This window comes from Streptomyces hiroshimensis (assembly GCF_014650335.1).
Classification (GTDB): Bacteria; Actinomycetota; Actinomycetes; order Streptomycetales; family Streptomycetaceae; genus Streptomyces; species Streptomyces hiroshimensis.
Window position 1 is genome coordinate 1 of the sequence record NZ_BMUT01000004.1, and the last position, 57,671, is coordinate 57,671.

The 57,671-nt window shown below is 72.3% G+C and carries 45 protein-coding genes and 1 pseudogene (1 of these 46 running past the window's edge); 15 read left to right on the forward strand and 31 right to left on the reverse strand.

Annotation, left to right across the window (positions count from 1 at the left end; translation table 11 throughout):
• Positions 1–391 precede the first annotated feature (391 nt).
• Both IE241_RS10945 and ahcY read right to left on the reverse strand, forming a co-directional pair.
• Entirely contained in the window at positions 392–1,009 is a 618-nt protein-coding gene (locus IE241_RS10945) for a hypothetical protein (RefSeq protein WP_190021526.1), read from the reverse strand.
• Between the two features lie 105 nt (positions 1,010–1,114).
• Positions 1,115–2,572: an adenosylhomocysteinase gene (ahcY, locus tag IE241_RS10950; protein WP_190021527.1), complete on the reverse strand. Its 1,458-nt coding sequence runs from the start codon at positions 2,570–2,572 to the stop codon at positions 1,115–1,117.
• Positions 2,573–2,973: 401 nt separating this feature from the next.
• Between ahcY and IE241_RS10955 the strand changes: the two genes are divergently transcribed.
• Positions 2,974–4,971: a fructose-specific PTS transporter subunit EIIC gene (locus IE241_RS10955; RefSeq protein ID WP_190021528.1), complete on the forward strand. Its 1,998-nt coding sequence runs from the start codon at positions 2,974–2,976 to the stop codon at positions 4,969–4,971.
• Between the two features lie 171 nt (positions 4,972–5,142).
• Here the strand turns inward: IE241_RS10955 and IE241_RS10960 are convergent, their stop codons facing one another.
• The 6 genes from IE241_RS10960 to IE241_RS10985 form a co-directional block, all read right to left on the reverse strand.
• On the reverse strand, positions 5,143–6,111 hold the full coding sequence (locus IE241_RS10960; protein ID WP_190021529.1) for a cation diffusion facilitator family transporter: 969 nt from the start codon (positions 6,109–6,111) through the stop codon (positions 5,143–5,145).
• A 102-nt stretch (positions 6,112–6,213) separates the two neighbouring features.
• On the reverse strand, positions 6,214–7,425 hold the full coding sequence (gene manA / locus IE241_RS10965; RefSeq protein ID WP_190021530.1) for a mannose-6-phosphate isomerase, class I: 1,212 nt from the start codon (positions 7,423–7,425) through the stop codon (positions 6,214–6,216).
• Between the two features lie 40 nt (positions 7,426–7,465).
• Positions 7,466–8,647, reverse strand: coding sequence for an SIS domain-containing protein (locus IE241_RS10970; protein WP_190021531.1), 1,182 nt, complete (start codon positions 8,645–8,647; stop codon positions 7,466–7,468).
• Positions 8,648–8,748: 101 nt separating this feature from the next.
• Positions 8,749–8,934, reverse strand: a complete 186-nt coding sequence (locus IE241_RS10975; protein WP_190021532.1) for a Trm112 family protein — start codon at positions 8,932–8,934, stop codon at positions 8,749–8,751.
• A 330-nt stretch (positions 8,935–9,264) separates the two neighbouring features.
• On the reverse strand, positions 9,265–10,623 hold the full coding sequence (locus IE241_RS10980) for a phosphomannomutase/phosphoglucomutase (protein WP_190021533.1): 1,359 nt from the start codon (positions 10,621–10,623) through the stop codon (positions 9,265–9,267).
• A 159-nt stretch (positions 10,624–10,782) separates the two neighbouring features.
• The gene (locus IE241_RS10985; RefSeq protein ID WP_190021534.1) at positions 10,783–11,223 is read right to left on the reverse strand and encodes a DUF3499 domain-containing protein; all 441 of its coding nucleotides are present in this window, start codon (positions 11,221–11,223) and stop codon (positions 10,783–10,785) included.
• 363 nt (positions 11,224–11,586) lie between these two features.
• Between IE241_RS10985 and IE241_RS10990 the strand changes: the two genes are divergently transcribed.
• A complete protein-coding gene (locus IE241_RS10990; RefSeq protein WP_229899115.1) occupies positions 11,587–12,003 on the forward strand; it encodes a metallopeptidase family protein in 417 nt (138 codons plus the stop codon).
• A 26-nt stretch (positions 12,004–12,029) separates the two neighbouring features.
• On the opposite strand, the gene IE241_RS10995 is transcribed toward IE241_RS10990, so the two are convergent.
• The 3 genes from IE241_RS10995 to IE241_RS11005 form a co-directional block, all read right to left on the reverse strand.
• Positions 12,030–13,613: a DUF5719 family protein gene (locus tag IE241_RS10995; RefSeq protein ID WP_190021536.1), complete on the reverse strand. Its 1,584-nt coding sequence runs from the start codon at positions 13,611–13,613 to the stop codon at positions 12,030–12,032.
• Complete coding sequence (locus tag IE241_RS11000) at positions 13,610–17,443, reverse strand: glycosyltransferase family 2 protein (protein WP_190021537.1); 3,834 nt, start codon at positions 17,441–17,443, stop codon at positions 13,610–13,612. The genes IE241_RS10995 and IE241_RS11000 overlap by 4 nt, the downstream gene beginning before the upstream one ends.
• A gap of 463 nt (positions 17,444–17,906) precedes the next feature.
• Positions 17,907–18,170, reverse strand: coding sequence for a WhiB family transcriptional regulator (locus tag IE241_RS11005; RefSeq protein ID WP_004952403.1), 264 nt, complete (start codon positions 18,168–18,170; stop codon positions 17,907–17,909).
• A gap of 691 nt (positions 18,171–18,861) precedes the next feature.
• On the opposite strand from IE241_RS11005, the gene IE241_RS11010 reads away from it, so the two are divergent.
• The 3 genes from IE241_RS11010 to IE241_RS11020 all read left to right on the forward strand — a co-directional run bounded on the left by IE241_RS11010 (position 18,862) and on the right by IE241_RS11020 (position 21,788).
• Positions 18,862–19,425 carry a cysteine dioxygenase gene (locus IE241_RS11010; protein ID WP_190021538.1) on the forward strand — a complete coding sequence of 188 codons (564 nt, stop codon included), beginning with the start codon at positions 18,862–18,864 and terminating at the stop codon, positions 19,423–19,425.
• A gap of 63 nt (positions 19,426–19,488) precedes the next feature.
• Entirely contained in the window at positions 19,489–20,460 is a 972-nt protein-coding gene (gene cofD, locus IE241_RS11015) for a 2-phospho-L-lactate transferase (RefSeq protein WP_190021539.1), read from the forward strand.
• Positions 20,457–21,788 carry a coenzyme F420-0:L-glutamate ligase gene (locus IE241_RS11020; protein WP_190021540.1) on the forward strand — a complete coding sequence of 444 codons (1,332 nt, stop codon included), beginning with the start codon at positions 20,457–20,459 and terminating at the stop codon, positions 21,786–21,788. The genes cofD and IE241_RS11020 overlap by 4 nt, the downstream gene beginning before the upstream one ends.
• A 40-nt stretch (positions 21,789–21,828) precedes the next feature.
• Here IE241_RS11020 and IE241_RS11025 read toward each other — a convergent pair whose 3' ends face one another.
• The 3 genes from IE241_RS11025 to IE241_RS11035 form a co-directional block, all read right to left on the reverse strand.
• Positions 21,829–22,731, reverse strand: a complete 903-nt coding sequence (locus IE241_RS11025; protein WP_190021541.1) for a DNA-3-methyladenine glycosylase family protein — start codon at positions 22,729–22,731, stop codon at positions 21,829–21,831.
• Between the two features lie 98 nt (positions 22,732–22,829).
• The gene (gene manB / locus IE241_RS11030; protein WP_190021542.1) at positions 22,830–23,912 is read right to left on the reverse strand and encodes a mannose-1-phosphate guanylyltransferase; all 1,083 of its coding nucleotides are present in this window, start codon (positions 23,910–23,912) and stop codon (positions 22,830–22,832) included.
• Positions 23,913–23,993: 81 nt separating this feature from the next.
• Positions 23,994–25,412 carry a peptidoglycan recognition protein family protein gene (locus IE241_RS11035; protein WP_229899117.1) on the reverse strand — a complete coding sequence of 473 codons (1,419 nt, stop codon included), beginning with the start codon at positions 25,410–25,412 and terminating at the stop codon, positions 23,994–23,996.
• Positions 25,413–25,540: 128 nt separating this feature from the next.
• Here IE241_RS11035 and IE241_RS11040 point away from each other — a divergent pair, with 128 nt between their 5' ends.
• The 4 genes from IE241_RS11040 to IE241_RS11055 all read left to right on the forward strand — a co-directional run bounded on the left by IE241_RS11040 (position 25,541) and on the right by IE241_RS11055 (position 31,937).
• On the forward strand, positions 25,541–26,293 hold the full coding sequence (locus tag IE241_RS11040) for a TIGR03089 family protein (protein ID WP_190021544.1): 753 nt from the start codon (positions 25,541–25,543) through the stop codon (positions 26,291–26,293).
• Positions 26,294–26,482: 189 nt separating this feature from the next.
• A complete protein-coding gene (locus IE241_RS11045) occupies positions 26,483–27,955 on the forward strand; it encodes an LCP family protein (RefSeq protein WP_190021545.1) in 1,473 nt (490 codons plus the stop codon).
• Positions 27,956–28,182: 227 nt separating this feature from the next.
• On the forward strand, positions 28,183–30,003 hold the full coding sequence (locus IE241_RS11050) for an LCP family protein (protein WP_190021546.1): 1,821 nt from the start codon (positions 28,183–28,185) through the stop codon (positions 30,001–30,003).
• Between the two features lie 152 nt (positions 30,004–30,155).
• Positions 30,156–31,937, forward strand: a complete 1,782-nt coding sequence (locus IE241_RS11055; RefSeq protein WP_190021547.1) for an LCP family protein — start codon at positions 30,156–30,158, stop codon at positions 31,935–31,937.
• Positions 31,938–31,997: 60 nt separating this feature from the next.
• Here the strand turns inward: IE241_RS11055 and IE241_RS11060 are convergent, their stop codons facing one another.
• On the reverse strand, positions 31,998–33,014 hold the full coding sequence (locus IE241_RS11060; RefSeq protein ID WP_190021548.1) for a glycosyltransferase family 2 protein: 1,017 nt from the start codon (positions 33,012–33,014) through the stop codon (positions 31,998–32,000).
• Between the two features lie 207 nt (positions 33,015–33,221).
• On the opposite strand from IE241_RS11060, the gene IE241_RS11065 reads away from it, so the two are divergent.
• Positions 33,222–34,784, forward strand: coding sequence for an LCP family protein (locus IE241_RS11065; RefSeq protein WP_190021549.1), 1,563 nt, complete (start codon positions 33,222–33,224; stop codon positions 34,782–34,784).
• Positions 34,785–34,858: 74 nt separating this feature from the next.
• On the opposite strand, the gene IE241_RS11070 is transcribed toward IE241_RS11065, so the two are convergent.
• Positions 34,859–35,407: an acyl-CoA thioesterase gene (locus IE241_RS11070; RefSeq protein WP_190021550.1), complete on the reverse strand. Its 549-nt coding sequence runs from the start codon at positions 35,405–35,407 to the stop codon at positions 34,859–34,861.
• A gap of 118 nt (positions 35,408–35,525) precedes the next feature.
• Between IE241_RS11070 and IE241_RS11075 the strand changes: the two genes are divergently transcribed.
• Positions 35,526–36,839, forward strand: coding sequence for an LCP family protein (locus IE241_RS11075; RefSeq protein ID WP_190021551.1), 1,314 nt, complete (start codon positions 35,526–35,528; stop codon positions 36,837–36,839).
• Between the two features lie 41 nt (positions 36,840–36,880).
• Here the strand turns inward: IE241_RS11075 and IE241_RS11080 are convergent, their stop codons facing one another.
• Both IE241_RS11080 and IE241_RS11085 read right to left on the reverse strand, forming a co-directional pair.
• Positions 36,881–37,696, reverse strand: coding sequence for a VOC family protein (locus tag IE241_RS11080; protein WP_190021552.1), 816 nt, complete (start codon positions 37,694–37,696; stop codon positions 36,881–36,883).
• A 123-nt stretch (positions 37,697–37,819) separates the two neighbouring features.
• Positions 37,820–38,980, reverse strand: coding sequence for an acyl-CoA dehydrogenase (locus tag IE241_RS11085; RefSeq protein ID WP_168093134.1), 1,161 nt, complete (start codon positions 38,978–38,980; stop codon positions 37,820–37,822).
• 195 nt (positions 38,981–39,175) lie between these two features.
• On the opposite strand from IE241_RS11085, the gene IE241_RS11090 reads away from it, so the two are divergent.
• Positions 39,176–40,516: a UDP-glucose dehydrogenase family protein gene (locus tag IE241_RS11090; RefSeq protein WP_190021553.1), complete on the forward strand. Its 1,341-nt coding sequence runs from the start codon at positions 39,176–39,178 to the stop codon at positions 40,514–40,516.
• Between the two features lie 294 nt (positions 40,517–40,810).
• Here the strand turns inward: IE241_RS11090 and IE241_RS11095 are convergent, their stop codons facing one another.
• Genes IE241_RS11095 through IE241_RS11105 form a run of 3 tightly spaced genes read right to left on the reverse strand, consistent with a single transcriptional unit; the run spans position 40,811 to position 43,765 of the window.
• Positions 40,811–42,016 (reverse strand): dipeptidase, encoded by a 1,206-nt coding sequence (locus tag IE241_RS11095; RefSeq protein ID WP_190021554.1) that lies wholly within the window; start codon positions 42,014–42,016, stop codon positions 40,811–40,813.
• 13 nt (positions 42,017–42,029) lie between these two features.
• On the reverse strand, positions 42,030–42,575 hold the full coding sequence (purE, locus tag IE241_RS11100; RefSeq protein WP_190021555.1) for a 5-(carboxyamino)imidazole ribonucleotide mutase: 546 nt from the start codon (positions 42,573–42,575) through the stop codon (positions 42,030–42,032).
• Positions 42,572–43,765, reverse strand: coding sequence for a 5-(carboxyamino)imidazole ribonucleotide synthase (locus IE241_RS11105; RefSeq protein WP_229899119.1), 1,194 nt, complete (start codon positions 43,763–43,765; stop codon positions 42,572–42,574). The genes purE and IE241_RS11105 overlap by 4 nt, the downstream gene beginning before the upstream one ends.
• 148 nt (positions 43,766–43,913) lie before the next feature.
• Between IE241_RS11105 and IE241_RS11110 the strand changes: the two genes are divergently transcribed.
• Positions 43,914–44,408: a GtrA family protein gene (locus IE241_RS11110; RefSeq protein ID WP_190021556.1), complete on the forward strand. Its 495-nt coding sequence runs from the start codon at positions 43,914–43,916 to the stop codon at positions 44,406–44,408.
• A gap of 50 nt (positions 44,409–44,458) precedes the next feature.
• On the opposite strand, the gene IE241_RS11115 is transcribed toward IE241_RS11110, so the two are convergent.
• Together IE241_RS11115 and IE241_RS11120 are read right to left on the reverse strand one after the other, a co-directional pair.
• Positions 44,459–45,712, reverse strand: coding sequence for a sensor histidine kinase (locus tag IE241_RS11115; protein WP_190021557.1), 1,254 nt, complete (start codon positions 45,710–45,712; stop codon positions 44,459–44,461).
• Between the two features lie 147 nt (positions 45,713–45,859).
• Positions 45,860–46,540, reverse strand: coding sequence for a response regulator transcription factor (locus IE241_RS11120; RefSeq protein ID WP_058046585.1), 681 nt, complete (start codon positions 46,538–46,540; stop codon positions 45,860–45,862).
• Positions 46,541–47,007: 467 nt separating this feature from the next.
• Between IE241_RS11120 and IE241_RS11125 the strand changes: the two genes are divergently transcribed.
• Complete coding sequence (locus IE241_RS11125) at positions 47,008–48,546, forward strand: peptide MFS transporter (RefSeq protein ID WP_190021558.1); 1,539 nt, start codon at positions 47,008–47,010, stop codon at positions 48,544–48,546.
• A gap of 55 nt (positions 48,547–48,601) precedes the next feature.
• Here IE241_RS11125 and IE241_RS34160 read toward each other — a convergent pair whose 3' ends face one another.
• From IE241_RS34160 to IE241_RS11150, 5 genes are all read right to left on the reverse strand, one after another.
• A complete protein-coding gene (locus tag IE241_RS34160; RefSeq protein WP_373300658.1) occupies positions 48,602–49,588 on the reverse strand; it encodes a hypothetical protein in 987 nt (328 codons plus the stop codon).
• Positions 49,589–49,638: 50 nt separating this feature from the next.
• Entirely contained in the window at positions 49,639–50,499 is an 861-nt protein-coding gene (locus IE241_RS11135) for a COG1470 family protein (RefSeq protein ID WP_190021560.1), read from the reverse strand.
• A gap of 65 nt (positions 50,500–50,564) precedes the next feature.
• Complete coding sequence (locus tag IE241_RS11140; protein WP_190021561.1) at positions 50,565–51,368, reverse strand: LPXTG cell wall anchor domain-containing protein; 804 nt, start codon at positions 51,366–51,368, stop codon at positions 50,565–50,567.
• Between the two features lie 175 nt (positions 51,369–51,543).
• The gene (locus tag IE241_RS11145) at positions 51,544–52,062 is read right to left on the reverse strand and encodes an ATP-binding protein (protein ID WP_190021562.1); all 519 of its coding nucleotides are present in this window, start codon (positions 52,060–52,062) and stop codon (positions 51,544–51,546) included.
• Between the two features lie 291 nt (positions 52,063–52,353).
• Positions 52,354–52,722, reverse strand: coding sequence for an STAS domain-containing protein (locus IE241_RS11150; protein WP_190021563.1), 369 nt, complete (start codon positions 52,720–52,722; stop codon positions 52,354–52,356).
• Positions 52,723–52,951: 229 nt separating this feature from the next.
• Between IE241_RS11150 and IE241_RS11155 the strand changes: the two genes are divergently transcribed.
• Complete coding sequence (locus IE241_RS11155) at positions 52,952–53,878, forward strand: RNA polymerase sigma factor SigF (protein WP_190021843.1); 927 nt, start codon at positions 52,952–52,954, stop codon at positions 53,876–53,878.
• Between the two features lie 30 nt (positions 53,879–53,908).
• On the opposite strand, the pseudogene hutI reads toward IE241_RS11155, so the two are convergent.
• From hutI to IE241_RS11170, 3 genes and pseudogenes are all read right to left on the reverse strand, one after another.
• Positions 53,909–55,075 (reverse strand): annotated as a pseudogene (hutI, locus tag IE241_RS11160) (imidazolonepropionase); the annotation flags it as partial.
• 94 nt (positions 55,076–55,169) lie between these two features.
• The gene (locus IE241_RS11165) at positions 55,170–56,510 is read right to left on the reverse strand and encodes a formimidoylglutamate deiminase (protein ID WP_190021844.1); all 1,341 of its coding nucleotides are present in this window, start codon (positions 56,508–56,510) and stop codon (positions 55,170–55,172) included.
• Positions 56,507–57,671: the 3' portion of an allantoate amidohydrolase gene (locus tag IE241_RS11170; RefSeq protein WP_190021564.1), read on the reverse strand. 26 nt of this gene lie beyond the right edge of the window; 1,165 of the gene's 1,191 nt are visible here — the last part of the coding sequence; its start codon lies beyond the right edge, outside the window; its stop codon occupies positions 56,507–56,509. Before IE241_RS11170 ends, IE241_RS11165 begins: the two co-directional genes overlap by 4 nt.

Consider the following 57,671-nt stretch of genomic DNA (forward strand, 5'->3'; position numbering starts at 1 on the left):
TTTCCTCCGGGCGCTTCCCTTCGTTGTTTCCAACCTTACCAGATCCGTTTTCCGGTCTCTCCCGCCTCTAGAAGAAGCAGTCGGTTCCGAATTCCGTTTCCGGCCCCCTGTTGGAGCGGGGTTTCGCCTTTCAGCTTTCGCTTTCCGGCGGTGATCCCGACTTTATCAGACGCTTTCCGGCCGAGCTAATCGGCTTTTCGCTTCCGATAAGGGATCGAAGGTGCTCGGGGTGAATCTCGTTCACCACCAGAGCGCTGTAGACACTAGCCGTTCCGCGGGAACCTGTCCAGTTCCCCCGGCAACCGTTCGAATCTACCTCCCCATTCGGCCTGTGTCAACAGGTCTTGTGGGGCGAAGAGGACACTACCAGGCTGACCAGCCCTTCCGCACATCAGCCGAACGACGACGGCGGGCTGTCGAGGTCCTCCAGCTCGATGCCGGGGGCCGACAGGACGACGTCGCCCGCCAGGTTCACCATGTGCTGCTCGCCCGTCTCCAGGTCGCTGACCTGGTACGCGTCCACTTGGAGCGGGCCGTTGTCAGTGGCGTGTGCTGTCCTGCTGACCAGGGCCCACGACTGGTCGAGGGTCCGGGGGGCGAGGACGGGGGAGGTGAAGCCGACGAGCCGGATGCGCGTTGCGCCTGCGCCCGGGGTCAGCCGCAGGGCCCGGGACAGGGCGACGTAGAAGGCGGGGGATGCGCCGGTGAAGGCCCGGGCCTCCGTGACGTTGCCTTCCGTGGCGTGCTCCCCGGTGGGGTCCGTGCGTACCCAGGTCACGCCGTCGAGGGCCGCGCCGCGCACCTGCCAGCTCCCGGCGTGGAGCTGCACGCGGATCGGGCGGCCCAGGTCGTCGAGGGTGAGGTCGACGGAGCCGGCGTGGTCGCCGGCCGGAGTGGTGACCTGCGAGACGTAGCGCCAGCCGGAGGGGCCGGTGGCGCAGTGGAAGTGTTCTTCACCAAGGGGGGTGTGGTCGTGCGGATCATGGAGCGAGTAGCGGCCGCGGGGCATGGTGGGGTCCTCGACAGAACAGGGACAGGCCCCTGCCTTCCCGGCAGGGGCCTGTTACCGATTGCTTTCAGTACTGCTGGTAGTGCTGGTGCTGCTGCGCCGGTATCAGTAGCGGTAGTGGTCCGGCTTGTACGGACCCTCGACCGGGACACCAATGTAGGACGCCTGCTCCGGACGGAGCGTGGTGAGCTTGACGCCCAGCGCGTCCAGGTGAAGGCGCGCGACCTTCTCGTCCAGCAGCTTCGGCAGGACGTAGACGTCCGTCGGGTACGACTCCGGCTTCGTGAACAGCTCGATCTGCGCCAGCGTCTGGTCCGCGAACGAGTTCGACATGACGAAGGACGGGTGACCGGTCGCGTTGCCCAGGTTCAGCAGACGGCCCTCGGACAGCACGATCAGGACCTTGCCGTCCTCGAACGTCCACGTGTGGACCTGCGGCTTGACCTCGTCCTTCACGATCCCCGGGATCTTCGCCAGGCCGGCCATGTCGATCTCGTTGTCGAAGTGGCCGATGTTGCCGACGATGGCCTGGTGCTTCATCCGGGCCATGTCCGAGGCCATGATGATGTCCTTGTTGCCCGTCGTGGTGACGAAGATGTCGGCGATCTCCACGACCTCGTCCAGGGTGGTGACCTGGTAGCCGTCCATCGCCGCCTGCAGGGCGTTGATCGGGTCGATCTCGGTGACGATCACTCGGGCGCCCTGGCCGCGCAGCGACTCCGCACAGCCCTTGCCCACATCGCCGTAGCCGCAGACGACCGCGACCTTGCCGCCGATCAGGACGTCCGTGGCGCGGTTGATGCCGTCGATCAGCGAGTGGCGGCAGCCGTACTTGTTGTCGAACTTCGACTTCGTCACCGCGTCGTTCACATTGATCGCGGGGAAGAGGAGCGTGCCTTCGCGCTGCATCTCGTACAGGCGGTGGACGCCCGTCGTCGTCTCCTCCGTGACGCCGCGGATCTCCGACGCCAGCTGGGTCCACTTCTGGGGGCTCTCCCCCAGCGTGCGGTTCAGCAGGGTGAGGATCTGGGCGTACTCCTCGCTGTCCGCCGTGGACGGGTCCGGAGCGCTGCCCGCCTTCTCGAACTCGACGCCCTTGTGTACGAGGAGGGTGGCGTCACCGCCGTCGTCCAGGATCATGTTCGGGCCGCCGGTGGCGGCGTTCGGCCAGGTCAGGGCCTGCTCCGTGCACCACCAGTACTCCTCCAGGGTCTCGCCCTTCCAGGCGAAGACCGGCACGCCCTGAGGGTTCTCCGGGGTGCCGTCCGGGCCGACCGCGATGGCGGCCGCGGCGTGGTCCTGGGTGGAGAAGATGTTGCAGGACGCCCAGCGCACCTGCGCGCCCAGCGCCACGAGGGTCTCGATCAGGACGGCCGTCTGGACCGTCATGTGCAGCGAGCCGGTGATGCGCGCACCCGCCAGCGGCTGCGCCTCCGCGTACTCCTTGCGGATCGACATCAGGCCGGGCATCTCGTGCTCGGCCAGCGTGATCTCCTTGCGGCCGAAGGCCGCCAGCGAGAGGTCCGCGACCTTGAAGTCCTGGCCGGGGGAAGTGGTGGTCATACGGGCTGCTCCTCTGTGAAGGGCGAGCGAGGGTGGACACGGCCGTGCATGCGGTCGGGCTGCCTGAGCAGCTGGACACACTGGACGCACCGGTGCCCCGACCGCAGCGCAGTCCGTCGGAGGCCCTCTCTCCCTCGGCCGGTCCGTCGCGCGGGCCGCCCGACCGCCATCAGCAGCGACGTCTGGCTCGTCCACGAATCTACACCGGGGTACCCGCCGAACCCCACCCCCACCGGCGCCCGATCCGCCGGAACGTCAGATTCCGGCAGGGCTGCGCGTGCTGACACCGGAACGGCCTCGTTTCCTGTGCTGGTCGGGTGTTGCAGGATGCGAGAAGCGCGAGGGCGTGGCACGCCCCGCGGGCGATCCGTTGTGAGGCGATCCGTCGTGAGGAGATCCACGTGACCAGTCCGGCCGATCCCCCCGAGCGTGACGCGGCGGCAGAGGGGCGCAGGCTGCTCGCCGTGACCGCCTGCCCGACGGGGATCGCGCACACGTACATGGCGGCGGAGAAGCTGGCCCAGGCCGCGCAGGAGCTCGGCTACGGGATGAAGGTGGAGACGCAGGGGTCGATCGGGGCCGAGAACGTCCTCTCCGACAGCGACATCAGGGAGGCCGACGGCATCATCGTCGCCGCCGACAAGGACGTCGATCTCAGCCGCTTCGCCGGGAAGCGGGTGCTGTCCGTGGGGGTCGCCGAGGGCATCCGGCGTCCGGAGCGGCTGATCCGGGACGTACTGAACGCTCCGGTCCACCGGGGCGACGGCGCGGGGGCCGGCTCCGACGCCGGCTCCGGGGGCGGGTTGCTCGCGGGGGCGGGCGGTGGCGGGCGGGAGCGCGGCACGGTCTACAAGGCGCTGATGAACGGCGTCTCGTACATGATCCCGTTCGTGGTCGTCGGCGGTCTGCTGATTTCCGTGTCGCTCGCCTTGGGCGGGCGGACCACGCCTCAGGGGATCGTCTTCGACAGCTCGTTCTGGCAGACGGTCAACGACATCGGTGTCATCGGCTTCACGCTGATGGTCCCGGTGCTCTCCGGCTATATCGCCTACGCCATCGGGGACCGGCCGGCTCTCGTGCCGGGCATGGTCGGGGGCTGGATCGCGAGCCACGGGGAGCTGTACGACAGCAAGGCGGGGGCGGGGTTCATCGGGGCCATCGCCACCGGCTTCCTGGCCGGCTATCTGGTGTTGTGGATCAAGAAGGTCAAGGTGCCGGAGTTCGTCCGGCCGATCATGCCGGTCATCGTGATCCCGATCGTGTCCTCGGCGGCGCTCGGCCTGTTCGTCGTCTACGTCATCGGTCCGCCGATCGCGTGGGTGTTCGAGCACCTCACGAGCTGGCTGGGGGGCCTGACCGGGACGAGTGCCGCCCTGCTCGGCGTCCTGCTCGGCCTGATGATCGCCTTCGATATGGGCGGGCCCGTGAACAAGACGGCGTTCCTCTTCGGCGCCGGGCTGGTCTCGCAGAACCCCGAGATCATGGGCATGTGTGCGGCGGCCATTCCGGTGCCGCCGCTCGGGCAGGGGCTCGCGACGCTGCTGCGGCGGGGGCTGTTCAGCAAGCAGGAGCAGGAGACCGGGCTGGCGGCGCTGTTCATGGGGTTCTTCGGCATCACCGAGGGCGCGATCCCGTTCGCCGCGGCCCGTCCGGCGCGGGTCATTCCGGCGAACATGTGCGGTGGCGCGGTGGCGGGTGCGGTCGCGGGGCTCGCGGCGGTTGCGGACCACGTGCCGCACGGGGGGCCGATCGTGGCGGTGCTGGGGGCGGTGGACGGGGTGCCGATGTTCTTCGTCGCGATCGCCATCGGCACGGTGGTGACGGCGCTGACGACGGTCACTTTGATGACCCTGGGCGGGCGCCCGACTGCGGCCGTGGCGGGGCCGTCCGTGGCGGGGCCGGCGCCTGTCGCCGCCGAGAGCCCGGCCGCCGAGGCCGCCGGTTCTGCGCTCTCCGGCCACCTCACCGTACGGACCGTGCGGCCGCGGCTGGCGGCCCGCGGGAAGGAGGCGGCGATCCGGGAGATGGCCGGGCTGCTGGCCGCGAGCGGGCACGTGGACGACGTGGACGGTCTGGTCGCGGCGGCGCTCGCGCGGGAGGAGATGGGGACGACGGGGCTCGGGGAGGAGATCGCGATCCCGCATGCGAAGACGGATGCGGTGTCGGCCCCGGTGGTCGGGTTCGCGCGCTCCGAGGGCATCGAGTGGGGGGCGCTGGACGGGACGAAGGCCCGGTTGATCTTCATGATCGCCGTACCGAGCGCGGCCGCGGGCGATGAACACCTGCGGATCCTGGCGATGCTGTCGCGGAAGCTGATGGATCCGGGGTTCCGGGAGCGGTTGCTTTCGGCGGGGCCGGACGCGGGTGCCCTGGTGGGCATCTTGCGGGAGGTTCAGTAGCGGAGCCGGGTCCTCGGGTGCCCGCACCCGGGGGCAGCCGGTCGGGGCCTGGCACCGCGGTGGCGGAAGTCGGTTGCCGGAGATGCACCGGCGCGGAGGCCGTGCTCTGAGGCGCCGTGAGCCCGCAAGGGCATTACGGCGGCCCGGGCACGGCCCCCGCGTCGTTCTTCCTCAGTGGCGGGCCGGGCCGCCCGGCGTCGCCGACGGGTCCGCGCCGGCCGCTGCCGCTTCCTCGCGGTAGACGTCCGGCTCCAGGTAGATGACCCGGGCGATCGGGACCGCCTCGCGGATCCTCGCTTCCGCCGCGTCGATCGCCTCGGCGATCTCCACGGCGGTGTCGTCGTGCTGCACCGCGATCTTGGCCGCGACGAGGAGTTCCTCGGGGCCAAGGTGGAGGGTGCGCATGTGGATGACGCGGGTGACGGTCTCGCCGTCGACGGCCGCGGCGCGGATCTTCGCGACCTGCTCCGGTCCGGCGGCTTCGCCGAGCAGCAGGGACTTCGTCTCCGAGGCGAGGACCAGCGCGATCAGCACCAGAAGGGCACCGATGCACAGGGTGCCGATGCCGTCCCAGACGCCGTCGCCCGTGGCGAGGGCGAGGCCGACGCCGCCGAGGGCGAGGACGAGGCCGACGAGGGCGCCGAAGTCCTCGAGCAGGACGACGGGCAGTTCGGGGGCCTTGGCGGTACGGATGAACTGGCCCCAGGACTGCTTGCCGCGCAGCTCGTTGGACTCCTTGATCGCCGTACGGAAGGAGAAGCCCTCCGCGATGATCGCGAAGACGAGGACGCCGACGGGCCAGTACCAGTGCTCGATCTCGTGCGGTTCCCTGATCTTCTCGTAGCCCTCGTAGAGCGCGAAGACGCCGCCGATGGTGAACAGGACGATCGAGACGAGGAAGCCGTAGATGTAGCGCTCGCGGCCGTAGCCGAAGGGGTGTTCCTCGCTGGCCGCGCGCTGGGCCTTCTTGCCGCCGAGGAGGAGCAGCGCCTGGTTGCCGGAGTCAGCGACCGAGTGCACCCCTTCGGCGAGCATCGACGACGAGCCGCTGAACGCGAACGCGACGAACTTCGCCACGGCGATGGCCAGGTTGGCGCCGAGCGCGGCGACGATGGCCTTGGTTCCGCCTGATGCACTCATATGTGCGGGTTGTCCCTTCCGCCCTGATCCACCCCTGGACTGCCGGGCTTTGCGGTTCCTTTACGGCGGGCCATTGTTGCAGCCGCGGGGCGGGCGGGAGGGTCAGACGGCGACCGTGGCGCGGAAGACCCGGGCGTCGTCACCGGCGAGCACGACGCTCTCGGCCGCCCGTACGAACGCGGATTCGCCCTGGCGGAGCCGCAGCTCCCGGCCGTCGTCCGCGGTGCGCAGGACGGCGGTGCCCGAGGTGCACAGCAGGATCTGGGGCGTGCCGGCGGGCAGCGTGGCCGTGGAGCCGGGGGCGAGGTCGAAGCGGGAGAGGCGGAACTCCTCGACGGGGGTGCCGTAGACCTCTTCGCCGCCGGCGTCGGCCTCGGGGCGCAGGACGGCGGGGGCGGCGCTCTCGAAGCGGACGACGCGCAGCAGTTCGGGGACGTCGACGTGCTTGGGCGTCAGGCCGCAGCGCAGCACGTTGTCCGAGTTGGCCATGATTTCGACGCCGAGGCCGTCGAGGTAGGCGTGCGGGACGCCCGCGCCCAGGTAGAGGGCTTCGCCGGGCTGGAGGAGCACGTGGTTGAGGAGCATGGCCGCGATGACGCCGGGGTCGCCGGGGTAGTGCCGGGCGAGGGAGACGTAGGCGGCGCAGGCGTCCCGGTACGGCCCTTCCTGCGCGGCGAGCCGCTCGGCCGCGGCGGCCGCCTCGGTGACGGTGCGGGCCATCTCGCCGTGCTCGGCGGAGAGGACGGCGGTGAGGACCTCCCGCAGGGCGTCCTCCTCCGGGCGGGCGTGCAGGAGGTCGGCGTACGGCTTGAGGGAGTCGACGTCGAGCGCGGCGAGGAGGCCGGCCGTCTCGCCGGGCGCGCGGAAGCCGCACAGCCCCTCGAAGGGGGTGAGGGCGCAGAGGAGTTCGGGCTTGTGGTTGGTGTCCTTGTAGTTGCGGTGGGGGGCGTCGAGGGGGACGCCCCGGGCCTCCTCCGCGGCGTGGCCTGCTGCGGCCTCGGCGAGGCCGGGGTGGACCTGGAGGGAGAGCGGGGACCCGGCGGCGAGGACCTTGAACAGGAACGGCAGCCGGGGCCCGAAGCGGCGGACGGCCCGTGCGCCGAGCTCGCCCTCGGGGTCGGCGGCGATGACGTCGGAGAGGGGGCGCAGGCCTTCCCCGCCGCCGTCCCGCTCCACGCGGGAGGGGGCGCCGGGATGGGCGCCCATCCACAGTTCGGCCTGCGGCTCGCCGGTGGGGGCGGTGCCCAGCAGCGCGGGGATCGCGGTGGTGGAGCCCCAGGCGTAGGGGCGCACGGTATTGACGAGGCGGTCCATGCGGGCGGTTCCTGACTGTGCGTACGGCGTTTCCACGGGTCTACGGGGTCGAGGCGAGGGCCAGGTAGACGGCGGCGAAATCCGTGATGGCCAGCAGTTCAGCAGCGGTCTGCAGGGGACTGTCGGCGTCGGTGGGCTCCAGCTCGCTGACGGGCGTCTCGCGCTGGAGGGCGAGCTCGCGGGCGGCGGGGGCGGGCGAGGTGACGTCGGGCTCCTGTTCGCGGAGCAGGACGACGCGGGCGTGCAGGGCCTCGGGCTCCTCCACGCGGTCGCGGAAGAAGTCCTCGGGGTCCGCACCGGCGGCGAAGGCTCCCGCGAGGAGGGTGCCGTGGGCGGTCAGCGCCTCGGGCAGCTCGGCGGCGAGGGCCGGGCGCCCGGCGAGAGCGGCGAGGACCGTCGCGAAGTGCCGGCCGGCCGCCGCCGCGAGCTCGCCCTCCGTCCAGATGAGCGGGAGGGTGTCGGCCAGCTCGGCCGCCAGGGTCTTGGCGGGGTTGCTGTACGTGGCGATGGCCGGGCCGCAGCGCTCGGCGACCTGGTCCAGGCGGTCGGCGAGCGCCTCGACCGCGGCGGGGTCGGCGGCGAGCAGCCCTATGCGGTCGGCGAGCACGAGCAGCGGGGTGAGCAGGGACCACAGGAGACCCGGGCCCGGGAGCAGCGCGGGGCGCTCGCCTGCGGGCACCTCATCGCCGGGGTGGGCGCCCGGCTCGCCGCCCGCCCGGGCCTCGTCCGGCGAAGTGGTCAGCGGGATCGCGAGGCCGCGGGCCTGCGCGGTGGCGTCGGCGAGGGGCGAACCGGCCGGGCTGACGCAGACGACGGAGCAGCCGCGGCGGTAGGCCTGTTCGAGGAGGATGGCAAGGCCGGGCTCCGTGCCGTCCGGGCTGGCGACCAGCAGCAGGTCGAGCGGGCCGGTCCAGCCGGGGAGCGTCCAGCGCAGGGCGCCGGGCGCGGGGGCGACGCCGGTCGGGCGGATCAGGCTCACGGGAGCGCTGCCGCCGGCGAGCGCGGTGAGGAGGTCTGCGGTGCAGCCGGCGACGGGGCCCGGCCCCGCGACCAGGACGCCGCGGGGTCGGCCGTCCGGGCGGAGGCCCGTGACACCGGCCTCCGCGGCGTTGCGGGCGGCCGTACGGACCCGGGCGCCGGATTCGGCGGCGCCGCGCAGGAGGCCGTGGAGGTCGGCACGGGACAGAGCGTCGGGGTCATCGAGGAGTGACTCGTCGAACACCGTGGATCAGCCTCCGGTCGCCGTCGTGTACGCCGTGCGGGTGCCCGGCCGGGCCTGTGGTGCGGTGGGCCGCCGGGCGGGGTCGGGCGGGCGCTGCGGCGTCAGGCCGGGCGCCGGGCCTCGTCCACGAGCAGGACGGGGATGCCGTCCCGGACGGGGTAGGCCAGGCCGCAGCCCGCGCCCTCGCACACCAGCTCGGGGGACTCCTCGGAGGCGGACTCGTCGCGGAGGGGCGCGTGGCACGCCGGGCAGGCGAGGATCTCCAGGAGACCGGCTTCGAGCGGCATGAGGGGTTCCCTTCGGATGTACGTCTCTGTCCGGCCAGACTACCTGTGCGGGGGGACGAGGGCCGCTGTGCCGTGCCGGTTCGCTGGGGCGCTGTGCCGTGCCCGGTTCGCCGGTGCGGCCGGGTCGGCACCGCCGAGGCGGTCGGGTTCGCTTGCTCGCCGTCGCGGCGGGTTCAGGGGCCGCTGGACACCCGGCGTCTCCTCTTCCGCCGCCGCGGCGTCCGGCCACGACGGCGCGTTCCGGCGGTGCCGGAACCGGACCAGGCCGGCTCGGCACCGCCGGAGCGGTTGAGTTCGCCTGCTCGCCGTTGCGGCGGATTCAGGCGCGTCCTACGCCCGCACGATGGCCAGGACCTCGTCGCGGATGCGGGACACCGTCTCCGCGTCGCGGGCCTCGACGTTCAGGCGGAGGAGCGGCTCCGTGTTGGAGGCGCGGATGTTGAACCACCAGTCGGAGGCGGCCACGGTGAGGCCGTCGAGCTCGTCGAACTCCACGCCCGGCACGTTCTCGTAGGCGGCGCGGACGGCGGCCGTGCGCCCGGCCTGGTCGGCGACGGTGCTGTTGATCTCGCCGGAGCCGGCGTAGCGGTCGTACTCGGCGACCAGCTCGGACAGCGGGCCGCTCTGGCCGCCGAGGGCGGCGAGGACGTGCATGGCGGCGAGCATGCCCGTGTCGGCGTTCCAGAAGTCCCGGAAGTAGTAGTGCGCGGAGTGCTCGCCGCCGAAGATCGCGCCGCTGCGGGCCATCTCCTCCTTGATGAAGGAGTGCCCCACGCGGGTGCGCACGGGCGTGCCGCCGCACTCCTTGACGACCTCCGGCACCGACCACGAGGTGATCAGGTTGTGGATGACGGTGCCGCCGGGGTGCTTGGCGAGCTCCCGCGCCGCGACCAGGGCGGTGATGGCGGAGGGGGAGACGGGGTCGCCGTTGCCGTCGACGACGAAGCAGCGGTCGGCGTCGCCGTCGAAGGCCAGGCCGATGTCGGCACCGACCTCGCGCACGCGCTGCTGCAGGTCGACGATGTTCTTCGGGTCGAGGGGGTTGGCCTCGTGGTTGGGGAAGGTGCCGTCGAGCTCGAAGTACATCGCGTCGAGCTCGACGGGCAGGCCCTCGAAGACGGTGGGCACGGTGTGCCCGCCCATGCCGTTTCCGGCGTCGACGACGACCTTCAGCGGGCGGATGCCGCTCAGGTCGACCAGGGAGCGCAGGTGGGCCGCGTAGTCCGCGAGGACATCCTGCCGGCTGAGGGTGCCGGCGGTCTGCGCGGGCTCGGGGGCGCCGTTTTCGAGCCAGCCCTCGACCAGGGAGCGGATCTCGGCGAGGCCGGAGTCCTGCCCGACGGGGGCCGCGCCGGCCCGGCACATCTTGATGCCGTTGTACTGCGCGGGGTTGTGACTGGCCGTGAACATCGCGCCCGGCAGCCCGAGGTGGCCGCTCGCGAAATACAGCTGGTCGGTGGAGCACAGGCCGATCTCGGTCACATCCACGCCGCGGGCGGCGGCGCCGCGGGCGAAGGCCCGCGAGAGGCCGGGCGACGAGGGCCGCATGTCGTGCCCGACGACGACGGCGGCCGCGCCCGTCACCTGGGCGAAGGCGGCGCCGAAGAGCTCCGCCAGTGCTTCGTCCCACTGATCCGGGACCACACCGCGTACGTCGTATGCCTTCACGATCTGCGACAGATCAGCCACAGCCAACGCCTTCCTGGGTCCGGTACGGGGAGACAAACCTACCGGGGCGCACTGACAATCCGGACGCGGGCCGCCTGAACACCGTTCCGGACACTGCTCGGACGAAAGAACGAAAGGACGAAAGGCTGTGACGGCATCGGACGAAAGGCCGTGACGGCGTCAGTTGTCGGGCGAGCGAAGGACCCTGAGGTGGCCTCGGCGGGCGACCTCCATCGGATCGGCGTCGCGGCCGCCCGGGCCGGCGGTGCCCGGCGGGGGCCCCGGCTGCGCGGGGCGCTCCTGCGGACGGGCCGCTTCGCGCACGGCGTTGGCGAGGGCTTCGAGGTCGTCACCGCTGGGGCGGGCGGGGCCGCTGTCCAGGGCGAGGCGGACGACATCCCAGCCACGCGGAGCGGTCAGCCGCTCGGAGTGCTCGGCGCACAGGTCGTAGCAGTGGGGTTCGGCGTAGGTGGCGAGCGGTCCGAGGACGGCGGTCGAATCGGCATAGACGTACGTCAGCGTCGCGACGGCCGGGCGGCCGCACGCGGTGCGCGAACAGCGACGTACAGGGCTCACGACGTTGGACGGTACCGCACTCTTGAGCGGGCCGCGACGACTCACCTCCGGCTCACCCCTCCGTGTCGTCCTGGTTCGTCCCGTGGACGACCGCTTCTCCCCACCGCGCTGACCTGCACGGAGGGCTGTGAACAGGGTCTCACCGGGCCGGAGACCGGCCACCGGCACCCCCGCTCCGGGCCTCACGAACAGACCGGACGGTCCGGTATCCGACCATAATTGATCACAGGGATGGCCGGAATGTTCATCAGGCGACATTCCCGGATGCGCGACAGCCGCGGACGACAGGGCGGCCGACGGATACCCTCAAGAGTGATGGACAACCGCGTACCGCCCCCTGCCACCACCGGGGGTACCCCCAGCCACGCCGGGCCGCGCCCGCGCCACCGCGACCGACACGGACGCGGCATGCGCGGGCCGATCGCACCGCCCCAAGTGCCGCTGTCGGTCAGCCGCGGCGAGGCGTTCGTCGACATGGTGCACGACTCCGCCGAGCGGCTGGAGCGCCGCTGGCCGCAGCTCGCCTCCGTCGACTTCGTGGTCCGCGAGGTGCCGGTCACCAGGAGTGACGCGGGCGGCGCCATGAGCGACCCCGACGGCCTGGACGCCTTCGACTTCGACCGCGACTCCGTCCCCCTCGGCCGCTACGTGGCCGCCCGCGGCGACTCCCCCGACCGGATCGTGATCTACCGCCGCCCGGTGGAGATCCGCACCAAGAGCCGCGACGAGCGCGCCCTGCTGGTGCACGAGGTCGTCGTCGAGCAGGTCGCCGAACTCCTCGGGCTCGCCCCGGAGTCGGTCGACCCTCGCTACGGCCAGGACTGACCCGGGCTGACGGGCCGGCAGGCCCGTCAGCGGTTGAGCATCGACAGGTCCTGACCCGTCTCCGGCACCGCCACCGACGAACGGTCGTCCGGCAGCGGCTGGATCGTGAACATGGGCACGCCGTCCTTGGGCAGCGCCAGCATCCGCGAGGCGTGCACCGGCCCGCCGGAGACCTTCTCCACCGTCACCGCGAACGACCCCTTGGCGCCCGGCGGCTGCGGCGGCTCGACGGTCAGCGTGGTGCCCGGCTTCACCGTGTACGTCTTCACCGCCGGCTCGCCGCCCTCGCTGCCCGCGGAGGAGGTGATCTTCACCTGTGCCGCCTCCTTGCCGGGCGCGGCCAGCGCGAGCGTGCTGCCCTTGGGGCGGTTGTCCGCCACCGTGGCCCGCCCGCCGAGCTGCGCCACGGCGGGGATGAACGCCGTCTCCTGCTTGTCGTCCTTGCCGCGGGTGACGCGCAGCGCGGCGACGACCGGTGCGCTCCTGCCGTCCGCCGTGAGCAGCAGCGAGCCCGCCTCGCCCTTGGCGACGTCTCCGAGGTCGACGGCGGCGGTCATGCCGCTGCGCACGTGCAGCGTCTCGTGGCCGGCGGGGGTGATCGCGCCGTTCGGCCCGGCGAAGCGCAGCTTGAGGTCGGCGTCGTCCGAGCCGGGGGCGAAGACGACGAGCCGGACGGACGTCGCGTCGGCCGGGATGCCGGGCAGGACGGCGTCGGCGGACGGCTCTGCGGACGCCGGGATCCAGTCGCCGCCCTTCTTGTCGTCAGCGGACTGCAGCCCCGCCCCGACCCGGCCCGAGCGGGCCGCCACGTGCACCGTGAGGTCCTCCGCGGGCGCGTCCGTGAGGGAGGACAGCAGCACGGGGACGGTGGAGCGCGGCGGGACCGTGACACCTTCCCCCGCCCCGGCCTTGATGCGGCCGTCCTTGCCGTAGAGCTCCAGGTCGACGACGGCCGCGGTGCTGTCGGGGTTGGTCAGGTGGACGTAGTCCTGGCGGCCCTTGACGGTGCTCGCGCCGGGGAACCAGAACGAGGTGTCGGGCGCCGTGCACGTCAGCCCGTGCAGCCCGCGCCCGCTGCCCGCCGCGACCACGGTGGTCTGCTGCACGGTCCAGCCCGGGGCGAGCGCCCCGTCGGCGCTGCCGATGAGGGCGGGGGCGTCGGAGCGGCCGGTGGTGGCCGTCGCGGGCTTTCCGGGCTCCTTCAGGGAGAGCACCGAAGTGCCCGCGGGCGCGGGGCTCTTGTCGCCCTTTCCGCCCTTGTCATCCTTCTTGCCCTTGCCATCTTTTTTGTCGCCTTCATCCTTCTTGTCGGCGCCCTTGTCGGTGCCCGCCGCGGACAGCAGCTCGGCCGCGCTCTTCTTCGCGCCTGCGCCCTTCGCCCCGCCCGCCGGGGTGAACGCGGTGTAGGCCGTCTCCCCCACGTCCGAGGAAGTCGGGGCCGGGCAGAGGGCCATGGAGCGCTGGACGGGCAGCCGGGCGGGCGTCTTCGCGGCCGTACGGGCCGTGCCGCCGGTGCCCTCGGCGCCGGACGGCACGGTGAGGACGGCCGCGCCGCCCAGGGCCGCGAGGACTGCGGTGGCGGCGAACAGGGACAGGGTGGTGCGCTTCACTGCTGCTCGCTCCCGTCGCGGTGGTGCCGGTCACCGCCGCCGTACGTGGTGTCGTGTGCTCCGCCGTAGGTGTACGGGTCGTACGCGCCTGTCGCGTACGGCTGCTCCTGGTACTGGCCTTGGTACGGGACCTGTTGCTGCGCGTCGCCGTAGGCGGCGTCGTACGTGCCCCCGTGGCCGCCGTGGCCGCCGTGGTAGTGCTGTTCGCCGTACGAGCCGTAGGGCATCTCCTGCCCGTACTGCTGTTGTTGCTGCTGCTGCGGCGGCGGCTGCGGCATCTCAGCGTACGGATCGGTCGTCTGCTGTTGCCCGTACGGATCGGCATACGGATCGACGTAGGAGTCGGCATAAGGAGCCGCGTACGGGTCGGCGAAGGAGTCGGCCACCGGCTCGGCGGGGGGCTCTTCCGGCGTACCGGCGGCGTCCGGCCGGGCGGCCTCTGCGGCAGCCCGCAGCCGGCGCGCACGGCGGCCCTCCCCGGCGACGGCCTGGGCCGGTACGGAGGTGGGTTCGGGAGCCGCGACGGCCGCGCCCCCGGCCTCCGGGAGGTCGTCGTCGACCTGGCGCTTGCGCCCCGGCAGGGCGAGCACCACGAGGACGGCCGCGAGGAGGCCCTGGGTCCACAGCCAGGCGGTGTGCGCGGTGGGCGCCTTGTAGGTCAGCGCCAGCTTGCCGCCGCCCGCAGGCAGTTCGAAGCCCTGGGCCCAGCCGTCGACGGTGGTGCTCTTGAGGGCGCGTCCGTCGAGGGTGGCCTGCCAGCCGGGGGCCGCCTTGTCGGCGATGCGCAGGACGCGGCCCGCGGGACCGGCGGGGAGCGTGGCGCGGGCCTCCACGGGCCCCGCGGCGACCGGGACGGGGGCGGGCCGCTGCCCGCCGCCCTGCGCGCCTCCCTGCGCCTCGCCGGCGACGACAGTGATACGTGCAACCTCGCGGTCGACCCGCCACAGCGAGGCGTCGTCCTGGCGGCTGAGGCGGGTCAGGCCGGGCGTGGTGTCCAGGACGCGGCTCATGGCCGCGGGGGCGCTGTTGCGGACGAGGACGTAGCCGACGGCGTAACCGCCGAGGAGGTCCGCCTGGTCGGCTCCGGAGCCCGCGACGAGACCGGCGACGACGGAGTCGAGCTTGGGGTCCGCCCCGGCGGCCGCGGCGGCCTCGGCGTCACCGAGCCGGGCGCCGGAGCCCCGGACGAGTGCGTAGGAGACCCGGCCGTCGCGGCCGTCGAGGACCAGGGTGCGGGCCCGGTCGCGGGTGGCCGCCTCCTCCGCCACGAAGGCCGGCACCTGTGCGGGGTCGCGTCGCTTCAGCGGGCCGTCTGCGCCGCCGACGGCCCAGGCCACGGCTGCGACCAGCGGGGCGGCGGCCGCGGCGAGGGCGATGAGCGCGGCCACGGGCTGCCGCCAGCCGAAGCTGAGCGCGGCCACGCGCGCCCGCGCGCCTTCCGCGCCGACGGCCGCGGCGGCGATGAGCGCGAGCCCGTAGACGAGGGTGGCCGGTCCGGCCCAGGACGAGCGGGCGGTGAGCACCGCGGCGGCGAGGGCCGCCAGGGCGGCCACCCAGGCGCCGCGGACGGCGAGCTGCCGGTCGGCGCGCAGCAGGGCGGCGAGCGCGGCCAGGACGACGCCTGCCAGCAGCAGCCCGCCGACGGCCTTCGAGCCGCCGGGGTCCGCGGTGAGCAGGTGCAGCGGGGAGGACGCGCCGGTGACGGCCCGGTCGATCCCGGCCTCGGTCAGGAAGCGGCCCGGGTGCGCGAACAGGCCCGGGGACCAGGGGGCCAGCACGGCGACGGGGGTGAGCACGACGGCGAGGAAGCGCGGGCCGTGGAGCACCAGCCGTGCGCGCCCGCCCTGGGCGCCGTGCAGGGCCAGGGCGCCCAGGCCCAGGACGACGGCGAGCGGCCAGACCACCGGGGTGAAGGCGGTGGTGACGGTGAGCAGGAGGGCGTACGCCCAGGATGCGCGCCATGTGGGGCGGGCGCCCGGGACGCGCAGACCGGTGGCCGCGACGGCGGTGCGCGCCATGAGCGGCAGCAGGATCGCGAGGACCGCGGTGCCGAGCCGGCCGGCGGCGAGGGCGCCGGTGGCGGCCGGCAGGAAGGCGTAGGCGACGGCGGCCCAGGCCCGCAGGGGGCGGGAGGAGACCAGCGGCCGGGAGGCGAAGTAGGCGGTGAGGCCGGCCAGGGGCACCGAGCAGACCAGCAGCAGGGTGAGGGTGAAGCCGGTGGAGCCGAGGAAGAGCGTCGAGAGGGTGGCGAGGACCGCCAGGTAGGGGGGCGCACTGCCCGTACTGCCGACGCCGACCGCGTGCCAGCCGTCGGTGTACTGCGCCCACAGGGCGGAGGCCCCGTCGGGCGCGGGCAGCAGGGCGCCGCCGGACAGGCTGCCGCCGCCGAAGAGCTGGCGGCAGGCGACGACGGAGACGATCAGCAGGAGGCCGAAGAGGACCGGTGCGGGCTTGCGGACGAGGCGCTTGAGGCGGGCGAACTGCTCGATCTCCAGGAAGTCGGCGTCCTCCCCGGTCGGCCCGGATTCGACGGCGCCGTGGCGCCCGCCGGAGGCGGGTGCGTCGTCCCAGCGGCCGCCGAAGTTGCTCGCGAGCTGTTCGGCGGTGGCCCGGAGGGTCGCGCCGGGCGGCGGGAAGAGGGGTCTCAGGTCGCCCGGTGCGACGGCGGGGGCGCCGCGCTTCGCCCGGGCGGCGCGGATGCGGCCCGGGCGCAGGAGGACGCCGAAGAGGCCGGCGAGTTCGTCGAAGGCCTGCGCGGGGGCCTTGCCCAGGAGGTAGCCGAGGGCGTGCAGGAGGGTGCCGAGGACGAGCCGCAGCAGGACGTAGGCCAGGAGCGGGCCGCGGGTGTTGGCGAGCAGCGTGTGGACGGCGCCGGCCTTGTCGATGCGGTGCGGGTTGACGGCGCGGCGGCCGGCGCAGTCGACGGGGCGGCGTTCGCGGGCGGCGGCCTCGGCGTGCCGCAGGACGGCGTCGGGGGCGACGAGGACGCGGTGGCCGGCGGCGTGGGCGCGCCAGCACAGGTCGACGTCGTCGCGCATGAGGGGCAGCCGGGGGTCGAAGCCGCCGAGCTCCTCGAAGACGTCGCGGCGCACGAGCATGCCGGCGGTGGACACCGACAGCACGGTGCGCACCTGGTCGTGCTGGCCCTGGTCCTGTTCGCGGCGGTCGAGGCCGGTCCAGCGGCGGCCGCTGCGGGCGATGGAGACGCCGGTCTCCAGCAGCTGGCGGCGGTCGTACCAGCCGCGCAGCTTGGGGCCGAGGACGGCGGCCTCGGGCTCGGACTCGGCGACGCGCAGGAGCTCGTGGAGGGCGCCGGGTTCGGGTGCGCAGTCGTCGTGCAGGAGCCACAGCCACTGGACGGGTTCGAGGTCGGCGTCGCCGTGGCGGCGGCCGTCTCCGGGCTGGTCGTAGGCGTCCTCGCGCCAGGTGCGGCTGACGGGGTCCCAGCCGCTGGAGCGCTTGAGGTAGGGCAGTTCCTCGGGGTCCGGTGCGGGGACGGCGCGCAGGGCCTCCTCGACGGCGGTGCCGAAGCCGGCGCGGCGGGCGAGGTGCAGGACGCGGTCCGGGCCGAGGGCGTCGGCGAGCAGCTGGGCGGAGTCGTCGGCGCTGCCGGTGTCGGCGCCGACGGCGCTCTGTACGGAGCGCTCCTGGCCGAGGAGGCCCTCGATGGCGTCGGGGAGCCAGCGGGCGCCGTCGTGGCTGACGATCACGGCGGTGACGACGTGGCGCGGGAAGGCCGGTGCGACGGCCGGGTCGAACGTGGGCAGGCGGGTGGGGGCGGCGGACGCGGCCGCCGTCTTCGAGTGCGCCGCATTGCTGTGCACGGACATCGGGGTACGGGCCCTCCGGCCGGGGTCCGGGGCGGGCCCCGGATGACTGCTGTGCTGGACTGCGCCGGCCGCGGGTGCGCCCGTCGGGGCGGCGGTGCGTCTCGGACGGGGCCCCACACTAGTGGCTGCGCACACAGCGGTCCGCCTCGCGCCGCGGGCGCGGTGGGCGGACCGTAGGTCGTCCCGTACGTCCTGGGGTGGGGAGGGTGCTACCGGCGGAAACCCCGGCCGGGCCCGGTTCCGAACCCGGCGGTCGGCACCACGGGGCGCCAACCCTTGGCCTCCGCTTTTAACTTTCGGTGACTATCAGCCTACGAATTCCGGGATTACCCGCCGAATCGCTGGCCCCTGAATCACCGAAACCGAATCACCGGCTCTGATCCTCGACGATCCTTGATGATCCCTGGCGATCCCCAATTAGGCCGCTTATCCGCCTCATGGGATCCGTATGCCTATCGGAAGCTCAGACCGCTGCCTTCTTGAGGCGGCGGCGCTCCCGCTCGGACAGGCCGCCCCAGATGCCGAAGCGCTCGTCATTGGCAAGGGCATATTCAAGGCATTCCGAGCGGACTTCGCAGGCGAGGCAGACCTTCTTCGCCTCCCGCGTGGATCCGCCCTTCTCGGGGAAGAAGGACTCGGGATCGGTCTGAGCGCACAGCGCGCGCTCTTGCCAGCCGAGCTCCTCGTCCGCCTCCTCGACCAGCAGTTGCTGAAACAGCTCGGTCATGTGCGCCCCTCGTCTGTCATTTACGTCCCCGCGTCGTCGCCTTCATCAAAGTACGGCAGAACGACACGGGTGAAATTACAAGTGTGCCGATCCGGGCCAGTCAAGCCGAGATCTGCTATTGGGCCCCTTATTCACTCTGCGGAACCAAAGCCAAGCAGAAAGTGTCCAAAACATTACAAGTCCGGACAGACCCCTCCGCCGACCACGGCCGCCCCGCTCCCCTCCGCAAAGAGAGGACGTCACGCGCGGCAATCCCGTTGCACCGTCCGGCCGAACGATGTTTACGGCCCCGACTGGAGCGCCACCTGTCCATGGTCACACCCCCGCAAACCTTGGAGCACCCACAGTTACCGGATGAGGTGAAACATTGACCCCAAAAGGGACGCGCAGTTGACACAACGTGTCCGGTCCCGTCACCGTGGTGGGCATGCCAGTGAACGCCGCCCTCAGCCTGACCCGTGACTACGGGTCCCGCTGCGCTGTGCAGGCTCGCTGTCGCTGTTCCAGCTGTTGATGCCCCAGAGCTCCGGCTGACCCCGCCTTACCCGGGGTCCCGCACCATCCCGCCCGCGTGGCCGTCACCCGGCCGTCCGCGGCGCATCGCGCCCTCGCGCCACCCGTAGCTCCGGGCGCCCCACGCTCCGCCTGTCACCGCGCCCTCCCCCGCACCTCCGCCGAGGAATCTCCGCACATGAACAGCGACGTCCAGATCGCCGGCGACCCGCTCGCCATCCCCCACCTGCTGCCGCCCGCGCCCGCCCACCCGCGCACCGTCGCCGAGTTCGCCGGGCTGGCCCGGGCCGTCGCCGCCGACCGCGCCTCCTGGGCCCACCTCGTCCGGTACGACGCCACCACCCGCTGGTACCACCGGCTGCGCACCGGCCCCGGCTACGAGGTCTGGCTGCTGAGCTGGGTGCCCGGCCAGGGCAGCGGGGCCCACGACCACGGCCCCTCCTCCGGCGTGCTGACCGTCCTCGAGGGTGAGCTGACCGAGATCACCGGAAGCACCGGACCGCTCGACGGCGCACGGCAGGTGCTGCGCGCCGGAGCGCAGCGTGTCTTCGCCCCCGGATACGCTCATGAGATCGTCAACGACTCCCTCGCGCCGGCCGTCAGCCTCCACGTCTACTCGCCGGGGCTGACCGAGATGCCCATGCACCGGTCGGCGTCGGCGGCCACCGAGCCGGCACCCGCCGTCCGGAACGCCGTCCGGAACGCCGCACGGGACGCCGCACGGGACGCCGTCCGGAGCTGACAGGTCGTCCGGCGCAGGCCACCACCCCTCAGCCGCTGCGCTGCGTGCTGACAGACTGACCGCATGCAGCGCATTGTGGTTCTGGCCGGCGGGATCGGGGGCGCCCGCTTCCTCCGTGGCCTCAAGTCAGCAGTCCCCGACGCGGACATCACCGTCATCGGCAACACCGGCGACGACATCCACCTCTTCGGGCTCAAGGTCTGCCCCGACCTCGACACCGTGATGTACACGCTCGGCGGCGGCATCCACGAGGAACAGGGGTGGGGCCGGGCCGGCGAATCCTTCGCCGTGAAGGAGGAGTTGGCGGCGTACGGCGTCGGGCCCGAGTGGTTCGGGCTCGGCGACCGCGACTTCGCCACGCACATCGTCCGCACGCAGATGCTCGGCGCCGGCTACCCGCTGAGCGCCGTGACCGAGGCGCTGTGCGCGCGCTGGCAGCCGGGAGTGCGGCTGCTGCCGATGAGCGACGACCGGGTCGAGACGCATGTCCTGATCGACGATCCCGAGGGCGATGAAGGCGCCCGTAAGGCCGTGCACTTCCAGGAGTACTGGGTGCGCCTGCGGGCCGAGACGCCCGCCCACGCGATCATCCCCGTCGGCGCCGATCAGGCCAAGCCCGCGCCCGGCGTCCTGGACGCGATCGCCGCCGCCGACGTCATCCTCTTCCCGCCGTCCAACCCCGTCGTCAGCGTCGGGACCATCCTGGCCGTGCCCGGCGTCCGCGAGGCCGTCGCCGGGGCCTCCGCGCCCGTCGTCGGCCTCTCCCCCATCGTCGGCGACGCGCCCGTGCGCGGCATGGCCGACAAGGTGCTGGCCGCCGTCGGCGTCGAGTCCACGGCCGCGGCCGTCGCCCGGCACTACGGCTCCGGGCTGCTCGACGGCTGGCTCGTCGACACCGTCGACGCCGGTGCCGTGGGCGAGGTCGAGGCCGCGGGCATCGCGTGCCGGGCCGTGCCGCTGATGATGACGGACACGCAGGCCACGGCCGCCATGGCCGCGCAGGCGCTGGCGCTGGCCGAGGAGGTGCGCCGGTGAGCGCGGGGCACGTTCCCGGGTACCGGGTGTGGGCCGTGCCCGGGATTCCCGAGGTGCAGGCCGGCGACGACCTCGTCAAGCTCCTCGCCGGTGCGGTCACGGGCGAGGGCCTGCCCGGGCTCGCCGACGGCGACGTCCTGCTCGTCACCTCGAAGATCGTCAGCAAGGCGGAGGGGCGGATCGTTCAGGCGGAGGACCGCGAGGCGGCCATAGACGCCGAGACCGTACGGGTCGTCGCCCGGCGCGGGCCCCTGCGGATCGTGGAGAACCGGCAGGGCCTGGTGATGGCCGCCGCCGGCGTCGACGCGTCCAACACCTCCGCCGGGACGATACTGCTGCTGCCCGAGGACCCCGACGCCTCCGCCCGCGAGCTGCGGGCCGGCCTGCGCGATGCGCTCGGCGTCGACGTCGGCGTCGTCGTGACGGACACCTTCGGCCGGCCCTGGCGCAGCGGGCTGACCGACGTCGCCATCGGTGCGGCCGGGGTGCGGGTGCTGGACGACCTGCGGGGCGGCACCGACGCGCACGGCAATCCGCTGAGCGCGACCGTCGTCGCCACGGCCGACGAGCTGGCCGCCGCCGGGGACCTCGTCAAGGGGAAGGCGGCGGGGCTGCCGGTCGCCGTGGTGCGCGGGTTGCCTCACGTGGTGGGTGAGGGCGAGGACGGCGACTCCGGGGCGCGTGCCCTGGTGCGGTCCGCCGCCGACGACATGTTCCGGCTCGGGACCTCCGAGGCGGTGCGGGAGGCCGTGACGCTGCGGCGGACGGTGCGCGAGTTCACCGACGAGCCCGTGGACGGCGCCGCCGTGCGGCGCGCCGTCGCCGCCGCCGTCACCGCGCCCGCCCCGCATCACACGACGCCCTGGCGCTTCGTCCTGCTGGAGTCCGAGGAGGCACGGATGCGGCTGCTCGACGCCATGCGGGAGGCGTGGATCGCGGACCTGAGGGGGGACGGGTTCAGCGAGGAGAGCATCGCCAAGCGGGTGCGGCGGGGGGACGTGCTGCGCAACGCTCCCTATCTGGCCGTGCCGTGTCTGGTCATGGACGGGTCGCACACCTACCCCGATACCCGGCGCAACGCTTCCGAGCGCGAGATGTTCGTCGTCGCGGCCGGCGCGGCCGTGCAGAACTTCCTCGTCGCGCTGGCCGGGGAGCGGCTGGGGTCGGCGTGGATCTCGTCGACGATGTTCTGCCGGGACGTGGTGCGGGAGGTGCTGGAGCTCCCGGAGGGGTGGGACCCGATGGGGGCCGTGGCCGTGGGGCACGCGGCGGCACCGCCCCGGGAGCGGCCGGCGCGGGTCGCCGACGCGTTCATCGAGGTCCGCTAGGCCCCGGGGTCCTGCAGCCGGCCCCCGGGTTCCTACAGCCCTACAGCGCCCTGATGTCGTTCACCGAGAAGCGGGGCGCTCTTCTCGGGGGCCTCGCCCCGGTGAGGAGGATCAGGCGGCATGCCCGGTGGCGCTGGCCCTCGTACGGGCTGAGCAGTTCCAGCATCGCCTCGTCGTCCGTGTCCCGGGTGCCGGCGAGGGCGTAGCCGATGATCTTCGGGAGGTGGAGGTCGCCGACCGTGACGGCGTCGGGGGAGCCGTTGCTGCGCTGGAGGGTTTCGGCCGCCGTCCACGGGCCTATGCCCGGGACCGCTTGCAGGCGTCTCGACGCCTGCTCGTCGTCCATGGCCGCCGCTTCCTCCAGGCGCGCCGCCACGCGGGCCGCCCGGACGATCGTCGCCGAGCGCTTGCCGTCCACGCCCGCCTTGTGCCAGTCCCAGGACGGGATCATCGCCCAGTCCCGCGCGCTCGGCATCACCCGCATCCGGGGAGCCGGGCCCGGGGCCGGTTCGCCGTGCTGCTGCAGGAGGAGGCGCCAGGCCCGGTACGCCTCGTCGCTCGTGACCTTCTGTTCGAGGACTGAGGGGATCAGCGACTCCAGGACCAGCCCCGTGCGGGCCAGCCTCAGGCCCGGGTGGCGGCGGTGGGCCTCGTGGAGCAGGCGGTGGCGGGGGGTGAAGGCTTCCGGGGCGTCCTCGGCGCCGAGGAGCGCGGGGAGGGTTTCCAGGAGCCGGTCCGCGCCCGGCCCCCATGCCTCCGCGTGGATGCTCCCGCCCTGCTCGGTCACGTGCAGCGTGCCCGGGCCCTCCGGGGTGCGGCTCGCCCGCCACACCGAGCCGTCCGGTCCGGGCCGGAACGCCGGGTCGCCCGGGCCCCGCGCCAGGACGCCCAGCGTGCGGCCCAGGTCGTAGGCGGCTCGTGGGGTCCAGGTGCGGGTCTTCACCCGGCCAGCCTATGCCGGATCCATCCGGCCCCTACTGGTCCGGCTATCGGTCCCGGCTACCGGTCCGGCTACCGGTACGGCCACCGGTCCGGGTCCGGCTACTGGTCCGACGAGAACCTGATCGCTCCCGCCGGGATCTCCGCCTCGCACCAGACGCGGGCTCCCGCCCGCAGCTCGTTGTCCGCCCCGATGCGGGCCCGGTCCCCGATCACCGCGCCGTCCAGGACCGTGCGCGCCCCGATGCGCGCCCCCTCGCCCACCAGCGAGTCCCGGACCTGTGCGCCGGCCTCGATGACCGCGCCGTCCAGCACCGTGCTGCCGTCCACGCGGGCGCCCGGCTCCACCCGCGCGCCCGCGCCGATGACCGTGCCGCCGGTGAGCTTGGCGTCCGGGGCCACCTCGGCGGTGTCCAGGACCAGCCGGTCGCCGCAGCGGCCCGGGACGGCGGGGGACGGCGCCCGGCCCATGACCAGGTCGGCCGAGCCGCGGACGAAGGCCTGCGGCGTGCCCAGGTCCAGCCAGTAGGTGGAGTCCACCATGCCCTGCAGGTGCGCTCCGGAGGCGAGAAGGCCGGGGAAGGTCTCCCGCTCCACCGAGACGGGCCGCCCCGCCGGGATCGTGTCGATCACCGCGCGGTTGAAGACGTACGCGCCCGCGTTGATCTGGTCGGTGACGATCTCCTCGGGCGTCTGCGGCTTCTCCAGGAAGGCCGTGACCCTGCCCGTGTCGTCGGTCGGGACCAGACCGAAGGCGCGGGGGTCCTCGACCCGGGTGAGGTGGAGGGAGACGTCCGCGTTCGTCGTGCGGTGGGTGTGCACGAGGGCTTCGATGTCCAGGCCCGTGAGGATGTCGCCGTTGAAGATCAGGACGGGCTCGTCCGGGGCCGAGTGCAGCTTGGACGCGACGTTGCGGATGGCTCCGCCGGTGCCCAGCGGCTCCTCCTCGGTGACGTATTCCAGGTGCAGGCCGAGGTCCGATCCGTCGCCGAAGTACGGCTCGAAGACCTCCGCCAGGTAGGACGTGGCCAGCACGATGTGCTCCACGCCCGCCGCGCGGGCCCGTGCCAGCTGGTGCGTCAGGAAGGGGACGCCCGCCGCGGGGACCATGGGTTTGGGCGTGTTCATCGTGAGCGGGCGCAGCCGGGTTCCCTTGCCGCCGACCAGGAGGATCGCTTCTGTCACCTTGTCGTCTCTGCTTCCTGCTGGGGCCGGGCCGTGATCGGCGGCCAGTGTATGCAGACCGGAGGGTGCCCCCGCGCCAGGTCAGCGGCCCTGGAGTCGGGCCGCGACGGTGCGGGCGGTGCCGAGCCTGCTGTAGAGGCGGTCGCCGGGGCACTCCGTTGCGAAGCCGTCGCGGTGCCCCGAGATGGCCTTGAGCTTGACCCTGGTCCCCTTCTTGAACCGATTTCCGCCTCCGGACACCAGGCTCGCGGTGCCGGCCGGGTTGGCGCCGAACAGCCCGAGCTTCCAAGCGGTGAGGTCCGCCACCGCGTCGACCGCCGCGGAGGACGGACTGGTGGTTCCGTACGTTCCGAGAACCGCGATGCCCATGCTGTTGCTGTTGAAACCGAGGGTGTGCGCGCCCTTGACGGGTCTGGCCACGCCCCCCGAGCGGCCCTCGTAGACGGTGCCGCACTTGTCGATGAGGAAGTTGTAGCCCAGGTCCCGCCAGCCGCTGCTCACAACGTGGTAGCGGTAGATACCGCGGATGACGGATGCGGACTGTGAGCAGGAGTAGCGGTTGCCGGAAGCCGTGTGGTGGATGAAGGCGGCGCGGACGGCCCCGGTGTAGACGAAGCCGGATTCGCGCAGGGACTCGTCGGCGCCCCAGCCGGCCCGGGTGACGATGCGGGGGCGCGGTCCGACGTAGCGGCCGTCGACGCCGCTGTCCTGGCGGCCGTAGTCGTCGGACTCGTAGCCGTCGCCGCCGCCCTGGTCGCCGGCGGAGTCGGCCTCCTCGTCGTCCACCTGCAGCTCGCCCGTGCCGGTGTATTCGATGTCACCCTCGGACTCCGGCTTGCCGAGCGCCGGGATCTCGGTGGCGCCGAGGGGCGCGAGCGGGACGTTGGCGGCGGAGGCGGCGAGCTCGTTCTCGCTGGGGACGGGGGGTGCGGCGGAGCGGGTGCGGTCCACGCCGGGGTCGACGAGTTCGAGGCGCAGCCCGGAGGGCAGGGCTCCGGGCGGGGTGCGGCCGGTCGTGGTCGTCGCGGCCTCGGGGCGGACGCGGACCTGGATGGCGTCGGAGGCGCCGACCCACAGGGGCGCGGTGGATCCGCGCAGCCGTCCTGCGCGGCCCTCGGCCGAGTCGGTGTCGGGGCGGTCGTCGTCGTGCGTCGAGATCTCCTGCCAGCCGGCCCAGTCCCGGCTGCCGACGGGGCGGGTGCGCACCTGGGCGTGGCCGCGGAGTTCGGCCCCGGCGTCGTCCCACACGATGCCGACCAGCGAGAACGGCTTGACCTCCAGCTGGGGCAGGCCCTGCTCCGAGGTGGGTTCGGGGCCCGCCGTGCGGCTCTTGCCGTGCAGCGGGACCAGCGGCAGCGACTGGGTGCTGCCGGGCACGGAGCGCGGGGTGAGGCCCGGGTCGTGGGTGGACTGCTGGGCGGAGGAGGGGGCGGCGAGGAGGGGCAGGGTGAGGGCGGCGGCGCAGGCGGTCACGGTCGTCGAGACAAGAAATCCACGCATGCCGAAAATCTTGGACATAACCATATAAATCTGTCCATTCGTCAGGTGGTTCGAGGGTTCTCCCCGGCCCCCTTCGGCGTCATCCTTCCGACTGACCCGCACGTGCGGCGCGGCGTACGCTGGCGCCGATGAACGCCACCGATCGCACCCCCGCCGACCTGCTGCGATCCGCGCTCTCCGCGGATCCGGCCCGCCCGCTCGTGACCTTCTACGACGACGCCACCGGCGAGCGCGTGGAATTGTCCGTGGCCACCTTCGCCAATTGGGTGGCGAAGACCGCCAATCTCCTCCAGGGCGATCTCGCCGCCGAGCCCGGCGACCGGCTCGCCCTGCTGCTGCCCGCCCACTGGCAGACGGCCGTGTGGCTGCTGGCCTGCTCCTCCGTCGGCGTGCTGGCCGACGTCGGCGGCGACCCGGCCGCCGCGGACCTCGTCGTCAGCGGGCCCGACACGCTGGAGGAGGCGCGTGCGTGCTCGGGCGAGCGCGTGGCGCTGGCCCTGCGCCCCCTGGGCGGCCGGTTCCCCCAGCCGCCCGCGGGCTTCGCCGACTACGCCGTCGAGGTGCCCGCCCAGGGCGACCGCTTCGCCCCGTACGCCCCGGTCGACCCCGGCTCCCCCGCGCTCGCCGTCGGCGGGCTGGAGCTGACCGGCGCCGAACTGGTGGAGCGGGCGCGCACGGACGCCCTCCAGCACGGGCTCGGCGCGGGCTCGCGCATGCTCTCCGGGCTGCCCTACGACTCCTGGGAGGGACTGTCCGCCGGGCTGTTCGCCCCGCTCGCCTCCGGCGGCTCGGTGGTGCTGTGCCGGCACCTCGACCGGCTCTCCGGCGGCGGCCTCGACAAGCGCCGGGAGAGTGAGCGCGTCACCGTGACGGCCCTCTGACGCTGCAGGGGCGCCGTACACGGGCGATGATCGGCGTACGGGCCGCGAGGCCCGTGACCGTGAAGCCGTGCCACCGCAAGGCCGCGACCGTGAGGCCGTGGCCCTTAGGCCTCGACCGTGAGGCCGCGACCGCGGGGTCCGTACGGCCGACCCGAGCACTCCTTCCCCGAGGAGGGACACAGCGCCACCGTGACCGACAGCCCAGGAAGGCCCGGCCCCCCGGCCACGCCGTCCTGCTCCGCCTTCTTCGAGGAGCCGGGCGAGCGGCCGCCCGCGCCGCGGCGGCGGCGCCGCTGGCTGCGCTGGCTGGCCCTGGGCACGGCGCTGGCGGTGCTGGCCGTGGTCGCGGTGGGCTGGTATCTCTACGAGCGGCTCAACGGCAACATCAAAACGGACACGGCCACCGCGGACGAGCTGCGCCGCTGGGAGAAGGAGCGCCCCACGGCCCTGGTCAAGGGCGCCCAGAACATCCTGATCATCGGCTCGGACACCCGCAGCGGCGCGGGCAACGGCCAGTACGGCGAGGACAGCGGCACCCAGCGCTCGGACACCACGATCCTGCTGCACGTGGCCGCCGACCGGAAGAGCTCGACCGCCGTCAGCCTCCCGCGCGACCTGATGTCGATGATCCCCCGGTGCCGGCGGCCCGACGGCACCGAGACGAACGAGCGCTTCGCGCAGTTCAACTGGGCGTTCGAGCAGGCGGGCCCGGCCTGCACGATCCGCACGGTCGAGAAGCTCAGCGGCATCCGCATCACCCACCACGTGATCGTGGACTTCAACGGCTTCAAACACCTGGTCGACGCGGTGGACGGGGTCGAGGTGTGCCTCAAGCAGCCCGTCGACGACCAGGAGGCGCGGCTGAAGCTGCCGGCCGGCCGTCAGACCCTCCACGGTGAGCAGGCGCTCGGGTACGTCCGGGCCCGCTACAGCCTCGGCGGCGGCAGCGACACCGAGCGGATGGGGCGACAGCAGCAGTTCCTCGGCGCGCTGTTCAAGGAGATGCAGAGCGACGGGGTGCTGCTCAACCCCACGCGGCTCTACCCGGTGCTGGACGCCGCCACGTCCTCGCTCACCACGGACGCCGGGCTCGACTCGCTGCGCAAGATGTACGACCTGGTGCGCACCGTGCGGACGGTCCCGAGCGACCGCGCGCAGTTCCTGACGGTGCCGCGCCGCCCGTACCCGTACAACCCCAACCGGGACGAACTGGTGCAGCCGGATGCCGACCAGCTCTTCAGGCAACTGCGCGAGGACCGGCCGGTGTCGGTGACCGGAAACGTCCGGGCGGCGGAGAACAAGCCCGGGGACGGCCGGCCGGGAGCCGGCAAGCCGGGGGCCGAGGAGGGGCCGGAGGGATCGGAGGGGCCGGGGGGACAGCTGAGCCCGGAGGGGCCCGGCAGTCCGGAGGGGCCGTCAGGGACGGGGGGAACCACGGGAACCAGGGGGCCGGCGTGGACGCCGGGCACCGGGGGGACGGGAGGAGGCCCGGCCACGCCCGGCGCTCCTCGTACACCGCGCGGGGCCGGAGGGCACAACGCCACGGCCGTGCCCTCCGGCGGTGATTTCCCCGCGCCCGCGAGCGCTCCGGCGTCCTCCGCGCCGGGCACCGCTCCCCCCACCTACGAAGGCACCACGGCCGCACACGGCATCTGTGGATGAATCGCTCAAAGCTCACGAACGGGTCTTCCGGCCCGGCGAATGGATTGAGCAGATTGCCCAGTTGTAGGGGAGTGGAATTTGTCACCGGCGTCGCTTGACGCTGAACTGGGCGGATAGTGTGAGCGATCCGGTGCGCACGGCCGGGCTGACCGCGCACTGCACAGACGACGTGACCGAGCGCCTCGGGGGGTGGCGCCGCGTGGCACCGACGGAGGATTCAAGCGACCGTGGACGCGCAAGGCCGTGGGCGGGCGGGCGGTATCGACCCCGCCGACCAGTGGGTCTTCGACCCCAAAACCGGCAGCTACGAGCTGCGTCTCGACCATGCCGACGGGGCGGACCCGGCCCCGGGGCCGGGCTCGCCCGCCTCGGAGATCACCGATCCTTCCCGTTCGGCCAGCTCGTTCGTGCCTTCCTCGAAGGCCGCCCCGAGCCCGGCGCCGCGCCCGAAGACGGAGTCCGGCGGCCGGCGGGAGGTGCCGGGCCAGCGCGACACCGGCCGGCGCGAGACCGGCCGGCGCGGCGGAGCCAAGGCGGGCGCCAAGGCGTCGGTCAAGCCCGCGACGGGCAGGCGCAAGCCCAAGCCGAAGAAGTCCGCCAAGAAGAAGGCCCTGCTGTGGACCGGCGGGACGCTGGCCTTCATCCTGGTCGGCGGCTCGCTGGGCGCCTATCTGCTCTACGAGCACTTCAACAACAACCTCAACAAGGTTGACGTCGGCATCAACAACGGCGCCGTCATCAAGGGCCCCGTCAACATCCTGGTCATCGGCACCGACAAGCGTGACGGCGAGGGCAACAAGGGCTACGGCGACGAGGGCAGCGTCGGTCACGCCGACACCACCCTCCTCTTCCACGTCTCCGAGGACCGGTCGAACGCCACCGCGCTCTCCATCCCGCGCGACATGATCACCGACATTCCGGAGTGCACCACCAAGAAGGACGGGAAGAGCAAGACCATCCCCGGCTCGAAGGGCGTCCGCTTCAACGAGAGCCTGGGCCAGGAGGAGCGCGACCCCGGCTGCACCTGGCGGACCGTCGAGGCCCTCACCGGCCTGAAGGTCAGTCACTTCATGATGGCCGACTTCAACGCCGTCAAGAGGATGTCGTCGGCGGTCGGCGGCGTCGAGGTGTGCCTGGGCAAGGACATCGACGACCCCAAGTCGCACCTCAAGCTCAGCAAGGGCCGGCACAAGATCGAGGGCGAGGACGCCCTCGCGTTCGTCCGGACCCGGCACAGCGTGGGCTTCGAGAGCGACCTGGACCGGATCAAGCTCCAGCAGCAGTTCCTGAGCTCGATGATCCGCGAGATGAAGTCCGACGACACCTTCACCAACCCCAAGAAGCTCTACAACCTGGGCGACGCGGCCACGAAGTCACTGACCGTCGACTCCGGCATAGGATCCGTCAGCGATCTGACGAAGCTGGCCAAGGACCTCAGCAGGGTCAACCTCAAGAACATCACCTTCGCGACCGTCCCCGTCGTCGACAACCCCGCCGAGGGCAAGAACCACAAGACCGTCGTCCTCGACAAGACGAAGGCCGAGCAGCTGTTCGCGATGGTCCGTCAGGACGTCTCCCTCACCGAGGTGAAGGAGAAGGAGAAGAAGCAGCAGGACCAGGCCGACGCCAAGCAGGCGGCCCTGCTGCAGGGCCCCCGCGCGGAGCCCGCGGCCGTCCGGGTCAAGGTCCTCAACGGCAGCGGCAAGATCGGCGCGGCCCAGGAGGCCGTCCGCTGGATGCAGAACAACAAGGGCATCGTCCGCAGCAGCAACGGCGGCAACACCCCCGGCGGCAAGAAGGCCGACAAGACGGTCCTGGAGTTCGCCCCCGCCCAGGCCGACCAGGCGCGCCGCATGGCCGACGTGATGGGCCTGCCCGCCGACGCCCTCAAGGAGACCTCAGGCGGCGCCGCTCCCGCCGAGATGACCCTCACCCTGGGCTCGGACTTCAAGGGCGCGGGCACCCCGGTCCACGTCGAGGCGCCCGCGAAGGCACCGGAAGACATCCAAAGGGTCGAAGCGGACGACAAGAACATCTGCGCCAAGTGAACCCAGGCACCGCGTACATGCATCTCACTATCGGACGGCCGGTCTGCTGAGCAGCAGGCCGGTCCTGCCGCGCGGCCCATGGGGCGCGCACCGATCCATGAGAGACGACACGCCTGCCCATCGGGCCGGACGCACCATTTAGGGGAGGCCCGATGCGGCAGAGCAGTGCGGGGAGGCCGCGGGCGCGCAAGAGCGTGCCGGGGGCACGGGAAGACGGCGCAGAGAAGGCCGGGGGGCCGGAGGAGACCGGGGGCCCGGAGAAGGCCGACGGGGGCGAGAAGGCCGGGAGAACCGCGAAGGGCGGCGGAACCGGGAAGGCCGGCGGAACCGCGAAGGGCGGGCGGCGCGCCCGCGCGGCCCGAATAGCCCGCTGGGCCGCGCTGTGCCTCGCGGTCCTGATACTCGGCGTCTCGGCCGCCGGCTACTTCTACTACCAGCACCTCAACGGCAATCTGAAGAAGGACCTGCTCAACCTCGGCGACAAGCGGCTCGACCGCAGCGCCGCCAACGCCGCGGGCCAGCGCCCGCTGAACATCCTCCTCCTCGGCTCCGACAGCCGGAACTCGGCGGAGAACGTCGCCCTCGGCGGCGCCCGCGAGGACGCCGGGCGCAAGCCGCTCGCCGACGTCCAGATGCTCGTGCACGTCTCCGCCGACCGCAGCAACATGTCGGTCGTCAGCGTCCCGCGCGACACCCGGGTCACGATCCCCAAGTGCACCGACCCCGAGGACGGGACGGTCTACAAGGAGACGAACCGGCAGATCATCAACACCAGCCTGATGAACGGCGGGCCCGGCTGCACCGTCGCCGCCTGGGAAGAGCTCACGGGCATCCCCATCGACCACTTTATGATGATCGACTTCGCGGGCGTGGTGAGCATGGCCGACGCCGTCGGCGGCGTCCCGGTCTGCGTGGACAACAACGTCTACGACAAGCAGTCCGGCCTGCGCCTGGAGAAGGGCTCCCACAACGTCAAGGGCGAGCAGGCCCTGCAGTGGCTGCGCACGCGCCACGGCTTCGAGGACGGCAGCGACATCGGCCGCACCCACGCCCAGCACATGTACATGAACGCGATGGTCCGCCAGCTGAAGTCCGGCACCAAGCTCACCGACCCGGACAAGCTCACCGACCTCGCCGAGGCCGCCACCAAGGCGCTCACCGTCGACAAGGACCTCGGCTCGGTCAAGAAGCTCTACGACCTCGCCGACGACATCAAGCGCGTGCCGTCCGGCCGTATCACCATGACCACCATGCCGTGGGTGTCGGACCCGTGGGACCCGGACGCCCACGTCATCCCCAAGCCGGGCGACGCCGAGAAGCTGTTCTCGCTCGTCCGCAGCGACATCGCGCTCGACGGCAAGGACAAGAAGAAGGACGACAAGGGCGCCAAGCCGACCGCGCCGGCCTCGCCCAAGGGCTCCATCGCGGTGACGGTCTTCAACGGCACCGGCACCGCCACCCAGCCCGTCGTCACCGGCCGTGGCGCCGAGATCGCCGCGTCGCTCGTCAAGCAGGGCTTCACCAAGGCCGCCTCGGACTCCACGCCGAGGGCCCAGGCCGACACGACGCTCAGCTACGCCAAGACGTCCCAGCGGGCCGACGCCGAGGCGCTGGCCAAGGCCCTCGGGCTGCCGGAGCGGGCGGTCCGGATGTCCACCGCGGTCGAGGGGCTGACGCTGGTGATCGGCGGGGACTGGCGCACGGGCACGACGTACCCGAAGGGCGACGACGCCGATGCGTCCGGGAGCCCCAAGGGCGAGAAGCCGGAGAAGCCGGAGAAGCCCGACGACAAGACCGAGAAGGGCGAGAAGGGCGAGAAGGGCGACGACAAGCCCAAGAAGGAGGCCGACAACAAGGCCCCCGAGAGCTCGGACCCCCTCAACGGCAACGACACCTCGGCCTGCATGAAGGTGAACTCGCTGAATCGTTTCTGAGCATCTGTGCATGTGTAAGGGGCGGGCGCCATGGCGCCCGCCCCTTACACAGCAACGCGGTCAGCCCGCCCGCACCGGCTCGCGGCGGCTGGCGATGACCTTCTTCGCCAGCGACCGCGGGCTGGTCAGGAAGCCGAAGCCCCACGACATGTGCATCGTCGCCAGCGCCACCGGGATCTGCACCCGCGCCTTCAGCGGCAGGCCCTTGCCCGCCGGCACCGAACCGGCGGTGATCGCCGCCAGGTACCCGGCCGGCACGACCAGGCCCCACGGGGTGACCGCGGCGCCGGCCACGAGACCTGCGGCGATGGCGACGACGGCGGTCGGCGCGGCCAGGTAGCGCAGGTTGATCGAGCCCTGGTGGTAGCGGGCCACGACATGGCGCCAGCGGCCGTAGTCCTTGTACTGCTTGGCCAGCGCCTTCACGCTCGGGCGCGGGCGGTAGGAGACCTTCAGCTCCGGCGAGAACCAGATCAGCCCGCCGGCCTCACGGATGCGGAAGTTCAGCTCCCAGTCCTGGGCGCGGATGAACTCCTCGTTGTACCCGCCCTGCTGCTCCAGCGCCTCGCGCCGGAAGACGCCCAGGTACACGGTCTCGGCGGGAGCGGCGGCGCCTCCGGTGTGGAAGGCGGCGTTGCCGACGCCGACCTTGGAGGTCATCGCCGCGGCGACGGCCTGCTCCCAGGCGTTCTCCCCCTCGGCGTGCATGATGCCGCCGACGTTCTGCGCGCCGGTCTCGTCGAGCAGCCGCACGGCCGTCGCGATGTAGTTCGGCGACAGCATGCCGTGGCCGTCCACGCGCACCACGATCGGGTGGCGGGAGGCCTTGATCGCGGCGTTGAGGGCGGCGGGCGTGCGGCCGGTGGGGTTCGGCACGGTGTGGACCCGGGGGTCTTCCTGCACGAGCTCGGCGGCGATCTCGTCCGTACGGTCCGTGGACGGGCCGAGGGCGATCACCACCTCCAGCTCGCCGGCGTACTCCTGCTCCAGGATGTGCCGCACTGACGTGCGCAGATGCCGCTCCTCATTGAGCACCGGCATGATCACGGAAACGGCGGGCGGCTGCTGTTCGGACATGGTTCCTCGGGGATACGGGGTCCCCCCGGCGGGGTGGGGGGAGCCGACGGAGTCGTCCGTCACGTTACCGCTAATGGCGGAACGGACGCTCCCGCCCGGGTGGCAGCGGGGGTCCCGACGGCGTGGACACGCGGACCGCTGATCGTATTGACCTACGTTTGGCCCTCCTCGCTTCGCCCGCATCCCGTCCGTCGTGGAGGTGCCGCCATGACCGCACCGGCCCCGAGCCCCCACTCGCGCCGGGCCCGCCACGGCGCGCCCCGCCGGCCTCGCTGGGGGCTGCGCCTCGCCGCGTGCGCCGCCGTGGCCGTGCTGGCCGCGGGCGGCATCGGGCACGCGGTGGTCACGAACATCGACAGCCGTATCGGCCGGGTGGACCCCTTCCGCGGCCTGTCGAACCGGCCGCCCGTCAAGGTCAGCAAGGGCATGAACATCCTGCTCGTGGGCACCGACGCCCGCGACCGGATCGATCCCGAGGAGCGGCGCCGCTACCACCTGGGCGGCACGGCCTGTCACTGCACGGACACCGTGATGCTGCTGCACCTGTCCGCGGCCCGGGACCGGGTCTCCGTGGTCAGCCTGCCCCGCGACACCTACGCCGAGATCCCCGCACACGTCGACGAGGCGGGCCGGCCCCGCCCCGCCCATGCGCAGAAGCTGAACGCCGCCTACGCCGAGGGCGGGCCCGGGCTCACCGTGCGGACCGTGGAGCTGCTCACCGGAGTCCACGTCGATCACTACCTGGAGGTCGACTTCACCAGCTTCATGCGGACCGTGGACGTGGTGGGCGGGGTGCAGGTGTGCTCGGTGCGGCCCCTGCGGGACCCGTACAGCGGGCTCGACCTGCCGCCGGGCACGAGCACCCTCAACGGCGGGCAGGCCCTGCAGTACGTCCGCTCGCGGCACCTCGACGGGGCCTCCGACCTGGGTCGGATGCAGCGGCAGCAGCGCTTCCTCGCCTCGCTGCTGCACACGGCGACGGACGGCGGGGCGCTGCTGAACCCGGTGAAGTTCCAGCAGGTCGCCGCGACCCTGCTGGGGTCGGTGCGCGCGGACCGGGGCTTCGACGGCGAGACGCTCATCGGGCTCGGCCGGGCGATGAAGAACCTCTCGCCGGCCTCCGCGGAGTTCGCCTCGGTGCCGGTGGGGTCCGCGGACTATCCCGTGCCGCGGGTCGGCTCGACGGTGAAGTGGGACGACGCGGCGGCGGGGCGCCTCTTCGAGGCGCTGCGGGAGGACCGTCCGCTGACGGTCCGGCCGCAGCGGCAGGCGCACGATGCGAAGCCGCCGGTGCCGGTGCCCGGGCCCGGTGCCCGGCCCGGGCCGTCGCCGTCGCCGTCGCCGTCATCGGCGGAGGCGGAGGCGGAGGCGGGGCAGGTCCGCATCCAGGTCTACAACGGCTCCGGCCGCCGGGGGCTCGCCCGCGAGACCGACCGCGCGCTGCGGGCCATGGGCTTCGCCACGACCGGGGTGCCTGCGGACGCGCCGGGGCCGGTGGCCCCGCGCACGGTGATCCAGTACGACCCGCGCTGGGACCACGCGGTCCGCACGCTGGCATCGGCCCTCCCGGACGCGGAACTCCGCGCCGTGCCGGGCCAGGGCCCGCTGATGAAGGTGACGGTGGGCACGGACTTCAGGACGGTGACCCCGGTGACCCCGGTGAAACCGCAGAGCCCGCAGTCCCCGCAAGCACCGCGGCCCGGAACGGGCCCGGGCCAGCGGGCGGTATCGGGCGACAAGGTCCTGTGCCCGGAGAAGAGCCTGGTGTAGTCCGGCGGTGCCGAGACCACGGGACCACACGGCGCCCGGGGCACGCCCGCGCCCCCGGAACCCTCCGCGGAGGGTCAGTCCTCGATGCCCTCCGCGGCCCGTGCGTCGCGCAGCTCCTTGATCGCTCGCCGCCGCGCGAGGCGATGCGTGCGGCGGATCTGCGCCTCCTGGTAGCGCCGCCGGTCCTTCTCCGTCTCCGGGAGCACCTGCGGTACGGGCCGCGGCTTGCCGTTCTCGTCGACGGCCGCGAAGACGAGGTACGCGCTGCCGACCTGGATCGCGGGCGTCGACTCGTTCCAGCGCTCGGCGAGCACCCGGACGCCGACCTCCATGGAGGACCGCCCGGTCCAGTTGACCTGGGCCTTCACATGGACGAGGTCGCCGACGCGGACGGGTTCGAGGAAGGCCATCTCGTCCATGGAGGCCGTGACCGCAGGGCCTCCGGAGTGCCGGCCGGCCACGGCGCCGGCGACGTCGTCCACCAGTTTCATGATCACGCCGCCGTGGACGGTGCCCAGCAGATTGGTGTCGCTGCCGGTCATGATGTGGGAGAGCGTCGTACGGGCGGCAGACGTCGGCTTGCCGGCGATCTCCTGCTCCGGGCTCCGGTCCTGAATGGTCATGTCCACCACTGTATGCCGGGTGGGTGAACGGGGCCGGATTGCATCAGGTCTGCAACAGCAGCCCCCCGAATCCGTAGACGATCTCCGTGCCGGGCGACCGGCAGGCACACTTCGTTGCATGAGTGATTGGTCCGGAGGGCGGAGCGACGAGCGACGGCAGGCGTACGGGCGCGGCAGCGCCGGCGCCGGCGCCGAGCCGGAGGGTGCGCGCGCCATGCCGCACGTACGGCGTGCGGCGCCGCCTCAGCAGTACAGCCCGCCCCAGGGCTACGACGAGGCGCCGGTCGCCGGCGGCCACCGCGTGGTCGGCCAGGGCGGCCCGGGTGACGGATACAACACGGGCCAGGTCTACGGCCGCGGCGCCCCGAACGGCCCCGGAGCGGGCCCCGGGGGTCCCGGCGGCCCGGGCGGGGGCGGCCCCCGCCCGCAGCGCACCGCCCGCCCGGACTGGCGCAGGCGCATCAAGATCGGCCTGGTGACCTTCGTCGTCCTGCTGCTGGCGGTCTCGGTCGGCACGTACTTCTGGGCCGACTCCAAGCTCCGCCAGGAGGTGGACCTCGGCAAGGTGAAGGAACGGCCGCCGGCCGGCGAGGGCACGAACTACCTGATCGTCGGCTCGGACAGCCGTGAGGGCCTGTCGGACCAGGACAAGAAGGACCTGCACACGGGGTCGGCGGACGGCAAGCGCACCGACTCGATGATGATCCTGCACACCGGCGACAACGGCACCACGATGCTGAGCCTGCCGCGCGACTCCTGGGTCACCATCCCCGCCTTCACGGGCCAGAAGTCCGGCAAGCGGTTCCCGAAGTCCACCCACAAGCTCAACCAGGCGTACTCGGACGGCGGCCCGGAGCTGCTCGCGCAGACCATCGAGTTCAACACGGGCCTGCGCATCGACCACTACGCGGAGATCGGCTTCGGCGGCTTCCGCAACCTGGTCGACGCGCTGGGCGGCGTCGAGATGTGCCTGGACAAGCCGGTGAAGGACCGGGACTCGGGCGCGGACTTCAAGGCGGGCTGCCAGGAGCTGGACGGCGCCCAGTCGCTGGCCTTCGTGCGCCAGCGCCACCAGGAGGCCGACCAGGACCTGGGCCGGATGCGCAACCAGCAGAAGTTCCTGAACACGCTCGCGAAGCAGGCGGCCTCGCCCTCGACCGTCCTCAACCCCTTCCGCCTCTACCCGGTGATCGGCTCGGGCCTCGACACGCTCATCGTCGACAAGGACATGGGCCTGTTCGACCTGATGGACATGTTCTGGGCGATGAAGGGCGTGACGGGCGGCGACGGGCAGCAGATGACCGTGCCCGTCACCACCGCGAACCTGCCGACGCCCAACGACGGCGTCGCCGTGAAGTGGGACATGGCCAAGGCCAACCAGCTGTTCGGGCAGCTGAAGAAGGACCAGAAGGTCACCGTCTCCGACAAGTAGGACCGCGGCGGGCCCGGCTCGGGCCCGCCTGCCCGGCCCGCCTACTTGGGCGGCTTCGCGGGCGGCTTCGCCTTGATGACGGCGAAGACGGCGCCCTGCGGGTCCTGCACGACGGCCATGCGGCCCGCCATCATGTCGAACGGCGGCTTGAGGACGTTGCCTCCGGCGCGCACCAGCGCGGCGACCGTGCTGTCGGTGTCGTCGACCGAGAAGTACGTCAGCCAGTGCGAGGGCGCGTCCTCGGGGATGCCCTCGATATTGGCCAGCCCCTGGAGCCCGCCGACCATGTGGTTGTTCACCTGCAGCGAGAAGTAGCCCTTGGCACCCTCCATCGGGGCGAACGTGATGCCGAGGGCCGTGGCGTAGAAGCCCGAGGCGGTGGCGGTGTCACTGGTGTTGAGCTCGTTCCAGATCACGGCGCCCGGCTCGTTGACGATCTCCGCGCCGTGGAATTTGCCCGCCTGCCACAGCCCGAAGACGGCGCCCGTGGGGTCGGCGGCCACGGCCATCCGGCCGATATCCATGACGTCCATGGCCGGCATCATCACGTCGCCGCCGTTGCTGACGATGCGGGACTGGGCGGCGTCCACGTCGGCGGTCGCGAGGTAGGTGGTCCACACCGCGGACGGCATCGGATCGGGCTTGCTGCCGTCGGGGTTCATCGCCGCCATGATGCCGGCGACGGCCTTCTTGTCCTTCATATGGCAGACCGCGTAGCCGCCGGTCTCGGGCGGCCCGACCTCCCCCTGCCAGCCGAACAGGTCACGGTAGAAGTCGAGCGCCGCCTGCTGGTCGGGGACCATGAGGTCGACCCAGCAGGGGGTACCGGGAGCGTAGGGGCCGGTTACGACGGGCATGACGGGCGCCTCCAGGCGGCGGGCGGATAGGGATGTCCCCCCGAGTAGGATCGGCCCCGCCGCGCCCGGCCGCCAGTGGCGCTCCCCCGTACGGGGAACGCCACCGGCCGCAATGCCTGCGGGTTACTTCGGCAGGTTGCGCGCCATGACGATGCGCTGGACCTGGTTCGTGCCCTCGTATATCTGCGTGATCTTCGCGTCGCGCATCATGCGCTCGACGGGGTAGTCACGGGTGTAGCCGTAGCCGCCGAGGAGCTGGACGGCGTCGGTGGTGACCTCCATGGCGACGTCCGAGGCGAAGCACTTGGCCGCGGCGCCCTGGAAGGTGAGGTCGGCGTCGCCGCGCTCGGACTTGGCGGCCGCCGCGTAGGTGAGCTGGCGGGCGGCCTCGATCTTCATCGCCATGTCGGCCAGCATGAACTGGACGCCCTGGAAGTCGCCGATCGGCTTGCCGAACTGCTTGCGCTCCTGGACGTAGCCCTTGGCGTAGTCGAGCGCGCCCTGGGCGACGCCGAGGGCCTGGGCGGCGATGGTGATGCGGGTGTGGTCCAGGGTCTTCATCGCGGTGGCGAAGCCCGTGCCCTCCGCGCCGATCATGCGGTCGGCGGGGATGCGGACGTTGTCGAGGTAGACCTCGCGGGTCGGGGAGCCCTTGATGCCGAGCTTCTTCTCCGGGGCGCCGAAGGAGACGCCCTCGTCGCCCTTCTCGACGACGAAGGCCGAGATGCCCTTGGAGCGCTTCTCGGGGTCGGTCACGGCCATGACCGTGTAGTACTCGGAGACGCCGGCGTTGGTGATCCAGCGCTTGACGCCGTTGAGGACCCAGAAGTCGCCGTCGCGCACGGCGCGGGTCTTCATGCCGGCCGCGTCCGAGCCGGCGTCGGGCTCGCTGAGGCAGTACGAGAACATCGCGTCGCCCTTGGCGAGCGGGCCCATGTACTTCTTCTTCAGCTCCTCGGAGCCGGAGAGGATCACCGGCAGCGAACCGAGCTTGTTGACCGCGGGGATCAGCGAGGACGACACGCAGACACGGGCGACCTCCTCGATGACGATCACCGTGGCGAGGGCGTCCGCACCGGCGCCGCCGTACTCCTCGGGGACGTGCACGGCGTGCAGGTCCGTGGCGACGAGGGCGTCCAGGGCCTCCTGGGGGAAGCGGGCCTCCTCGTCCACCGCGGCGGCGTGCGGGGCGATCTTCTCCTCGGCGAGCTGGCGCACGACCTTGCGCAGCTCGTCGTGCTCCTCGGACGGCCGGTAGAGGTCGAAGTCCGTGTTTCCCGCCAAGGCGTACTCCCCTGAGAGTTAACTACCGTTTAGTAACCCCGATTCTAGGGGCGGCTCCCGGACAGGGACTACGTGAGCTTGCCGACAGCACCCGGCAGGCGCCCGCCGCGACTGCCGTCCACCCCGCTCCTTCCCAGCTCGGGGCCCGACTATGCTCGGGCACCGCAGTCCCGCCCGTCAGCACATGGAGCACGCATGGCCCCCAGGATCACCGTGATCGGCACCGGCTACCTCGGCGCCACCCATGCCGCGGCCATGGCCGAGCTCGGCTTCGAGGTGCTGGGCCTCGACGTGGCCCCCGAGAAGATCGAGATGCTCGGGCGGGGCAAGGTCCCGATGTACGAGCCGGGGCTGGAAGAGCTGCTACGCAAGCACGTCGCCGGGCTGGAGGGCTCGACCGGGCGGCTGCGCTTCACGACCTCCTGGGAGGAGGTCGGCGAGTTCGGCGACGTCCACTTCGTCTGCGTGAACACTCCGCAGAAGCACGGCGAGTACGCGTGCGACATGTCCTACGTCGACGCCGCCGTCACCTCCCTGGCCGCCGTCCTGCACCGCCCGGCGCTCGTCGTCGGCAAGTCCACCGTCCCGGTCGGCAGCGCCGCCCGGCTCGCGCGGCTGCTCACCGAGCTGGCGCCGGCCGGCGAAGAGGTCGAGCTGGCCTGGAACCCCGAGTTCCTGCGCGAGGGCTTCGCCGTCAAGGACACGCTGCACCCCGACCGCATCGTCGTGGGCGTCGCGGGCGAGCGGGGCGAGAAGCTGCTGCGCGAGGTGTACGCCGGGCCGATCGGGGAAGGCACGCCCTTCGTCGTCACCGACTACCCGACCGCCGAGCTGGTCAAGACCGCCGCCAACTCCTTCCTCGCCACGAAGATCTCCTTCATCAACGCCATGGCCGAGGTCTGCGAGGCCGCCGACGGCGATGTCGTGAAGCTCGCCGAGGCCATAGGGCACGACGACCGCATCGGCAAGAAGTTCCTGCGCGCCGGCGTCGGCTTCGGCGGCGGCTGCCTGCCCAAGGACATCCGCGCCTTCATGGCGCGGGCGGGCGAGCTGGGCGTGGACCAGGCGCTGACCTTCCTCCGCGAGGTCGACTCCATCAACATGCGCCGCCGCGCGCACATGGTGGAGCTGGCGCGCGAGGCGGTCGGCGGCAGCTTCCTGGGACAGCGGGTCGCCGTGCTCGGCGCGACGTTCAAGCCGGACTCGGACGACGTCCGCGACTCCCCCGCGCTCAACGTCGCCGGGCAGATCCACCTGCAGGGCGGCCAGGTCACGGTCTACGACCCGAAGGGCATGGAGAACGCGCGGCGCCTCTTCCCGACCCTCGCCTACGCGGCGAGCGCGCTGGAGGCGTGCCGGGGTGCGCGGGTGGTGCTGCACCTGACCGAGTGGGGCGAGTTCCGCGAACTCGACCCGTCGGAGATCGCCGCCGTCGCGTCGGACCGCCACATCATCGACGGCCGCAACGCGCTCGACGCCGCCGCGTGGCGGGACGCGGGCTGGACGTTCCGCGCCATGGGCCGCCCTCGCGCCTGACGGCACCCACGTATGTCCTCCCGCCGTGGCGGGCGGGGGGCTGGGGCATCGCCCCAGGAAACGGCGAAAGGGTGGGACCGGGGCCTTTCTCCCGCCGCGACGGCGAGCGGCCGAAGCGGCGGTGACCGGCGGTGCCGGGCCGGGCTGAGCCCGTAGCGGCACCGCCGAGATCCACCGCTGTGGCTGAGCGCCGCTGCGGCGGAAGTGTGAGGCCGGGCCTCACCGCACCTGCAGCGGCACGGGCCCGGCCCCGGGCCGCCGGGCGGACGTGTGAGGCGAGGCCTCACGACACGTTCAGGCCGTGGGCGCGCCGTCCAGCGCGTCGATCGTCGCGATCGACGGGCCCCGTACCGCGGAAAGGTCCCGCGCCACATCCTCCGCGTCCCGCAACACCCGCACCGCATTGCGCCACGTCAGCTTCGCCAGGTCCGTGTCGGACCAGCCGCGCCGCAGGAGTTCGGCGATGAGGTTGGGGTAGCCGGCGACGTCGGCCAGGTCGGCGGGGGTGAACGCCGTGCCGTCGAAGTCGCCGCCGATGCCGATGTGGTCGACGCCGGCGACCTCGCGCATGTGGTCGAGGTGGTCGGCGACCGTCGACGCCGTGGCGAGCGGCCGCGGGTGCTCCGCCTCGAAGGCGCCGTGCAGCTCCATCGCCCGCCGCGAGGTGTCCAGGTGGTGCAGCCCGTGTGCGCGCAGGTTCTCGTCGGCGGCCTGCGTCCAGGCGACGGCCTCCGGCAGGATGAACTTCGGGACGAACGTCGCCATGGCCACGCCCCCGTTCGCGGCGAGCGCGCCGAGGACGTCGTCCGGCACGTTGCGCGGGTGGTCGCAGACGGCCCGCGCCGACGAGTGCGAGAAGATCACCGGCGCCTTGCTGACCCGCAGGGCGTCCCGCATCGTGCCGGCCGAGACGTGCGACAGGTCGACCAGCATGCCGATGCGGTTCATCTCCCGCACGACTTCCTCGCCGAAGCGGGTCAGCCCGCCCGCCGCGGGGACGTCCGTGGCGGAGTCCGCCCACGGGATGTTGTCGTTGTGGGTGAGGGTCATGTAGCGCACGCCGAGCCGGTGCAGCGCCCGCAGCGTGGCCAGGGAGCAGTTGATGCTGTGCCCGCCCTCGGCGCCCATCAGGGAGGCGATGCGGCCCTCGGCCCGCGCCGCCTCCATGTCGTCGGCGGTGAAGGCGAGCCGCAGCTCGTGCGGGTAGCGGTCGGCCAGCTGCCGTACGACGTCGATCTGTTCGAGCGTGGCGCTGACCGCCTCGTCCCCGGCCAGGTCCGTACGGACGTACACCGACCAGAACTGGGCGCCGACGCCGCCCGCGCGCAGCCGCGGCAGGTCGGTGTGGAGCCCGGCACCGCTCTGGTCCAGGGCGATGTCGCGCCGGTCGAGGTCGTAGCGGACCTGCTGGCGCAGCGCCCAGGGCAGGTCGTTGTGCCCGTCGACGACGGGGTGGGCGGCGAGGAGCTCGCGGGCGCGGTCCAGCAGTCGGTCCGTCATCGTCGCTCCCCGGTCACTTGCCGAATCCGAAGGCGGCCGCGCCCTGCACCTTCGCGCGCAGCCGCCTGCCCTTGTCCGTGGCCTGCTCGTTGAGCTCGTCCTGGAAGTGCTGCATGCGGGCGAGCAGGTCGGCGTCGTGCGCGGCGAGCATGCGGACGGCCAGCAGGCCGGCGTTGCGGGCGCCGGCGACGGAGACGGTGGCGACGGGGACACCGGCCGGCATCTGGACGATGGAGAGCAGGGAGTCCATGCCGTCCAGGTACTTCAGCGGCACGGGCACGCCGATCACCGGCAGCGGGGTGACGGAGGCCAGCATGCCGGGCAGGTGGGCGGCGCCGCCCGCGCCCGCGATGATCGCCTTGAGGCCGCGGCCCGCGGCCCGCTCCCCGTAGGCGATCATCTCGCGCGGCATCCGGTGCGCGGAGACGACGTCGACCTCGTAGGGGACCTCGAACTCCTCCAGGGCCTTGGCGGCGGCTTCCATGACGGGCCAGTCGGAGTCGGAGCCCATGACGATGCCGACGACGGGGCCGACGGAGCCCACGGGGGAAGCAGTCATTCCGTGATCGTTCCTCGCAGATATCCGGCGGCGTGGCTCGCGCGCTCGCGCACATCCGCCAGATCGTCGCCGTAGGTGTTGACGTGTCCGACCTTCCGGCCGGGCTTGACGTCCTTGCCGTACATATGGATCTTCAGGCCCGGGTCGCGTGCCATGCAATGGAGGTACGCGGAATACATGTCGGGATAGTCGCCGCCGAGCACATTGGCCATGACGGTCCACTTGGCGCGCGGGCGGGGGTCGCCGAGCGGCAGGTCGAGCACGGCGCGCACGTGGTTGGCGAACTGCGAGGTGATCGCGCCGTCCTGGGTCCAGTGGCCGGAGTTGTGCGGGCGCATCGCGAGCTCGTTGACGAGGATGCGGCCGTCGGCGGTCTCGAACAGCTCCACGGCGAGGTGCCCGACGACGCCCAGCTCCTTGGCGACCTTCAGGGCGAGCTGCTGCGCCTGCGCGGAGAGCTCCTGCGAGAGGCCGGGCGCGGGGGCGATCACGGTGTCGCAGACGCCGTCGACCTGGACGGACTCGACGACGGGGTACGAGACGGCCTGGCCGTGCGGGGAGCGGACGACGTTGGCCGCGAGCTCGCGGACGAAGGCGACCTTCTCCTCGGCGAGGACGGGGACTCCGGCGCGGAAGGGTTCACCCGCCTCTTCTGCGCTGCGGACGATCCACACCCCCTTTCCGTCGTACCCGCCGCGGACGGTCTTCAGGACGACGGGAAAACCGTCGCCCTCCGCCGCGAAGCGCGCCACGTCGGCGGGGTCCTCGACGATGCGGTGCCGCGGGCACGGCACTCCGATCGCGTCGAGCTTGGCCCGCATCACGCCCTTGTCCTGGGCGTGCACCAAGGCGTCGGGCCCCGGGCGGACGGGGATGCCGTCCGCCTCCAGGGCCCGGAGGTGCTCGGTGGGAACGTGCTCGTGATCGAAGGTGATCACGTCACACCCTTGTGCGAAAGCACGAAGGGTTTCCAGGTCGCGGTAGTCGCCGATGACGACATCGCTGACCACCTGGGCCGCCGAGTCCTGCGGGGTATCGCTGAGCAGCTTGAACTTGATGCCGAGGGGGATGCCCGCCTCGTGGGTCATACGGGCGAGCTGGCCGCCGCCGACCATGCCGACTACCGGGAACGTCACGCCCCCAGGGTATCCGTACGGGCGAACTGCCCCCGACCCCGTTCGGAGGATCATCCGAAAAGACAGTGAGTGCACCAATGGCCGATATGACTCGCGTTCGCCTCACGTTCACCGACTCCGTCCGTCGGCTCCGGAGCGCGCTGGATAGCATGAAAGCTGCCCCACGCCCCCAGACGCCCATTCAACGGAGCCTGACGATCCCATGAGTCAACGGCGCACAGTGCGTTCCCGGCTGGAGCGGGTGGCCCGCGAAATCGCCAAGTTCGGCGCGGTCGGGGCCATCGGGTTCGTGGTCAATTTCATCGTCTTCAACATCTGTGTCCACGGTTTCGGTCTCGCGGTGGTGCGCTCGGGCGTGATCGCCACGGCCGTGGCCATCGCCACCAACTACGTCGGCAACCGCTACTGGACCTACCGCGACTCCGACCGGAGCCGGCGCAGTCGCGAGATGAGCCTGTTCCTGCTCTTCAGCGGCGCCGGGCTGGTCATCGAGAACGGCATCCTGGCGATCTCGCACTACGGCTTCGGCCTGACGACCCCGCTCGCGGACAACATCGCGAAGAACGTGATCGGCCTCGGGATAGGGACGGTCTTCCGCTTCTGGTCGTACCGCACGTGGGTCTTCCGGGCGCAGGCGGTGGAGACGGCGGAATCGTTCCTCTCCGCGCCTCCGGAGCGCGCGGAAGCGCATAAGTAGCGGAAAGCGCACACGTAGCGACGCCCGCCCCGGGCCCTCCGGGGGCGGGATCACCCCAGAGTGTCCAGCGCCTCCGCCTCACGGCTCAGGAACAGGGCGAACACCGGCGGGTTCGCCTGCAGCAGCTCCAGGCGGCCGCCGTCCGCCTCCGCGAGGTCGCGGGCGACGGCCAGCCCCAGCCCCGTGGAGTTCCGCCCGCTGACGGTGCGCTCGAAGACCCGCGCGCCGAGGTCCGGCGGGACGCCCGGCCCCTCGTCCGTGACCTCCACGACGGCCTGGTTGCCGGTGACGCGCGTGCGCAGGGCGACCGTGCCGTCGCCGTGCATGAGGGAGTTCTCGATGAGGGTCGCGAGGACCTGGGAGACGGCGCCCGGCGTACCGACGGCCCGGAGCCCCTGCTTGCCGGAGCGGACGATGGCACGCCCCTCGCTGCGCGAGGCCGGGCGCCACTCCTCGATCTGCTGCTTGATGACCTCGTCGAGGTCGAAGGTGACGGCCGAGCTGGACTTGGGGTCGCGGGAGTTGGTGAGGAGCCGCTGCACCACGTCCGTCAGCCGCTCGACCTGGGCGAGGGCGATCGTCGCCTCCTCCTTGACCGTCTCCGGCTCATCGGTGAGCGTGATCTCCTCCAGCCGCATGGAGAGCGCCGTCAGCGGCGTCCGCAGCTGGTGCGAGGCGTCCGCGGCCAGGCGGCGCTCGGCGGTGAGCATCCGCGCGATCCGCTCGGCGCTGGAGTCGAGGACGTCGGCCACCCGGTCCAGCTCGGGCACCCCGTAGCGGCGGTGGCGGGGGCGGGGGTCGCCGGAGCCGAGCCGCTCGGCGGTCTCGGCGAGGTCGGTGAGGGGGGCGGTGAGCCGGTTGGCCTGGCGCACGGCCAGGAAGACGGCGGCGACGACGGCCAGCAGCGCGACGGCGAGGATCACCAGCAGGGTGCGGCCGACCTCGCGGCTGACCGTGGAGCGGGAGGCCTCGACGCGGACGACCACGCCCTGGTCGCCCGGCTCGGTGGCGACGATGACACCGCCCGTGGGCCGGTCGCCGATCTCGATCGCCCGCCGGCCGGGGATCTCGATGCGGGCGTAGCGGCCGTCGGTGATCTGCTCGCTGAGCACCTCGGACTCGACGCGCTCGCCGCCGACGAGCCGGCTGTCGACGATGCTCACCAGCCGTACGGCCTCGCCCTTCACGCTCTCCTGGGCGCTGCTCTCGATCGTGCGGGTCTCGACGATGACGAGCGAGATCCCGAAGACGGCGATCACGACGAGGACGACGGCGAGCGTGGAGTTGATCAGTCGGCGGCGCACGGGTTGCCCTCCGGGCGGGGTGGTACGAAAGCGGCCGGTTCCCGCCGCACGGTCCGGACGCGGCCGGGGGGTACGGCGGTTGCCGTCACCGAGGTCCTCGAAGGCCGCACGGGCCGCACGGTGCGCGGCCCGCCCGGCACCCCGGGCTCAGCTCTTCTCGAAGCGGAACCCGACGCCGCGCACGGTGGCGATGTAGCGGGGGTTGGCGGCGTCGTCGCCGAGCTTCTTGCGCAGCCAGGAGATGTGCATGTCGAGGGTCTTGGTGGAGGACCACCACGTGGTGTCCCAGACCTCGCGCATCAGCTGGTCGCGGGTGACGACCCGGCCCGCGTCGCGCACCAGCACCCGCAGCAGGTCGAACTCCTTCGCCGTCAGCTGCAGTTCCTCCTCGCCCATCCAGGCGCGGTGCGACTCGACGTCGATCCGCACGCCGTGGGTGGCGGGGGGCTGCTGGTGCGCCTCGACGGTGCCGCGCCGCAGCAGGGCCCGCACCCGGGCCAGCAGCTCGGCGAGCCGGAAGGGCTTGGTGACGTAGTCGTCGGCGCCGGCGTCCAGGCCGACCACGGTGTCCACCTCGTCGGCCCGGGCGGTCAGCACCAGCACCGGGAAGCCGTGGCCCTCGGTGCGCAGCCGGCGGCAGACCTCCAGTCCGTCCATCCCGGGCAGCCCAAGGTCGAGGACGAGCAGGTCCACCCCTCCCTTGAGCCCGGCGTCCAGCGCCGTGGGACCGTCTTCTCGCACCTCCACCTCATACCCCTCGCGGCGCAGGGCGCGTGCGAGCGGCTCCGAGATGGACGCGTCATCCTCGGCGAGCAGTACTCGGGTCATGCAGTGATGGTAGTCCGCTCGGGCCCACGTCAGAGGTCCACCGGGAGCTACCGGCGGCAACCCTTGACAGCGCGGTACGGACCTTTGAGGGTGCTTAAACGGTTCCCCAGCAGCTTGTGATCCATATCTCAACTGCTTCCGTTTGCGGGCGGGGTGTGACGTATGGTGACCGGACGTCTGTAGCTACAAGGGGGCCTTCGGATCGTTTTCGGCGCGCCGAAGGTCTCTGTTGTGCGCAGGGCTGGATACCCCAGTCTTGTTTCACAGTGAATGACCTGGCGGCCGGGTCCGCCGCGCGAAGGTGCGCGGGGGCGTGGATCCCGGTGACGGCTGTCCCGTCGCTCCCTTGGAGGAGAGAGCGAATCCCCTGGACGTGGGGCGGACGGCGCGGTGACCGGTGCCGGCCAACCCCCACCCGGGCGCGTAGCAGCTGCAAGCGGCGCGTCCCGAGCACTCAAGGATCGACCATGGCGTCCAGCCTGACGAAGGGAACCGCAGAGCAGGAGAAGACCTCTCCGGCTTCCGGCGGCAAGACCTTCCTCGGCCACCCCCTCGGCCTGGCCCCCCTCTTCCTGACGGAGATGTGGGAGCGCTTCAGCTATTACGGCATGCGCGCTCTCCTCGTTCTTTACCTGATCGCGGGTGGCCCGGACGCGAAGCCCGGCAGCCAGGGCGGCGGTCTGGCGATGCCCGAGGCCAGCTCGTTCGCCATCTACGGCGTCTACACGGGCATGGTCTACCTGCTGGCCATGCCCGGCGGCTGGTTCGGCGACCGGATCTGGGGCCCGCGCAAGACGGTCACCATCGCGGCGAGCATCATCATGGCCGGTCACCTGTGCCTGGCCATGCCCGGCAAGCCGCCCTTCTTCATCGGCCTCGCACTGGTCGCGATCGGCTCCGGCCTGCTGAAGTCCAACATCTCCACCATGGTCGGCCACCTCTACGACGGCCCGCAGGACCCGCGCCGCAACGGTGGCTTCACGATCTTCTACATCGGTGTCAACCTCGGCGCCGGCCTCGCGCCGATCGTCATCGGCGCCCTCGGCCAGAAGGTCAGCTGGCACCTGGGCTTCGCGATCGCCGCGATCGGCATGGGCCTGGGCCTGGTCATCTTCCTGCTGGGCACCCGCTTCCTGAGCCCGGAGAGCAGCGTCGTCCCGAAGCCGCTGCCGGCGGACGAGCGCAAGTCCCTCCTGATGAAGGCCCTGCTGTGGTTCGGCATCGCCGCCGTCTTCTACGGCGTCGTCGCGGGTACCGGCCACTTCACGCAGAAGTGGGCCACCATCCCGCTCGCCCTGCTCGGTGTGGCCGTCCCGGCCGCGACCCTGTTCCGCATCAAGCGCGACAAGGACCTGACCTCGGACGAGCAGACCAAGGTCACCGGCTACATCTGGTTCTTCATCGCCGCCGCCGTCTTCTGGATGATCTTCGAGCAGGCGGGCTCGACGCTGTCGACCTTCGCCGACAAGAGGACCTCGGACACCATCTTCGGCTGGCAGATCCCGTCCACGCTGTTCCAGTCGATCAACCCCATCTGGGTCATGGCCATCGCCCCGGTCATCGCCTGGCTGTGGCTGTGGCTGGCCCGCCGCGGCAGCGAGCCGAGCTCCACGGTGAAGTTCTCGATGGCCATGGTCCTCATCGGCGCGTCCTTCTTCATCTTCGCCATCCCGATGTCGACGGCCTCGGAGAGCTCGAAGGCCGGCCCCATGTGGCTGGTGATGATCTACATGATCCAGACCATCGGTGAGCTCTGCCTCTCCCCGGTCGGCCTGTCGCTCACCACCAAGATGGCGCCGGTGAAGTACGCCAGCCAGATGATGGGTGTCTGGTTCCTCGCGGTCACCGCGGGCAACTGCACCACGACGCTGCTGCGCGAGGTCGGCGGCCTCGACCTCAACGGCATCAACGTGATCCTCGGCCAGGCCACCGCAGCGGTCCTCGCGGCCGTCGCGGTGTGGATGTACCGCAAGAAGATCGAAGCCCTCATGGGCGACGTCCGCTGAGGACCCCCTGAGTGACAGTGCCCCGGCGCAATGACGCGCCGGGGCACTGTGCGTTTCAGTCCGGCAACCGGGGCATGGCGTCGGGGGTGAACCAGGGCAAAGCAGCAGTCTCCACAACAGCCGCACGCCGGGGCCGCAGCCGATCGACGACCACCATCCCGATCCGGAAGAGCCCGGCGGGCACGACAAGCCCCAGCAAGACCCAGAACAACGTCACCCCCCAGGGCCGGGCCACGTCCCAGGGCTCGGTGACCAGCACCTTGTCGCCGTACTTGAGCGACACCTCATAGGGCCCGTGAGCGCCCGCAGCGAGCTCCACATCGAAGACGACCCGGGCCCGCTGCCCCGCCGGGATGGTCCCGCGCCACCTGCGCTCCTCCCACGACGGCGCAAGGAGACCCCGCGCCGTCCCGACCCGGAACACGGGGTCCTTGGCGGCCCCGGACCCCAGATTCCCGACCGTGAGGACGAGCCGCCGGGCAGGCGGCGCCCCGAACCAGGTGAGCACCCCGCCGGAGCCCTCCAGACGGGCGTCCAGCACACCGATCCGCGCCCCGTCGGGCAGCGGGGCGACAGGGTGTCCGGCGACGACCAGCGGGACATCAACCACCTCAACCTCCCCCATCACCGTGGCGACGTGCACCACACAGGGGCAGGGCTTGGGCGGCTCGGAAACAACCAGCTCCCGCCGAAAGGCCCCGTCACCCTCCGTAGTGACGGTCCGCCCCTCCGCGTTAACGCAATCGTTGGTACCACCCACCATGTTCTGCCCGCACACCAACAAAGTCAGCAGAGCCCGAGGCCGCCACCCTTCCCCCTTCACCACCACAACGCTGCCCTTCCCGGCCTCCCCCCGATCCAAAGAGAGCCGAGGCCCCTCGGCGGCGGCCGCCCCTGAGGGCATCAGGGCGACGAGCAGCGCCAGCAGAAGAAGGACGGCGGAGGCGCCGGGGCCGCAGGGGCAGGGCCCTGGACGCTGACGTGTATTTGTGGCGCCTGGTGCCGGGTGCGTGTGCGGCGGGGCCGAGGGCGCCGTAAATATACGGTCCAGGGCCCTGCCCCGGAGGCCCCGGCGCCGGACCACGACGCCGCTCACGCCCCGCACCGCCACCGCCGCACCAGAAGCACCACCCCACCGACAAGGGCCAGCACCACCCCACCCCCCACCGGCAGAACCCACCGCACAGGCGTATACGACCCGGACCCACTGGCCCGCACCCCACCCGCCGCGGTAGCGGTGACCCGCACCGTCACCGAGTCCAGCCGCGGCGCATCCGGCCACCGTTCCACCCGCCGCACCGCCCGCCCCGGCAGCAGCTCGGCCGGGGCGTCGGCGACCGTACGGCGGAGCACCGTACCGAAGATCCCGTCGGCGCGGAGGGCGAGCCGCGGGGCCAGTGCCCGGTTGCCGCGGTTGACCAGTGCGTACCGGATGACCGCCCCGCGGGAGCCCGCGCTGCTCACCCGTACGTTCTCGACGGCGAGCGCCGGAAGCGCCGGTCCCCCGCTGACGCGCAGGGCCAGCCGCACCCGCACCTCCCGCCTCTCCCGCCCCTCTTCCCCGCTCACGACCACCGCGCCGGGGTGGTCACCGGGCTCGGCGTCACCGGGGACCGTCACGGTGAAGGGCACGTTCGCGCGCGTACGGGCGGGCACCCGTACCTGCCGCCGGGCGAGGGCGATCCAGGACCCGTCGCCCCGGAGGGCGAAGGAGCGCTCGTGGTCAGCGGGGTTGACCACGGACAGCTTGTCGGTGAACGCCGTGCCGGGGGCGCCCTCCAGGTAGAACGACGCCCTGTCGTCCGGGCCGGGCGCCTCCGTACCGGCGGGGGCGGGCGCGGCCGACCACGGCCGGTCGTCGCCGGCGAGCGCGGCCGGTGCCGGGGTCGCGGCGACGCAGAGCAGCACCGGGACGAGAACCGGCACGAGAAGGCGGACGGGACGACGGCGCACAGGCGGCCCCTTAGGACGTACGCAGGTCAGGACGTACGCGAATCAGGACGTACGCGAGCAGGCGGCTAGCGAGTGGTCGCCGCCCGGCGCCGCCGGGTCAGCCAGAGCGTGCCGGCGACGCCGGTGAGGAGGACGGTGCCGCCGAGGGTGCCGAGGGCGATGGCGGAGTCGGCGGGCCCGGTCTGGGGAAGCTGGCCACCTCCGGTGGAAGAGCCACCCGTAGAAGACCCACCGGTAGACGCCCCACCCGTGGACGACCCCCCAGTGGAAGACCCCCCGGTAGAAGAGCCACCCGTAGAAGACCCACCGGTGGAAGACCCCCCGGAAGAGGACCCGCCCGAACCCCCGCCCGGCCCCTTGACGTCGAGCGTCAGAGACGGCTTCGGATTGTTCGTCGGCGTGCAGGTGGTGGTCGTGCCCAGCGCCTGGATGGTCAGCGTGGAGGCGGTGAACGTCACGCTGCCGCTCTTCTTCGGGGTGTACGTCCCCGACAGGTCACTGATCTTGATCGGGGTGTTGGCCGGTATCGGCTCCGCGTTGGCGGGCCCGGAGACGGCGACCGTCCCGCTGTCCGCACCGCCCAGCTTGATGACGGCACTGGGCTTCATCGCGCCCTTGCCGAGCTCGATGGGGCTGGAGGAGACGCCCTTCTCGAAGGACATCGTCAGCTTGTACGCATCGCCGTCCGCGACGCCCTTGATGTCGATGGGCGAGACGGCGCTCTTGTCGCCGATGGGGGTCTTGCACGCGTAGTCGACGTCGATCGTCGCGGCGTGCGCGGCCGGGGCCGCGAGCAGGACGGCCCCGCCGGCCAGGGACGCGGCCAAGGACGCGGCGAGTGCGACTGCGCGGCGTGGGATGTGGGACACCTCTGGTTCCCCTCTCGTCCGGTGCCGCAGCCGAACCTGAGCTGACGGCACATCAGATCGGGCGCAGACAGTACGCCGGGGACCTTGAGGAAGGAAGAGAGAAAGAACGAGAGAAGGGAGAAGGGGAAAGAGGGAACGGAAGAGGAAGAGAAGGAGGAAGGGAAGGAGGCAGCGCCTACCCGGGCGCGGCCAGCTCCGCCCACACCGTCTTTCCGGCACCGCTCTCGTTGCGCACGACGCCCCAGTCCAGGCAGAGCCGCTGCACGATAAACATGCCGTGGCCGCCGGGCCGCCCCGCGCGGTGCGGCGTGCGCGGCGCGGGCGAGCCCGCGCCGAGGTCGACGACCTCCAGGCGCAGCACCTTGCCCGTGCAGCTCACGCGGAGCTCCTCGGGGCCGTCGGCGTGCAGGCAGGCGTTGGTGACCAGCTCGGAGACGACGAGCAGGACGTCCTCGGCGGCGGCGCGGTGGTCCGCGCCGACCGCGGGGAGCCAGCCCCAGTCGTAGAGCGCCTGCCGGGTGAAGTCGCGGGACATCGGCACGGCGCCGCTGACCCCGACGAGGTGCAGCCGGCGCATTCCGGCGGGCCGGGACCCCTGCGGAGGCCCGTCCGGCGACGGCGCACCGGACGAGGCGGCGCCGTCCGCCCCCGGACCGGGGTCGCCCGGCGGAGGGCACGGCCGGGTGGTGCTCATCAGCGCTTCACCTCACCGATTCACCGATTCAGAACGGAACGAAGGGACAAACGACGGGACGAACGATGGGACGGACGACGGGACGGACGGGTACCTGGATACCTTGATCGCGGCTACCTGGCACATGGAACGGATTCAGCAGACTCCTGCCCGACCGAATCGTGAGAACACCCACTTCTTCGGTGCCGATCCTGTGATGCATGCAACTGAGGCTCGTGAACCCGCGCCGAAGGAGCCCGGCAGACCGGGTGACGACTGGGTGACACACAGGAAAAGGCGGGGCGCCGGACGTCAGCCGGCGAGGGCCGCGTCGAGGGTGTCGTGCACGGTGAAGACGGCTTCCGCGCCGGTGATCTCGAAGACCCGGGCGACCACGGGCTGCATCGCAGCCAGGTGGATTCCGCCGCCTGCGGCCTCGGCCTGCAGCCGGGCACCCAGGAGCACATTGAGGCCCGTGGAGTCGCAGAACTCCAGACCGGAGCAGTCCAGGACCACACGCGCACCGCCCTCGGCGATGGCGGCCTCAAGGGGCTCGCGCAGCACATCCGCCGTGTGGTGATCGAGCTCACCCACCGGCGTCACGATCGCGCTCGCCCCGTCCCGCCGGACGGCTACATTCAGCCGGCCCCTGCTCGCGCTGCCGACCATCCCGCGATCCATGCGCATCCCTTCTCGGTGTGCCTGCGTGGCGCTCCCAGAACACTACGCCTTCCCTACGTCGTCCGGTAGCTGAAGGTCAGGCATTATGCACATATAGGGACATTACGCACTTGCGGTGCAAGGGTGAAGGCAGGTAGGGCTAGTAGGACGACATCCACCACGGACGGCTTTGGAGGCGCCGCTCACCGCAGCACGACGCGACGGCATCGGCAGCCATATGCCGAGAATGATGGAGGAGACCATGTCGCCCCGGCTCGACGAAACGCGTACGGAACCCCGTACGGCGTCGTCGACACCCCCGCCCCAGTCCCTGCCCGAAACCCTGTCCGAGCCCCTGCCCGGCTCTCTGCCCGAGTACGGCGAGACCGGCCCCACGCCCCCCGGCGAAATGGCGCCGCAGGACGCACGGGCCCTGTCCAAGACGCTCTTCGCCCGCCTGGAGGCGCTCGAAGAGGGCACACACGAATACGCGTACGTACGCAACACCCTGGTCGAACTGAACCTCGCCCTCGTGAGGTTCGCCGCCGCCCGGTTCCGCTCCCGCAGCGAGCCGATGGAGGACATCGTCCAGGTCGGCACGATCGGCCTCATCAAGGCCATCGACCGCTTCGAGCTCAGCCGGGGCGTCGAGTTCCCGACCTTCGCGATGCCGACCATCATCGGCGAGATCAAGCGGTTCTTCCGCGACACCAGCTGGTCCGTGCGCGTGCCGCGCCGGCTCCAGGAGCTCCGTATCGACCTGGCCAAGGCCGGCGACGAGCTCGCCCAGAGCCTGGACCGCTCCCCCACCGTCGGCGAACTCGCCGAGCGCCTCGGCCTGACGGAGGACGAGGTCGTCGAGGGCATGGCCGCGAGCAACGCCTACTCGGCGAGCTCGCTGGACGCCCAGCCGCAGGACGACGAGGCGGAGGGCGCGCTGTCGGCCCGCATCGGCTACGAGGACCACAGCCTGGAGGGCATCGAATACGTCGCCTCCCTCAAGCCGATGATCGCCGAACTCCCGCAGCGGGACCGGAAGATCCTCTCCCTGCGCTTCGTGTCGAACATGACCCAGTCGGAGATCGGCGAGGAACTGGGCATCTCCCAGATGCACGTCTCGCGCCTGCTCTCCCGCACCCTGGTGCGCCTGCGCCGGGGCCTGTTGAGCGAGGAATGAGTCCGGGGGAGCCTCCCCTTTCCCGACCACCCCTTTTTTCACCGCCGCGCGCCACACCGCCGAGACCAGCGGAACGCCCGGACGGTACGCGAGGTGGACGTGTGACGGGGCGTCGAGGAGCGCGAGGTCGGCCCGGGCGCCTGGGGCGATGCGGCCCACGTCCGTACGGCGCAGGGCCGCCGCTCCGCCCGCGGTCGCGGACCAGACGGCCTCGTCCGGGGTCATCCCCATGTCCCGTACGGCCAGCGCGATGCAGAACGGCATGGAGCTGGTGAAGGACGAGCCGGGGTTGCAGTCCGTGGACAGGGCGACCGTGGCCCCCGCGTCCAGCAGGCGGCGCGCATCCGGCCACTCCGCGCGCGTGGAGAACTCCGCGCCGGGCAGGAGGGTGGCGACCGTGGTGCCGTTCGCCAGGGCGTCGACGTCCGCGTCGGTCAGGTGGGTGCAGTGGTCGGCCGAGGCGGCGCCGAGCTCGACGGCCAGCTGGACGCCGGGCCCGTAGGTGAGCTGGTTGGCGTGGACGCGCGGGGTCAGCCCGCGGGCGGCGCCTGCCGTGAGGATCGTCCGGGCCTGATCGCCGTCGAAGGCGCCCTTCTCGCAGAACACGTCGACCCAGCGGGCGTGCGGGGCGCAGGCGTCGAGCATCGGCCCGGTCACGAGGTCCACGTACGCGGCCGGGTCGTCGGCGTAGTCGGGGGAGACGATGTGGGCGCCGAGGTAGGTGACCTCGTCGGTGTGCGCCGCGGCGATGCGCAGGGCGCGGGCCTCGTCCTCGACGGTGAGGCCGTAGCCGGACTTGGTCTCCATGACCGTGGTGCCCTGGCGCAGGGCCTCGCCCACATAGCGGCGGACGTTGGCGTCCAGCACCTCGTCGGTCGCGGCGCGCGTGGCGGCGACGGTGGTGCGGATGCCGCCGGCGCTGTAGCTGCGGCCGGACATGCGGGCGTGGAACTCGGCGGTGCGGTCGCCCGCGAAGACCAGGTGGGAGTGGGAGTCGACGAAGCCGGGGAGGGCGGCCCGGCCCTCGGCGTCGACGCGATTGTCAGTGGCCGGTGCTTTGCTGGACGTGCCGACCCAGGCGACGCGGTCGCCGTCGATGACGACTGCCGCGTCCTGGATCGTGCCGAGGGGGCCTTCGCCGAGGGAGGGGTCGTTCGTGACGAGACTGCTGATGTGGGTGATGACCGTCGTCGCCATGGGCGTGCGGCACTCCTTAGGTCGGTTCGGTGGTTCGGCCTCGCGCGAGGCCGAACCGCACGGGTCGGCCTCGTACGGGCCGGCCTCGTACGGTTCAGCCTCGTACGGCCGCGATCGACTCCGCCAGTGCCGCCGGCACGTGGGCGACGAGCTGGTGCGTCCCGTCGCGCACGATGTGCCGGCCGCCCACCACCGTGTCCCGGACGTCCGCGGCGCTCGCCGCGAAGACGGCCGTCTCGGCGGCGAGGACGTAGGGCGGGCCCGCGGTGCGCACGGTGTCGAGGGCGACGGCCGTGAAGTCCGCGAGCGCGCCCGGCTCGATGCGGCCCGCCTCGTCCCAGCCGAGGGCCGCGTGGCCGTCGGCGGAGGCGGCGCGCAGCAGCTGGACGGCGGTCCAGTGGCCGCGGGTGCGGGTGTGCAGCCGCTCGTCCATCTCCATGGCGCGCGCCTCTTCGAGCAGGTCGATGACGGCGTGGCTGTCGCTGCCGAGGGAGAGCGGGGAGCCCGCCTCCTGCAGCGCCCGGGCCGGGCCGATGCCGTCGGCCAGGTCCCGCTCGGTGGTCGGGCACATGCACACGCCGGTGCCCGAGTGGCCGAGGAGGCGGATGTCGCCGGGGGTGAGGTGCGTGGCGTGGACGGCGGTGGTGCGCGGGCCGAGCACGCCGTGGTGGGAGAGGAGCGCGGTGGGGGTGAAGCCGTGCGCCTCGACGCAGGCGTCGTTCTCGGCGGTCTGCTCGGACAGGTGCAGGTGCAGCGGGGCTTCGCGCTCCTGCGCCCACGCGGCCACGGTCGCCAGCTCCTCGGCGGGCACGGCCCGCACCGAGTGGATCGCCGCGCCGATGCGGGTGTTGTCGTCGCCCTTGAGGGCGGAGACGCGCTCGGCCCAGCGCTCGGCGGTGCCGTCGCTGAAGCGCCGCTGGTGCTTGTTCGGCTCGGCGCCGAAGCCGGAGGAGAGATAGCAGGTGTCGAGGAGCGTGATGCGGATGCCGGCCTCGGCGGCGGCCGCGATCAGCGCCTCGCCCATGGCGTTGGGGTTGTCGTAGCGTGCGCCGCCGGCGAGGTGGTGCACGTAGTGGAACTCGCCGACGGAGGTGATGCCCGCGAGCGCCATCTCGGCGTAGGCCGCCCGGGCCAGCGCGAAGTAGTTGTCCGGGGTGAGGTTGTCCGCGACGCGGTACATGACGTCGCGCCAGGTCCAGAAGGTGCCCTCGCCCGCCTGGGTCGCCCCGCGCAGGGCCCGGTGGAAGGCGTGGCTGTGCGCGTTCGCGAGGCCGGGCAGGGTGATGCCCCGCAGGGTCACCGCGCCCGGGGGCGGGGCCGCCGCGCCCCGGCGGACGGCCTTGATGCGGCCGTCCGCCCCGGTCTCGATGACCACGCCCGGCTCGACGCCGGTGTCGAGAAGGGCGTGCTCCGCCCAATAGGTCTGTGCCGTCAGCGACACGCCAGGCCCTCCAGTACGTCGGCGAGTGCGGTCACCCCGGCCAGGCAGTCGTCCTCGGAGGCCGTTTCGGCGGGCGAGTGGGAGACGCCTGTGGGGTTGCGTACGAACAGCATGGCGGTGGGGACGGCTCCGGAGAGGATTCCGGCGTCGTGTCCCGCGCCCGTCCCGAGGACGGGGACGTCCCCGCCCAGGATCCGGGCCAGCTCGTCGCGCAGGGCGTGCTCGAATTCCACGACCGGCGTGAAGGACTCCCGGGTGACCCGCACGTCCACGCCGTCGCGCTCGCCGCGCTCCACGGCCGCCTTCTCGATCTCCGCGACCACGAGGTCGAGGGTCTCCTGGTCGGCGGCCCGCGAGTCCAGCCAGCCGCGTACGAGGGAGGGGATGGCGTTGACGCCGTTCGGCTCGACGCCGACCTTCCCGAAGGTGGCGAGGGCTCCGGCGAGCCGGGCCTTCTTGCGGGCGGCGAGGACGGTGTTGGCGTAGGTCAGCATCGGGTCCCGGCGGTCCTCGATGCGGGTGGTGCCGGCGTGGTTGGCCTCGCCGTGGAAGTCGAACCGCCAGCGGCCGTGCGGCCAGATGGCGGAGGCGATGCCGACGGCGCGGTCCGACAGGTCCAGGGCGCGGCCCTGCTCGACGTGGAGCTCGACGAAGGCGCCGATCCGGGCGAGCCGCTCGGGGTCCGGGCCGATGGCCTCCGGGTCGTAGCCGGCGCGCTCCATGGCCTGCGGCAGGGAGACGCCCTCGGCGTCCCGGAGCGCGTGTGCCTTGTCGAGGGACAGCTGACCTGCGGTCAGGCGCGAGCCCACGCAGGCCAGGCCGAAGCGGGCGCCCTCCTCGTCGCCGAAGTTGACGACGGCGAGGGGGCGGGACGGCTGCGCCCCGCGGGCGCGCAGCTCGTCGATCGCGGCGAAGGAGGAGACGACGCCGAGGGGGCCGTCGAAGGCGCCGCCGTTCGGTACGGAGTCCAGGTGGGACCCCGTGACGACGGCGTCCCCGGCGGCGGGGTCGCCGAGCCACGCCCACTGGTTGCCGTTGCGGTCGAGCTCGTAGGCCAGCCCCCGGCTCTCCGCCTGGGCGCGGAACCAGGCGCGGCAGTCGGCGTCGGCGCCGCTCCAGGCGAAGCGGTGGTAGCCGCGGGTGTCTTTGTCACGG

What these genes read in the sequence shown, in the direction of transcription:
- IE241_RS10945 (WP_190021526.1), bottom strand. Translation starts at nt 1,009, where the DNA reads ATGCCCCGCGGCCGCTACTCGCTCCATGATCCGCACGACCACACCCCC.
- ahcY (WP_190021527.1), bottom strand. Translation starts at nt 2,572, where the DNA reads ATGACCACCACTTCCCCCGGCCAGGACTTCAAGGTCGCGGACCTCTCG.
- IE241_RS10960 (WP_190021529.1), bottom strand. Translation starts at nt 6,111, where the DNA reads ATGAGTGCATCAGGCGGAACCAAGGCCATCGTCGCCGCGCTCGGCGCC.
- manA (WP_190021530.1), bottom strand. Translation starts at nt 7,425, where the DNA reads ATGGACCGCCTCGTCAATACCGTGCGCCCCTACGCCTGGGGCTCCACC.
- IE241_RS10975 (WP_190021532.1), bottom strand. Translation starts at nt 8,934, where the DNA reads ATGCCGCTCGAAGCCGGTCTCCTGGAGATCCTCGCCTGCCCGGCGTGC.
- IE241_RS10990 (WP_229899115.1), top strand. Translation starts at nt 11,587, where the DNA reads ATGCGCGGGCCGATCGCACCGCCCCAAGTGCCGCTGTCGGTCAGCCGC.
- IE241_RS11000 (WP_190021537.1), bottom strand. Translation starts at nt 17,443, where the DNA reads ATGTCCGTGCACAGCAATGCGGCGCACTCGAAGACGGCGGCCGCGTCC.
- IE241_RS11005 (WP_004952403.1), bottom strand. Translation starts at nt 18,170, where the DNA reads ATGACCGAGCTGTTTCAGCAACTGCTGGTCGAGGAGGCGGACGAGGAG.
- IE241_RS11010 (WP_190021538.1), top strand. Translation starts at nt 18,862, where the DNA reads ATGAACAGCGACGTCCAGATCGCCGGCGACCCGCTCGCCATCCCCCAC.
- cofD (WP_190021539.1), top strand. Translation starts at nt 19,489, where the DNA reads ATGCAGCGCATTGTGGTTCTGGCCGGCGGGATCGGGGGCGCCCGCTTC.
- IE241_RS11035 (WP_229899117.1), bottom strand. Translation starts at nt 25,412, where the DNA reads ATGCGTGGATTTCTTGTCTCGACGACCGTGACCGCCTGCGCCGCCGCC.
- IE241_RS11040 (WP_190021544.1), top strand. Translation starts at nt 25,541, where the DNA reads ATGAACGCCACCGATCGCACCCCCGCCGACCTGCTGCGATCCGCGCTC.
- IE241_RS11055 (WP_190021547.1), top strand. Translation starts at nt 30,156, where the DNA reads ATGCGGCAGAGCAGTGCGGGGAGGCCGCGGGCGCGCAAGAGCGTGCCG.
- IE241_RS11060 (WP_190021548.1), bottom strand. Translation starts at nt 33,014, where the DNA reads ATGTCCGAACAGCAGCCGCCCGCCGTTTCCGTGATCATGCCGGTGCTC.
- IE241_RS11065 (WP_190021549.1), top strand. Translation starts at nt 33,222, where the DNA reads ATGACCGCACCGGCCCCGAGCCCCCACTCGCGCCGGGCCCGCCACGGC.
- IE241_RS11070 (WP_190021550.1), bottom strand. Translation starts at nt 35,407, where the DNA reads ATGACCATTCAGGACCGGAGCCCGGAGCAGGAGATCGCCGGCAAGCCG.
- IE241_RS11075 (WP_190021551.1), top strand. Translation starts at nt 35,526, where the DNA reads ATGAGTGATTGGTCCGGAGGGCGGAGCGACGAGCGACGGCAGGCGTAC.
- IE241_RS11080 (WP_190021552.1), bottom strand. Translation starts at nt 37,696, where the DNA reads ATGCCCGTCGTAACCGGCCCCTACGCTCCCGGTACCCCCTGCTGGGTC.
- IE241_RS11090 (WP_190021553.1), top strand. Translation starts at nt 39,176, where the DNA reads ATGGCCCCCAGGATCACCGTGATCGGCACCGGCTACCTCGGCGCCACC.
- IE241_RS11095 (WP_190021554.1), bottom strand. Translation starts at nt 42,016, where the DNA reads ATGACGGACCGACTGCTGGACCGCGCCCGCGAGCTCCTCGCCGCCCAC.
- purE (WP_190021555.1), bottom strand. Translation starts at nt 42,575, where the DNA reads ATGACTGCTTCCCCCGTGGGCTCCGTCGGCCCCGTCGTCGGCATCGTC.
- IE241_RS11105 (WP_229899119.1), bottom strand. Translation starts at nt 43,765, where the DNA reads ATGATCCTCCGAACGGGGTCGGGGGCAGTTCGCCCGTACGGATACCCT.
- IE241_RS11110 (WP_190021556.1), top strand. Translation starts at nt 43,914, where the DNA reads ATGAGTCAACGGCGCACAGTGCGTTCCCGGCTGGAGCGGGTGGCCCGC.
- IE241_RS11120 (WP_058046585.1), bottom strand. Translation starts at nt 46,540, where the DNA reads ATGACCCGAGTACTGCTCGCCGAGGATGACGCGTCCATCTCGGAGCCG.
- IE241_RS11125 (WP_190021558.1), top strand. Translation starts at nt 47,008, where the DNA reads ATGGCGTCCAGCCTGACGAAGGGAACCGCAGAGCAGGAGAAGACCTCT.
- IE241_RS11145 (WP_190021562.1), bottom strand. Translation starts at nt 52,062, where the DNA reads ATGAGCACCACCCGGCCGTGCCCTCCGCCGGGCGACCCCGGTCCGGGG.
- IE241_RS11150 (WP_190021563.1), bottom strand. Translation starts at nt 52,722, where the DNA reads ATGGATCGCGGGATGGTCGGCAGCGCGAGCAGGGGCCGGCTGAATGTA.
- IE241_RS11155 (WP_190021843.1), top strand. Translation starts at nt 52,952, where the DNA reads ATGGAGGAGACCATGTCGCCCCGGCTCGACGAAACGCGTACGGAACCC.